The organism is Janthinobacterium sp. JF4, assembly GCF_059617925.1.
The window spans coordinates 1-57,671 of sequence record NZ_JCAQAV010000009.1; the positions used below are offsets into that span (position 1 = coordinate 1).

General features: G+C 64.4%; 48 protein-coding genes and 1 pseudogene. 16 read left to right on the forward strand and 33 right to left on the reverse strand.

The features are described 5' to 3' along the window. Positions 1-481: 481 nt before the first annotated feature. Together AC54AF_RS10190 and AC54AF_RS10195 are read left to right on the forward strand one after the other, a co-directional pair. Positions 482-2,953, forward strand: coding sequence for a hybrid sensor histidine kinase/response regulator (locus tag AC54AF_RS10190; RefSeq protein WP_496636450.1), 2,472 nt, complete (start codon positions 482-484; stop codon positions 2,951-2,953). 297 nt (positions 2,954-3,250) lie between these two features. Continuing rightward, positions 3,251-4,233: pseudogene (locus AC54AF_RS10195) on the forward strand (response regulator). Positions 4,234-4,306: 73 nt separating this feature from the next. Here the strand turns inward: AC54AF_RS10195 and AC54AF_RS10200 are convergent. Beyond that, positions 4,307-4,702, reverse strand: coding sequence for a hypothetical protein (locus AC54AF_RS10200; protein ID WP_099378684.1), 396 nt, complete (start codon positions 4,700-4,702; stop codon positions 4,307-4,309). A gap of 307 nt (positions 4,703-5,009) precedes the next feature. Between AC54AF_RS10200 and AC54AF_RS10205 the strand changes: the two genes are divergently transcribed. After that, positions 5,010-5,723, forward strand: coding sequence for a sensor histidine kinase (locus AC54AF_RS10205; protein WP_496636451.1), 714 nt, complete (start codon positions 5,010-5,012; stop codon positions 5,721-5,723). Between the two features lie 37 nt (positions 5,724-5,760). Beyond that, entirely contained in the window at positions 5,761-6,276 is a 516-nt protein-coding gene (locus AC54AF_RS10210) for a DUF6265 family protein (protein ID WP_496636452.1), read from the forward strand. A 43-nt stretch (positions 6,277-6,319) separates the two neighbouring features. Here the strand turns inward: AC54AF_RS10210 and AC54AF_RS10215 are convergent, their stop codons facing one another. The 15 genes from AC54AF_RS10215 to AC54AF_RS10285 form a co-directional block, all read right to left on the reverse strand. Then, positions 6,320-7,618: an NAD(P)/FAD-dependent oxidoreductase gene (locus AC54AF_RS10215; protein ID WP_496636453.1), complete on the reverse strand. Its 1,299-nt coding sequence runs from the start codon at positions 7,616-7,618 to the stop codon at positions 6,320-6,322. A 15-nt stretch (positions 7,619-7,633) separates the two neighbouring features. After that, the gene (locus AC54AF_RS10220) at positions 7,634-8,140 is read right to left on the reverse strand and encodes a hypothetical protein (protein WP_496636454.1); all 507 of its coding nucleotides are present in this window, start codon (positions 8,138-8,140) and stop codon (positions 7,634-7,636) included. 189 nt (positions 8,141-8,329) lie between these two features. Next, positions 8,330-9,985, reverse strand: a complete 1,656-nt coding sequence (locus tag AC54AF_RS10225) for a methyl-accepting chemotaxis protein (RefSeq protein WP_496636455.1) — start codon at positions 9,983-9,985, stop codon at positions 8,330-8,332. 178 nt (positions 9,986-10,163) lie between these two features. After that, the gene (locus tag AC54AF_RS10230) at positions 10,164-11,546 is read right to left on the reverse strand and encodes a multicopper oxidase family protein (RefSeq protein WP_496636456.1); all 1,383 of its coding nucleotides are present in this window, start codon (positions 11,544-11,546) and stop codon (positions 10,164-10,166) included. Positions 11,547-11,548: 2 nt separating this feature from the next. After that, complete coding sequence (locus tag AC54AF_RS10235) at positions 11,549-12,919, reverse strand: TolC family protein (RefSeq protein WP_496636457.1); 1,371 nt, start codon at positions 12,917-12,919, stop codon at positions 11,549-11,551. Between the two features lies 1 nt (position 12,920). After that, on the reverse strand, positions 12,921-13,262 hold the full coding sequence (locus AC54AF_RS10240) for a hypothetical protein (protein ID WP_496636458.1): 342 nt from the start codon (positions 13,260-13,262) through the stop codon (positions 12,921-12,923). Positions 13,263-13,375: 113 nt separating this feature from the next. Next, complete coding sequence (locus tag AC54AF_RS10245) at positions 13,376-13,792, reverse strand: hypothetical protein (RefSeq protein ID WP_496636459.1); 417 nt, start codon at positions 13,790-13,792, stop codon at positions 13,376-13,378. Positions 13,793-13,833: 41 nt separating this feature from the next. After that, positions 13,834-14,364, reverse strand: a complete 531-nt coding sequence (locus AC54AF_RS10250; RefSeq protein ID WP_496636460.1) for a hypothetical protein — start codon at positions 14,362-14,364, stop codon at positions 13,834-13,836. Further along, entirely contained in the window at positions 14,364-14,501 is a 138-nt protein-coding gene (locus AC54AF_RS10255) for a DUF2474 domain-containing protein (protein ID WP_099667345.1), read from the reverse strand. The genes AC54AF_RS10250 and AC54AF_RS10255 overlap by 1 nt, the downstream gene beginning before the upstream one ends. Continuing rightward, complete coding sequence (gene cydB / locus AC54AF_RS10260) at positions 14,501-15,508, reverse strand: cytochrome d ubiquinol oxidase subunit II (RefSeq protein ID WP_496636461.1); 1,008 nt, start codon at positions 15,506-15,508, stop codon at positions 14,501-14,503. Before cydB ends, AC54AF_RS10255 begins: the two co-directional genes overlap by 1 nt. Continuing rightward, on the reverse strand, positions 15,498-16,925 hold the full coding sequence (locus AC54AF_RS10265; protein WP_496636462.1) for a cytochrome ubiquinol oxidase subunit I: 1,428 nt from the start codon (positions 16,923-16,925) through the stop codon (positions 15,498-15,500). Before AC54AF_RS10265 ends, cydB begins: the two co-directional genes overlap by 11 nt. A 156-nt stretch (positions 16,926-17,081) precedes the next feature. Continuing rightward, a complete protein-coding gene (locus tag AC54AF_RS10270) occupies positions 17,082-18,674 on the reverse strand; it encodes a diguanylate cyclase (RefSeq protein ID WP_496636463.1) in 1,593 nt (530 codons plus the stop codon). 126 nt (positions 18,675-18,800) lie between these two features. After that, entirely contained in the window at positions 18,801-19,358 is a 558-nt protein-coding gene (locus AC54AF_RS10275; protein ID WP_496636464.1) for an NADPH-dependent FMN reductase, read from the reverse strand. A gap of 204 nt (positions 19,359-19,562) precedes the next feature. Beyond that, a complete protein-coding gene (gene alr / locus AC54AF_RS10280; RefSeq protein WP_496636465.1) occupies positions 19,563-20,672 on the reverse strand; it encodes an alanine racemase in 1,110 nt (369 codons plus the stop codon). 13 nt (positions 20,673-20,685) lie between these two features. After that, positions 20,686-21,975 (reverse strand): D-amino acid dehydrogenase, encoded by a 1,290-nt coding sequence (locus AC54AF_RS10285; protein ID WP_496636466.1) that lies wholly within the window; start codon positions 21,973-21,975, stop codon positions 20,686-20,688. Positions 21,976-22,080: 105 nt separating this feature from the next. On the opposite strand from AC54AF_RS10285, the gene AC54AF_RS10290 reads away from it, so the two are divergent. From AC54AF_RS10290 to AC54AF_RS10300, 3 genes are all read left to right on the forward strand, one after another. Beyond that, complete coding sequence (locus tag AC54AF_RS10290; RefSeq protein ID WP_034754979.1) at positions 22,081-22,581, forward strand: Lrp/AsnC ligand binding domain-containing protein; 501 nt, start codon at positions 22,081-22,083, stop codon at positions 22,579-22,581. A gap of 162 nt (positions 22,582-22,743) precedes the next feature. Continuing rightward, positions 22,744-23,091: a hypothetical protein gene (locus AC54AF_RS10295; protein WP_496636467.1), complete on the forward strand. Its 348-nt coding sequence runs from the start codon at positions 22,744-22,746 to the stop codon at positions 23,089-23,091. A gap of 63 nt (positions 23,092-23,154) precedes the next feature. Further along, positions 23,155-24,015 carry a tetratricopeptide repeat protein gene (locus tag AC54AF_RS10300; RefSeq protein ID WP_496636468.1) on the forward strand — a complete coding sequence of 287 codons (861 nt, stop codon included), beginning with the start codon at positions 23,155-23,157 and terminating at the stop codon, positions 24,013-24,015. On the opposite strand, the gene AC54AF_RS10305 is transcribed toward AC54AF_RS10300, so the two are convergent. Beyond that, positions 23,998-24,960 (reverse strand): GlxA family transcriptional regulator, encoded by a 963-nt coding sequence (locus AC54AF_RS10305; RefSeq protein ID WP_496636533.1) that lies wholly within the window; start codon positions 24,958-24,960, stop codon positions 23,998-24,000. The two genes, AC54AF_RS10300 and AC54AF_RS10305, sit on opposite strands and share 18 nt — an antisense overlap. A 142-nt stretch (positions 24,961-25,102) precedes the next feature. Here AC54AF_RS10305 and AC54AF_RS10310 point away from each other — a divergent pair, with 142 nt between their 5' ends. Genes AC54AF_RS10310 through AC54AF_RS10320 form a run of 3 tightly spaced genes read left to right on the forward strand, consistent with a single transcriptional unit; the run spans position 25,103 to position 26,721 of the window. Further along, positions 25,103-25,741, forward strand: a complete 639-nt coding sequence (locus AC54AF_RS10310; protein ID WP_496636469.1) for a cysteine hydrolase family protein — start codon at positions 25,103-25,105, stop codon at positions 25,739-25,741. Positions 25,742-25,795: 54 nt separating this feature from the next. After that, positions 25,796-26,356, forward strand: coding sequence for a YdcF family protein (locus AC54AF_RS10315; RefSeq protein WP_496636470.1), 561 nt, complete (start codon positions 25,796-25,798; stop codon positions 26,354-26,356). 2 nt (positions 26,357-26,358) lie between these two features. Then, positions 26,359-26,721 (forward strand): hypothetical protein, encoded by a 363-nt coding sequence (locus AC54AF_RS10320; RefSeq protein WP_496636471.1) that lies wholly within the window; start codon positions 26,359-26,361, stop codon positions 26,719-26,721. A gap of 4 nt (positions 26,722-26,725) precedes the next feature. Here AC54AF_RS10320 and glpK read toward each other — a convergent pair whose 3' ends face one another. The 8 genes from glpK to glpD form a co-directional block, all read right to left on the reverse strand. After that, positions 26,726-28,219 carry a glycerol kinase GlpK gene (gene glpK / locus AC54AF_RS10325; RefSeq protein WP_496636472.1) on the reverse strand — a complete coding sequence of 498 codons (1,494 nt, stop codon included), beginning with the start codon at positions 28,217-28,219 and terminating at the stop codon, positions 26,726-26,728. Between the two features lie 81 nt (positions 28,220-28,300). Then, on the reverse strand, positions 28,301-30,028 hold the full coding sequence (locus AC54AF_RS10330) for an ABC transporter substrate-binding protein (protein ID WP_092794480.1): 1,728 nt from the start codon (positions 30,026-30,028) through the stop codon (positions 28,301-28,303). A 207-nt stretch (positions 30,029-30,235) separates the two neighbouring features. Continuing rightward, a complete protein-coding gene (locus AC54AF_RS10335) occupies positions 30,236-30,511 on the reverse strand; it encodes a DUF2160 domain-containing protein (RefSeq protein WP_496636534.1) in 276 nt (91 codons plus the stop codon). 28 nt (positions 30,512-30,539) lie between these two features. Beyond that, the gene (locus tag AC54AF_RS10340; protein WP_496636473.1) at positions 30,540-31,346 is read right to left on the reverse strand and encodes a carbohydrate ABC transporter permease; all 807 of its coding nucleotides are present in this window, start codon (positions 31,344-31,346) and stop codon (positions 30,540-30,542) included. After that, the gene (locus AC54AF_RS10345; protein ID WP_034754965.1) at positions 31,343-32,227 is read right to left on the reverse strand and encodes a carbohydrate ABC transporter permease; all 885 of its coding nucleotides are present in this window, start codon (positions 32,225-32,227) and stop codon (positions 31,343-31,345) included. Before AC54AF_RS10345 ends, AC54AF_RS10340 begins: the two co-directional genes overlap by 4 nt. Beyond that, positions 32,227-33,327 (reverse strand): ABC transporter ATP-binding protein, encoded by a 1,101-nt coding sequence (locus tag AC54AF_RS10350; protein WP_496636474.1) that lies wholly within the window; start codon positions 33,325-33,327, stop codon positions 32,227-32,229. The genes AC54AF_RS10345 and AC54AF_RS10350 overlap by 1 nt, the downstream gene beginning before the upstream one ends. 1 nt (position 33,328) lies before the next feature. Further along, entirely contained in the window at positions 33,329-34,432 is a 1,104-nt protein-coding gene (locus AC54AF_RS10355) for an ABC transporter ATP-binding protein (protein ID WP_496636475.1), read from the reverse strand. A gap of 74 nt (positions 34,433-34,506) precedes the next feature. After that, positions 34,507-36,030, reverse strand: coding sequence for a glycerol-3-phosphate dehydrogenase (gene glpD / locus AC54AF_RS10360; RefSeq protein WP_496636476.1), 1,524 nt, complete (start codon positions 36,028-36,030; stop codon positions 34,507-34,509). Between the two features lie 227 nt (positions 36,031-36,257). Here glpD and AC54AF_RS10365 point away from each other — a divergent pair, with 227 nt between their 5' ends. The 3 genes from AC54AF_RS10365 (at position 36,258) to AC54AF_RS10375 (ending at position 38,879) form a co-directional block, all read left to right on the forward strand. Then, on the forward strand, positions 36,258-37,016 hold the full coding sequence (locus tag AC54AF_RS10365; RefSeq protein ID WP_193316641.1) for a DeoR/GlpR family DNA-binding transcription regulator: 759 nt from the start codon (positions 36,258-36,260) through the stop codon (positions 37,014-37,016). 356 nt (positions 37,017-37,372) lie between these two features. After that, positions 37,373-37,876, forward strand: a complete 504-nt coding sequence (locus AC54AF_RS10370) for a MarR family winged helix-turn-helix transcriptional regulator (protein WP_496636477.1) — start codon at positions 37,373-37,375, stop codon at positions 37,874-37,876. 85 nt (positions 37,877-37,961) lie between these two features. Then, positions 37,962-38,879 carry a pyridoxal-phosphate dependent enzyme gene (locus tag AC54AF_RS10375; RefSeq protein WP_496636478.1) on the forward strand — a complete coding sequence of 306 codons (918 nt, stop codon included), beginning with the start codon at positions 37,962-37,964 and terminating at the stop codon, positions 38,877-38,879. A gap of 3 nt (positions 38,880-38,882) precedes the next feature. Here the strand turns inward: AC54AF_RS10375 and AC54AF_RS10380 are convergent, their stop codons facing one another. From AC54AF_RS10380 to AC54AF_RS10410, 7 genes are all read right to left on the reverse strand, one after another. After that, a complete protein-coding gene (locus AC54AF_RS10380; protein ID WP_496636479.1) occupies positions 38,883-40,883 on the reverse strand; it encodes a diguanylate cyclase domain-containing protein in 2,001 nt (666 codons plus the stop codon). 19 nt (positions 40,884-40,902) lie between these two features. Next, positions 40,903-41,433: an adenylyl-sulfate kinase gene (gene cysC / locus AC54AF_RS10385; protein WP_496636480.1), complete on the reverse strand. Its 531-nt coding sequence runs from the start codon at positions 41,431-41,433 to the stop codon at positions 40,903-40,905. A 63-nt stretch (positions 41,434-41,496) separates the two neighbouring features. Next, complete coding sequence (locus AC54AF_RS10390) at positions 41,497-44,166, reverse strand: molybdopterin-dependent oxidoreductase (RefSeq protein ID WP_496636481.1); 2,670 nt, start codon at positions 44,164-44,166, stop codon at positions 41,497-41,499. 11 nt (positions 44,167-44,177) lie between these two features. After that, complete coding sequence (locus tag AC54AF_RS10395; RefSeq protein WP_496636482.1) at positions 44,178-45,404, reverse strand: NAD(P)/FAD-dependent oxidoreductase; 1,227 nt, start codon at positions 45,402-45,404, stop codon at positions 44,178-44,180. Beyond that, positions 45,401-45,754: a nitrite reductase small subunit NirD gene (nirD, locus tag AC54AF_RS10400; protein ID WP_131686406.1), complete on the reverse strand. Its 354-nt coding sequence runs from the start codon at positions 45,752-45,754 to the stop codon at positions 45,401-45,403. The genes AC54AF_RS10395 and nirD overlap by 4 nt, the downstream gene beginning before the upstream one ends. A 12-nt stretch (positions 45,755-45,766) precedes the next feature. Then, positions 45,767-48,319 (reverse strand): nitrite reductase large subunit NirB, encoded by a 2,553-nt coding sequence (nirB, locus tag AC54AF_RS10405; protein WP_496636483.1) that lies wholly within the window; start codon positions 48,317-48,319, stop codon positions 45,767-45,769. A 10-nt stretch (positions 48,320-48,329) separates the two neighbouring features. Further along, positions 48,330-49,625 (reverse strand): MFS transporter, encoded by a 1,296-nt coding sequence (locus AC54AF_RS10410; protein WP_496636484.1) that lies wholly within the window; start codon positions 49,623-49,625, stop codon positions 48,330-48,332. 403 nt (positions 49,626-50,028) lie between these two features. On the opposite strand from AC54AF_RS10410, the gene AC54AF_RS10415 reads away from it, so the two are divergent. Both AC54AF_RS10415 and AC54AF_RS10420 read left to right on the forward strand, forming a co-directional pair. Continuing rightward, complete coding sequence (locus AC54AF_RS10415) at positions 50,029-51,666, forward strand: CehA/McbA family metallohydrolase (RefSeq protein ID WP_496636485.1); 1,638 nt, start codon at positions 50,029-50,031, stop codon at positions 51,664-51,666. Positions 51,667-51,880: 214 nt separating this feature from the next. Further along, a complete protein-coding gene (locus AC54AF_RS10420) occupies positions 51,881-53,992 on the forward strand; it encodes a prolyl oligopeptidase family serine peptidase (RefSeq protein ID WP_496636486.1) in 2,112 nt (703 codons plus the stop codon). Positions 53,993-54,070: 78 nt separating this feature from the next. Here the strand turns inward: AC54AF_RS10420 and AC54AF_RS10425 are convergent, their stop codons facing one another. Continuing rightward, positions 54,071-54,694 (reverse strand): glutathione S-transferase family protein, encoded by a 624-nt coding sequence (locus AC54AF_RS10425; RefSeq protein WP_496636487.1) that lies wholly within the window; start codon positions 54,692-54,694, stop codon positions 54,071-54,073. Between the two features lie 210 nt (positions 54,695-54,904). Here AC54AF_RS10425 and AC54AF_RS10430 point away from each other — a divergent pair, with 210 nt between their 5' ends. After that, positions 54,905-57,610 (forward strand): M1 family metallopeptidase, encoded by a 2,706-nt coding sequence (locus AC54AF_RS10430; RefSeq protein ID WP_496636488.1) that lies wholly within the window; start codon positions 54,905-54,907, stop codon positions 57,608-57,610. The last annotated feature ends 61 nt before the right edge of the window (positions 57,611-57,671 follow it).

A 57,671-nucleotide genomic window follows, 5' to 3' on the forward strand; every position in this document is an offset into this window, starting at 1 on the left:
ACCCACGACCCCTTGGTTCGTAGCCAAGTACTCTATCCAGCTGAGCTACAGCCGCGCAGGCAAACATTATAGCGTATTCATTTCGCTTTGAAAAGTTCGATTTTTCAATCGCTTAGCTGATTTTGCAGAATACCGCCCCGCATGATCCGCCACCTTTTCACTGCCAAAAAGCTTGCGCCTTTTTATCGAAGGACACTTCTGCTTTCACAGGGGCATCCAGCGAATCGAGAAGTTGCTGTCTCGAAAGAAGCGGGATTATAGGGACTGCTTTCCAGCCTGTCCAGTGCTATCTGCAGGCGGCGCGCAAGCGTGCGGTGGCGGCGCGCCGCTTGGGGCTACAATACCAGCCAGACAGGGGCGCTTGTGCCTCCCCGAATGCATGACGGCGGGTAATTCCATCATGCCCCACTCACTGAGCTTAGCGGCGGCGGCCCGGAGGGGCAAGAGCCCGTGCGGCAGACTCACTGTTGCAGGATTTCCGATGGCCATGCATGACAGCAAGCAATATCTGCTTCCCCCATCAGCGCCGCTGAGCCTCTCCGACGAGCGCCTGGGCAACTTACTGGAAAGCATCACCGACGGCTTTTGCCTGCTCGACCGCGACTGGACCATCCGCTATATCAATACACGCGGCGCCGATATGCTGGCGCCGCAGCGTCCGTCTGGCGCCAGCCTGGCGGGCAGCAGCCTGTGGCAAGCCTGCCCCGACCTGTCGGGCACGGAACTGGAAACGCAGTACCGGCGCGCCATGGCGCAGCAGCATAGCTGCAGCTTCGAACTGCTGTATCTGCCGCTGGGGCGCTGGCTGGAAGTGCGCATCTTCCCTTCCAGCGACGGCTTGACCACGTATATCCAGGACATCAGCCAGCGCAAGGCGGCCGAGGAAAGCTTGCGCCACAGCGAGGAAGACTTGCGCGCACTGGCCAATTCCATCCCGCAACTGGCCTGGATCGCCAGCTTCGACGGCACCATTGCCTGGTACAACCAGCGCTGGCACGACTACACGGGCACCAGCGCCGAACAGATGGCGGGCGACGGCTGGAGCATCGCCTATCACGCGCAGCACCTGCCGCCCATGCTGCAAGCCTGGAAGACCGCCTTGCGCGACGGCACGCCCTTCGAAATGGAGTTCCCCATCCGCGGCGCCGACGGCCAGTACCGCTGGTTCCTGACGCGCGCCAATCCCGTGCGCGACCGGGGCGGCCAGCTGCTGCGCTGGTTTGGCACCAGCACCGACGTCGACCAGGTCAAGCGCGCGCAGGAAGCCTTGCGCGATGAAACGCGCGTGCTCGAGTTGCTCAACAATACGGGCGCGGCCCTGGCCAGCACCCTGGACTTGCCGGCCCTGCTGCAGGAAGCCGTCGATGCGGCCACGCGCATCAGCGGCGCGCGCTTCGGCGCCTTCTATTATGACGATGCGGGCGAGGCCCACCCCTCGGCGCGCGCCGTCAACGGCATCAGCCTGCGCCAGGCCGAGGCCATCGCCACGGAATTGCGCCAGGGACCGGTCATGCGCCAGAACGACTTGCTGGCCGCGCCCGATGCCAGCACCGACGGCGCGCCGCCGCTGCGCAGCTGCCTCAGCCTGCCCGTCAGTTCGCGCTCGGGCCTGTTGCTGGGACGCTTGCTGCTGGGCCATCCGCAGGCGGGCATGTTCAGTGCGCGCAGCGAACGCATCGTCTCGGCCATCGCGGCCCAGGCCGCCGTCGCGCTCGACAATACGCGCCTGTACGCGGCCGCCACGCGCGCCGCCGAAGAGCGCAAGGTGCTGCTCGACAGCGAACGCGAGGCGCGCGCCGAGGCCGAGCGCACGAACCAGCTGAAAGACGATTTTCTCACCACCCTGTCGCATGAACTGCGCACGCCCCTGTCGGCCATCCTGGGCTGGGCCCAGGTGCTGCGGCGCGGCACGCGCGACCAGGCCGACCTGCACCGCGGCCTGCAAAGCATCGAACGCAATGCGCGCGCGCAGGCGCAACTGATCGAAGACTTGCTCGACATGAGCCGCATCACCTCCGACAAGGTATTGCTCGACCTGCAAACCATCGTGCCCGCCAACATCATCGCTTCGGCCATCGAAACCCTGCGTCCGGCAGCCGACGCCAAGCACATCGTCATCCACAGCAACATCGCCAGCGATGCAGGCAGCATCACGGGCGACCCCAGCCGTATCCAGCAAGTGATCTGGAACCTGCTGTCGAATGCCCTGAAGTTCACGCAACAAGGGGGACGGGTCGATATCGGCGTGTGCCGCGAAGCGTCGCGCCTGGCCATCACGGTGGCCGACAACGGCGTCGGCATCAAGAAAGATTTCCTGCCCCACGTGTTCGACCGCTTCCGCCAGGCCGACGCCTCGACCACGCGCCGGCACGGCGGCCTGGGGCTGGGACTGGCGATCGTCAAGCACCTGGTGGAGCAGCATGGCGGCACGGTCACGGTCAGCAGCGCCGGTGACATGCAGGGCGCCAGCTTTACCGTGCGCCTGCCCCTGGGGACGCCGGCCGCGCCGGCGCGCCTGAAGGACGGCGACCTGTCCGCCAGCCTTGACTTGCGCGGCGTCACGGTCCTGCTGGTCGATGACGAAGCCGATGCGCGCGAACTGATGGAACGCATCCTGCGCGACAACAACGCCGAAGTGCACAGCGCCGGCAGCGTGGCGCAAGCGCTGCAACTGCTGGACCAGGTACACCCGGATGTGCTGGTCAGCGACATCGGCATGCCCGATGCCGACGGTTTCGACTTGCTGGCGCAAGTCCGTACCCACGCGTCCCCGGACGCGGCCCGCTTGCCCGCGCTGGCGCTGACGGCGTTTGCACAACCACAAGATCGCCAGCGGGCGCTGGCCAGCGGCTTCCAGGGCTGGGTCTCGAAACCGCTCGACCCGGCCGAACTGGTGGCGGCCGTGGCGCAACTGGCCGCTGCGCGCGTCATGGCCCCGCCCTTAAAAAGATGATGCAAAGAAATACATAGTGCAAAACAAAATGACTATTTTTGTGGGTTGGCCTTCCTACTTTCAGACGCGGCACTGTCCTACAAGCAACTAAGCTAAAGTTTGCTACACTGAAATGCAGAAATACCTGCACGGCAGGCAGGAAACAGGCAGCCGTGGCTGCCATCAGTGGCAGAAGCGAGTTCAAGCGCTGTTGTGCGCCCTATCTTATTGCAAGGCGCTACTATCTTCCCACCGCCGCCAGCCGATCATCAGCGGTAGAAGCCAGCGTTGCATAGACCGTATTAACCGAGACCCTACATGCCCAGCCAAGATGAAATTTTGAAAGCCAAAATTTTGGTCGTCGACGATTCACCCGACAATGTCGACCTGATGCTGGAAATCCTGCGCGATGCCGGCTACACCAACGTCATGGCCACCATGCGTCCGGCCCAGGTCTGCCCCCTGCACCGCGAGCATTGCTACGACCTGATCTTGCTGGATCTGCAAATGCCGGAACTGAATGGTTTCCAGGTCATGAAAGGCTTGAAGGAAATCGAACATGGCGGCTACCTGCCTGTGCTGGCCCTGACGGCGCAACCGAGTTTCAAGATCGCCGCCCTGGAAGCGGGCGCGCGCGACTTCATCAGCAAGCCGTTCGACCTGATGGAAGTACACAAGCGCATCCACAACATGCTGGAAGTACGCCTGCTGTACAAGGAACTGGCGCAATACAGCAAGCAACAGCAGGAACTGGCGCTGCACGACCCTCTGACGGGCTTGCCGAACCGGCGCCTGCTGGAAGACCGCATCGAGCATACCCTGCAGCAATCGGCCCGCAGCCGCAGCAAGTCGGCCATCCTGTACCTGGACCTGGACGGCTTCAAGGCCATCAACGACAGCTACGGCCACGGCTATGGCGATGACATCCTGAAAATGGTGGCGGGCCGCCTGATGGGCGCGTCGCGCAAGGAAGACACGGTGGCGCGCATCGGCGGCGATGAATTCGTCATCGTGCTGGGCAACCTGGCCGGCAAGGGCGACGCGCGCGAACCGGCCGCCAAGCTGATCGAAGTCATTTCCGAGCCGTACTTCATCAACGACCTGACCTTGCGCCTGTCGACCAGCATCGGCATCGCCATTTACCCGGACACGCCAGCACCGTCGAATCCCTGCTGGGCGCGGCCGACACGGCCCTGTATGAAGCCAAGCGCGCCGGCAAGAACCGCTTTTGCTGCTCGCCCCACGAAGTGATCGCGTCGCAGGTCAGCATGCAGAAAAGCAGCATCCCGTCGATCGCCTGAATGGTTACTGCGCGCGGCACATGAAAAAACCGGCAAGCCTCACGGCCAGCCGGTTTTTTTCTGCCTGGGAGGCTTATTTCTTGCCGGCCGTCACTTCATGCTGGCCCGCATGCTGGTGATCCGTTTGCGCATTCACGGTTTCCGGCGGCACTTCGATGCGCGTGATGCCGGCATCGACTGAGATCGGGTCGCTGGCGGGGAAGGTCATTTCCACGGCGTCGTCGAGCAGCTCTTCCTTGGCCCGCTCTTCGCCGCTCATGCCCTCTTCATCGGCCAGGATGGCCAGCGCGCTGGCCCATTTGACGAAATTGAGGTTGGACAGTTCGCGTACGGTAGTCACGCCAAACGCCTGCTGCAAGGCCTTGGCATCCTTCGCGCTGACACCGCGCAAGGCGCTGATGGGGGCATTGACGATGTCGCGGAAGCTTTTGTCGAGGTATTCCTTGTCGACGATGGTATCGATATTCATGGCATGTCCTTTCGTTTCGGTAAGCGGGCCTGTGCCGCGCCCTGCGCCGCGTGGCGGCTATGCTGCATGGGGATGCACAGCCCCACTATGGCAGCGTAGAGCACCCCGGTATGTGCGCAGCCGTACGTAACGACAGCAACCATGCCTGCTGGCGCAAATGAAAATATTGTCTGTCACATAAAAATGATGGAAGGAGATTAAAATTGCCGAAAAGACAGAAATTTTCCATCCATGCGCCCTGCGATGAAATCCTCATGTATGATCCACCACTTGAATTTGGTCCACCTTTCACCATTCACGGGGCGCTATGTCCGCACAAACAGATCCGAACAAGGAAGCGGCCCAGGCCGATGCGGAACGCGCCGCCGATCTCAGCGAGTTGCTCGGTCACGTCAACACCAGCTGGGACAATGAACGGCGCGCCCTGTCGCGCCAGCTGCATGACAGCCTCGGTTCCTCGCTGACGGCGCTGACCATGCACTTGTCGCTGCTGACGCAAAAGATGCCCCAGGAAACAGCCTTGCTCGACCGCGCGGCGACCATGAAGCAATTGCTGCTGAATGTGATTGAAACCAACCGGCAAATGCAGATGAAGCTGTGGAACGACAAGCTGGAGTTTCTCGGCGTGAATGTGGCGCTGGGCGAGCTGGCCGCGCAATTTGCCGAACAGCACAAGATCACCGTGCGCTGCAGCCTGCCCGAAGATGAATTGATTTGCCCGCGCAACGTGGGCGTGGCCCTGCTGCGCACCCTGGAAGAAGCGCTCGGCAACATCGCCACGCACGCCAACGCCACAGAGGTGGACATCATCATCGACGACAACGACGAAGCGCTGATGATGACGGTCAAGGATAACGGCGTGGGGCTGCCGGCCAGCGAACCCGTCGAAATGAGCAAGCACGGCCTGCGCTCCGTGCGCGAGCGCGTGCATTACCTGGGCGGCAACCTGAGCCTGGCGGCCAATCCGCAAGGCGGCACGGCCCTGACCGTCGTCTTGCCGCGTGTTCGTCCGAAGGAATAGCCCTGCCCCGCTGAACGATTCGACGACAGGAGACTGCATGCAACGACTGATCCCCGCCCTGCTGGCCGGGCTGCTGGCCATGGGCGCCGCCCAGGCCGCCGACAAAACCGTGCCGCCGCCGGAAACCGTGGACAAGCTGGCCTGGCTGGCCGGCTGCTGGAACGTTGACGGCGCCGAGCCCGGTTCCGGAGAGCAATGGAGCACGGCCGCCGGCGGCACCATCCTCGGCACCAGCCGCACCGTCAAGGGCGGAAAGACGGCCGCCTTTGAATTCGTGCAGATCCGCCTGACGGAACCGGGCCAGCTGGCTTACATCGTGCAGCCGTCGGGCCAGCCGCCCGTGATCTTCAATCTGCTGCGCCAGGACAGGCCGAATGAATTCATCTTCGCCAACCTGGACAATGACTTCCCCAGCCGCATCACCTACCGCCACGACAGCGAGCGCATCTTGCATGCCAGCATCACCGGCACCTTGAAGGGCAAGCTTACCACCATCGATTTCCCCATGACGCGGGGCCGCTGCGAAGCGGTGCCCCTCGCGCGCGGCAAATAGAAAAGGGGCCTTGCGGCCCCTTTCTGATCGGATACAATCTGAGTTAATGCAGCTTGACCTGCGGCGTGCTGCGCTTGATCAGGAAACGCCCCATGGCCATGACGGCCGTGCGCACGCTGCCCAGCACGGCATTGTGGTGCATCAGGTGCAGGCTGACATACATCATGCGGGCGACAAACCCTTCGACGAACCAGCTCAGGCCCTTGAGCGAACCCATCAGAGTTCCCACCGACGTGGTGCGGCCGAACGACACGAGCGAACCGTAATCCAGGTATTCGTAGGGCTTGGTTTGCGGCGGCCTGCCCTTCGCTTGCAACAGGAAGGTTTTCAGCAGGTAGTCGGCTTGCTGGTGGGCAGCCTGGGCGCGCGGCGGCACCAATTTGCCATCGGGCCCCGTGCAGGCGGCGCAATCGCCCAGCGCGAAGATGTTCGCGTGGCCCTGTACGTTGAGCATGCCCGTCACTTCCAGCTGGCCGGCGCGGTTGGTCGGCAGCCCCAAGGTCGACAGGAATTCGGGCGCGCGGATGCCGGCGGCCCACACGCAGATGTCGGCCGCATAGCTGGTGCCGCTGGCCACCGTCACCTTGTCGGCCTCGATCGTGGTGACGCGCGTATCGGTCACCACGGTAATGCCATGCTTGTGCAACAGTTTCGAGGCGGCGATGGAGACGCGCTCGGGCAGTGGCGCCAGGATGCGCGGCGCCCCTTCGAGCAGGGTGATGCGCACATCCTTGATGGCGTTCAGATTCTGGAAACCATACGCCGCATACACGCCGCTCGCTTCGCGCAATTCGGCCGCCAGTTCCACGCCCGTGGCGCCGCCGCCGATGATGACGATGTCGACGCCGGGATGGCCCGCGTCGCCCTGGCGCTGCTCGGCCATGGCCAGCAGTTTCAGCAGGGTCAGACGAAAACGTTCGGCGTCTTCCGTGGCATTCAGGGAAATCGTGTTTTCCTTGGCGCCGGGCACGCCGAAGTAATTCGAGGTGCTGCCCACGGCTAGCACCAGCTGGTCGTAGCTGACCTGGCGCTGCGGCAAGAGCTGTTCATCCTTGTCGGTGGCGATGGCGCCCACGGTCAGGCTGTTCGACGCGTCGTCGAGCCCGATCAAGGGGCCATAGACATAGGTAAAACCATTGTCATGCGCCAGCATCTGGTACGACAGGCCCTCTTGATGAATGTCCAGGGTGCCGGCCGCCACTTCATGCAGCGACGGCTTCCAGATATGGTACAGGCGGCTGTCGACCAGGGTAACCTGGCCGGGGCCGAGCTTGCGGCTGAGTTTGCAGGCCAGTTCCAGGCCGCCTGCGCCGCCACCTACGATAACGATTTTACTGTGCAAAGATCCTCCTGCTTGTTAATCCCTGTGCCCGTTGCCATGACCATTGCCATGGCCTTTGCCCGGCTTGCCATCATGCTTGTTGTCATGTTTGCCACGCTTGTCATCATGCTTGTCAAAATGCTTGTCATGCTTGTCATGCTTGTTGTCATGACGGCCGCGGTCACCGTAATCGGGACGGCCATGGTCGCCATGCTGCTGGCGGTAACGGGGCACATATTGGTTGTTATACCAACTATCCTGGACGAAATACACCTCTTGGTTACAGGCATTATACTTGCGGCAGTGCTTGGACCAGTTTTTCGCATGGCCGGGCGGCACGCGCAAATAGATGGGACGGGCCGAATAGTATTGCGGGCGCTGCACGATGACAGGCTGGGCATAGATCAATTGCGGCGCGGGATAGTCGCCCACGTCGATGCGTCCGTAAAAGCCGGGCTGGCCAATGCTGACCGATACGCCGACCTGGGCAATGGCAGCGGTGGCGGCCGACAGCAAGACGGCGGCAAGAATCAGGGTTTTCATGGGGACACTCCTTTTATCAGTTATGCCGCAATTGTAGACCTTGTGCGCCACGCTGTTTGTTCGCAAGGACACATAGGGAACACCGTGGCAATCTCGCCACAGCTTGCCCAGAGGCACAACCAAGCCGCGCGGCAGGCCGATGGCGGTGGCCAGCGGCAGCCGCGCCGATTGCGCCCGAGCCCGCCGGGCTCAGGCCAGGCGCCGCACGTCCTGCCTGGCGGGCGGCGCCGGCCGGCGCAGCGGCGTGACATTGCTGGCTGCCGGCACGGCGATACGTTCGGCCTGGGCATGCAGGCGGAATACGCCCACCAGTTCCGTCAGGGTCTGCGCCTGGTCCTGCAGCGATGCGGCGGCGGCGGCCGCCTCCTCCACCAGGGCCGCGTTTTGCTGCGTCACCTGATCCATCTGCAGCACGGCCTGGTTGACTTGCTCGATGCCGGCGCTTTGCTCGGTGCTGGCGGCCGTGATTTCCTGCATGATGTCGGCCACCTGGCGCACGCTGGCGACCACTTCATCCATCGTCTTGCCCGCGTCATGCACGAGTCTGGAACCGATTTCCACCTGCTCGACGGAATCGCCGATCAGGGTCTTGATTTCCTTGGCGGCGCTGGCCGAGCGTTGTGCCAGATTGCGCACTTCGGATGCGACGACGGCGAAGCCCCGCCCCTCCTCGCCCGCCCTGGCCGCTTCCACGGCCGCGTTCAAGGCCAGGATATTCGTCTGGAAAGCGATGCTGTCGATGACGCTGATGATGTCGACGATCTTGCGCGACGACGCGTTGATCGACTCCATGGTCTGCACCACCTGCCCCACCACGGCGCCGCCCTTGCCGGCCACGTCGGAGGCGGCACCGGCCAGCGCATTGGCCTGGCGTGCGTTATCTGCGTTCTGCCGCACGGCCGACGTCAGCTGTTCCATCGACGACGCCGTTTCTTCCAGCGAACTGGCCTGCTCTTCCGTGCGCGACGACAGGTCGAGGTTGCCCTGGGCGATTTCGCCCGAGGCCGTGTTGATGGTGTCCGTCCCCGAGCGCACCTGGCTGACGATGCCCACCAGCTTGTCGCGCATGGTTTTCATGGCAAACAGCAGGCTGGCGCTGTCATGGCTGGCCGTGCGGATATCCACGGTGAGGTCGCCGTCGGCGATGGCGCCGGCGATCTTGACGGCATATGCCGGTTCGCCGCCCAGCTGGCGCGTCAGTCCGCGCGTGATCAGCGCACCCAGCGCCAGGCCTGCCGCCATGCTGCCCAGCACCAGCGCGAGCATGAAGCTGCGGCTGGCCTGGTACACGCCGGACGCCTGCTCGGCGGCCGCCTTGGCGCGCTCTTCTTTCTGCAGCGAGAGCTGATCCAGCACGCCGTCAAGCTCGTCGGCATGCAGCCGCGTCTTGTTGAGCAGTTCGACCAGCTGCGCGCTGCGCTGGGTCAGCGGTTCGCCCGCGGCCAGCGCCAGCGCCTGCTGCATGGTGGTGGCGTACTCGGCCTCAACGGCGGCAAAGCGGGCAAACAGTTCCTTGGCGGCCGGCGTGACGAACAGCGGCTGGGCCTTGGCCAGGTAGCTTTTATTCATATCGAGGAATTTGGCGATGTCGGCCTGGCGCGTGGCGCGCTCCTCGGCTGTCGTCGCCAGCAAGAAATTGCTGCGCGCGCGGCCCACCTTGATCAAGGCGATATTGGCTTCCTTGATGTACGACAAGCCCAGCAATTCATGGTTGTACATCTGCCCCGCCATGGTATCGATCTTGCCCATGTTGAAGATGCCGATGCCGGCCACGATGGCCCCCATCAGCGCGACACAAAAAAATGCCGCGAGCAGGCGCGTCCCCACTTTCATTTGATTCAACATGTTTCCTCCCAGGCAAGACGATAGCCAATAATTCAAGCGTATGGCTTGAATATAAGGAAAAAACAGTCACTAAAATGCTCGGATTGTCACCAAATAACAATTCCTTGATTTATAACAACATGCAAAACGGCTTGCCATGCTAGGCAAGCCGTTCGGGCATGGGCCTGGCGGCCCCCCGTTAATGACCCGCGTGCGCGCCAGGTTTGCGCACCGTCATCTCGACGCTCCCCTTGGCCGGCAACTTGCCCGTCCCCTGGCCGCGCACGGGTTCCGGCAAGGCGCCCGTCCATTCATAGGCCACGCTGCCGGCCGGGTGCTTGTACCAGCCGGGGTCGCGGTAATCGCCCGGCTTCTGACCCTTGCGCACCTTCACCGTGGTAAACATGCCGCCCATGCCGATGGCGCCGAACGGGCCGTCGCCCGCCATCATCGGCAAGGTATTGTCGGGGATCGGCATCTGCATCTCGCCCATGTCGGCCATGCCCCGCTCGCCCATCACCATGTAGCCTGGCACGAGCTGGTTGATCTTCGCCGCCACGCCCTGGTGGTCGACGCCGATCATGGTCGGTACGTCGTGCCCCATGGCATTCATCGTGTGGTGCGACTTGTGGCAGTGGAAGGCCCAGTCGCCCAGGTCCGTGGCCGTGAATTCGACGGCGCGCATCTGGCCGACGGCAATATCGGTCGTCACTTCGGGCCAGCGCGACTCGGGGCGCGTCCAGCCGCCATCCGTGCCCGTCACCTCGAATTCGTGGCCATGCATGTGGATCGGGTGGTTCGTCATGGTCAAATTGCCGACGCGCACGCGCACCTTGTCGCCCTGGCGCACGACCATGGGATCGATGCCGGGGAAGACGCGGCTGTTGAAGGTGAACAGATTGAAATCCGTCATGGTCATGATCTTCGGCGTGTAGCTGCCCGGATCGATGTCGTAGTTGCTCAGCAAGAAGACGAAATCGCGGTCCACCTTCATGAAGTTCGGGTCTTTCGGGTGCGTCACCCAGAAACCCATCATGCCCATGGCCATCTGCGTCATTTCATCGGCATGCGGGTGGTACATGAAGGTGCCGGGCCGCCTGGCGACGAATTCATACACAAAGGTTTTACCCGGGGCGATGCCCGGCTGGGTCAGTCCCGTGACGCCGTCCATGCCGTTGGGCAAGCGCTGGCCATGCCAGTGCACGCTCGTGTGTTCCGGCAATTTGTTGGTGACAAAGATGCGCACGCGGTCGCCCTCCACCACTTCGATGGTGGGCCCTGGCGACTGGCCGTTGTAGCCCCACAGATTAGCCATCATGCCGGGCGCCAGTTCGCGCACGACGGGTTCGGCCACCAGATGAAATTCCTTGACGTTGTTGTTCATGCGCCAGGGCAAGGACCAGCCATTCAGGGTGACGACGGGATTGTAGGGACGACCGTTTGGCGGCGGTGGCGGCGCTTTCGTCTCCGCGCCGGCCATCGTGACGGCTTCCGGCAGCGACGCCGCGCCGACACGGCTCACCGCTGCCGCACTGAGGGCGACGGCGCCCGCGTTCATGAAAAAGTTTCTACGTGTAATCATCATTATTCCTTTGTCGCAGTTGCCACACCTGGGCCGCTGCCATTGATGGCGCCTTGCAATTCCGTTTGCGCGATCCAGAAATCGCGCTGCGTCTCGATGGCGCTGTTGACGCTGGCGACCTGTTCGCGCGCATCGGCCAGCAGTTCGAACACGCTGGCCAGCATGCCGTTGTAACGCAGCAATACTTCATGCGAGATGGTCTTGCGCAACGGCACGACTTCATCGCGGTAGTGGCGTGCCAGGTCGTAGGCCGTGCGGTAGCTGGAATAGGCCTCGCGCACTTCCGAGCGGGCCCGTACGGCCGTGCCCGCCGTGCGCTGCAGCGACTGTTCATACAGCGCTTGCGCCTTCGCGTTGCGCGCCGAACCCCAATCGAACAGGGGCAACTCCAAGGACACTTCGTAACCGTTTTCACGCGGCGCCTCGCTCGTGCTCTTGTTGGTGTAGCCCACGTCGAGCACGTTGATAAAACCCGTCACCTTCGACAGGCCCAGCGCGCTGGCCGTCGCCTGCGCGTCGAGTTTCGCTCTTTGCACGTCGAGGCGCTGCTCCATCGCTTGCGCCTCGATATTGCCCGCCTCCACCGCCTGGGCCGGCAAGTCGGGCAGGCGCGACGGTAGAGTAAAACTGGTCTGCTTGCCCCACAGACCCAGCAAGCGCGTCAGGTGTTCGCGCGTGGCCGTCGCCTGGTGGCGCGCGCGGGCCAGGTCGCCGACGGCGTCCGCGTAGAACACTTGCTGGCGCGCCTGGTCGAGGCGGCTCCAGTTGCCCGCCTGCTGCAAGCGCGTGGCCAGTTCGGCGCCCGCCTCGGCCGACAGCAGCGCCCGCTGCATGAACGCTTCCGTCTGCACGGCGGCGACGGCGTTGAAGTAGGCGCGGCGCGTGTCCGCCGCCAGTTGCACGGCGCTGCTGGCGGCCTGCAGCTTGGCCTGTTCAAAACGGCCCCGCTCGATGTTCACGCGCATCGGCATGGTCAGCAAGCCGGCCAGGTCGAAGCTGACGCTGCGGTCGATTTCATTGCCATGGCTGCCGTGCGAGCGGCCGAACGACAGGCCCGGGTTGCGCAAGCGCCCCGCCTGCACCAGGTCCGCTTCGGACGCGCCCAGTTCGGCCAGCGCCACTTTCATGCCGTGGTTGTTCATCAGGGCGATGCGCACGGCGCTGTCCGCGTCCAGGGGCTGGGCCAGCAGGGCAGCGAGTCTTTCCCCGCCCCCCTTGTCGGCCAGCGCTGCGGGCGCGCCCGTGCGGGCGTCGGCCAGCGCGGACACCGTCTGCATGCCGCCATCGGGGCTGAAACTGGCGCAGCCACTGAGCAGCAAGGCGGCCGCCAGCGCCAGCGGCGTGAGGCAAGTTGATTTTGTGAAACGGGCCATGTCAGTGTCCTTCATGCTGGTGTTGCGGGGTGGACTTATCCACCGGCTTGGGACTGGGCTTATCCATTGGCATCTTGTGCCCTTCCATCTTGTGGCCCTCCATCTTGTGGCCGTCCATCTTCATCATGCCCATGTGGCCGCCGGCCTTGCCGACTTTCTCATTGACGGCGCGCCAGGCCTGGTCGGGCGTGGCGTCTTCCTCGGCGGCGGGACGGTAGTCCACGAAGGCGGAGCGGTAGGTGGTGACCGGCACGGGCGCTTGCGCCTCTTGCGGGGCGGGCTGGGACTGAGCGACGGCGGCCAGCGGCAGCGCGGCCAGCGCAAAGCTGAACAGGTATTTCATGGCATTTCCTTGAAGGACAGGGTATGGCGCGGCGGGCGCGCGACTGGAACGCGGGGGCGGCAAGCACGGCCGAGATGGACGTGCAGCGGCCGCACCGCCGGGTTCACGGGCGGTCAGGCGGAGCGCGTGCTTCTCGGGGGGCGTTCGGGACCAGGCGGGATATGCCCGGCGAACAGGGATTCTGGCGCCAGCGCCGGGGGCGGCGCGCGCAGGGTCAGGGCGTGCAAGGCCGGCATGCCGGGTGGCGCCGTGGCGCCCACGGTGCAGGCGCCATGGTTACTGCAATCGTGGCCGTGGTGCGTGGCGCCGCCATCGTCCATGGCCATGGTCATCGGCTGGTCCGCCATCTGCATGTCGGCCATATCATGGCACTGGGGCGCCTGCATTGCCTCGACGGCGACCGTGACGGCGACCGCCAACTCGTCCACGCAGCAGCTGCGCATGGCCGACGCAACGCCCTGCAAGGGCAGCGTGACGGCCAGCAGCCAGAGCAGCGAGCGGGCGAGAAAGCGGAAAAAGGCACGGTTCATGGCATGACTATAAACCTTCCCACGCGAGGAAGGTCAAGTCCCTATTTGCGCCCATTGCCGTGCGTCAGCCAGATCACGTACACGCCGTAGTAGCCCTGCCCCTCCAATATGACCTGGCCATCGGCAAAATAGATTTTCTCCACTTTATTGACGGTGAAATACGCGCGGCCATCGGACGCCTCCACGTCGCCCCAGTAACGGTCGCGGGGCCGGCAGTAGCCGCTGGCGCGCCCGATGGCCCACATCAGGTCGCCGATCATGAAGTCGTCAATCATTTCGGCCAGCAGCGGCCGGTGGCCCGCCAGCATGCCGGTGATGTCGGGATAGCCGGCGTCCCTGAGCGCGGGCAAGTCGCTTTCCTCGTATTGCAGGTCGTCTTCGCGGCAATCCTGCACGAAACTGTTGAAGGGCGCGTCGAGCAGTCCCGCCAGCGCCGCCTCCGGCACGCTCAGGCGAAACGGGTGCAGCGGCAGCACGCTGTGCTGGCCATAGTTGAGTTCGCGGCAGCCGAGGAAGGCCAGCGGATGGCGCCGGCCATTGACCTCGCAGCGCACGCCAGACACCTGCGCCATCAACTGCCCATCCCCGCCGCCCGCATCAGCAGGCGCATCGCCCAGGCCGCCAAGCCCAGCGTCGCCACGCTGGCCAGCCAGAGGCCGGCCATCCACGCCAGTCGTTTCCACCATGTCTGTTGTCCTTGTCCTTGCATCAGTGATACCCGTCTTCCGGCAAGACTTTGCCACGAAACACATAATATGACCACACCGTATACATCAGGATGATGGGGAGGATGAACAGCGCGCCCACCAGGGTAAAGCCCTGGCTTTGCGGCGGCGACGACGCCTCCCAGATCGATACCGACGGCGGGATGATGTTGGGCCACACGCTGATGCCCAGGCCCGTGTAGCCGAGGAAGACGAGCGCCAGCGTCCACAGGAACGGCGCCGCCTGCCGCCCCTGCCGCAGGGACCGCTGCAGCAGCCAGCCCGCGCCCAGCACCAGCAGCGGCACGGGCAGGAAGCAGAACAGTTGCGGCAGCACAAACCAGCGCGCGGCGATGGCCGGATCGACCAGCGGCGTCCAGACGCTGATGACGGCGATCACGCCCAGCAGCAGCCACACGAGCACGCGCGTGAGGCGCACGGCGCGCGCCTGCAGGCCGCCCTGCGTCTTCATGATCAGCCAGGTGCTGCCCAGCAAGGCATACGCCGCCACCAGCCCCGCGCCCGTGAACAGGGAAAATGGCGTGAGCCAGTCCAGCGCGCCGCCCGCATAGCTGCGATTGACGACCGGCATGCCCTGGATGTAGGCGCCCAGGGTGACGCCCTGGAAGAAGGCGGCCGCCACCGAGCCGGCGATGAAGGCCTTGTCCCATACATGGCGCTCATGTTCGCGCGCCTTGAAGCGGAATTCGAAGGCCACGCCGCGGAAGATCAGGCCCATCAGCATGAAACTGAGCGGCAGATAGCAGGCGCTGAGCACGACGGAATAGGCGAGCGGAAAGGCCGCCAGCAGGCCTGCGCCACCGAGCACCAGCCAGGTTTCATTGCCATCCCAGACGGGCGCCACCGTATTCATCATCACGTCGCGCTCGCGCTTGTCCTGGAAAAACGGGTACAGGATGCCGATGCCCAGGTCGAAGCCGTCCATCACCACGTACATCATGATGCTGAACAGGATAATAATGGCCCACAGTAGTGGCAGATCAATGCCCATGCGAATGTCCTCCTTGCGCTTCCAGATGCGCGGCCGACATTGGCCGCGCGGGCGTGCGTTCCTGGCCGGGGCCGCCATGCTCGACGCTCTCCCCTTCATGCGGCTGCGGCCCCACCCGGATCAGGCGCAGCAAATAGCCGATGCCCGTGCCGAACACGGCAAAATAGATGACGACGAACAACAGCAAGGTGATGCCCAGCTGCGTGGCGCCGTGGGCCGAGACGGCATCCTCCGTGCGCAGCAGGCCGTACACGGTCCACGGCTGGCGACCGATCTCCGTCGTATACCAGCCGGCCAGCATGGCCACCAGTCCGCTCGGCCCCATCCACAGGGCGCAGCGCAGGAACAGGCGCGAACGCCACAGGGTGCCGCGCCAGCGCAGCCATGCGCTCCAGATGCCCAGCGCGATCATCAGCATGCCCAGCCCCGCCATGATGCGGAACGACCAGAAGACGACGGGGGAATTGGGCCGGTCGCGCGGCGCAAATTCCTTCAGGGCGGGTATCGTGCCATTCCAGTCGTGCGCGAGGATCAGGCCGCCCAGACGGGGGATTTCCACCTTGTACAGGGTTTCCTCGCGCGCCATGTCGGGCCAGCCGAACAGGATCAGCGGCGTGCCCTCGCTGCCCGTGTTTTCCCAGTGGCCTTCCATGGCGGCGATCTTCGCCGGCTGGTGCTCGAGGGTATTCAAGCCATGCACGTCGCCGATGACGGCCTGCATGGGCGCGACGACCAGCAGCATGGACAAGCCCATCGTCATCATCTTGCGGATGGCCGCATTGTCATTGCCGCGCAGCAAATGCCAGGCGGCCGACGCCACCACCAGCAAGGCCGTGGCGAGGAAGGCGGCCACGCTCATGTGCAGCAGCCGGTACGGGAACGAGGGATTGAAGATGACGGCCAGCCAGTCCACGGGCACGACCCGCCCGTCGATGATTTCATGGCCCTGCGGCGTCTGCATCCAGCTGTTCGAGGCGATGATCCAGGTGGCCGAGATCAGGGTGCCCAGCGCCACCATGGCCGTGGCGAACATGTGCAGGCCGGGCCCCACGCGGTGCCAGCCGAACAGCATCACGCCGAGAAAACCCGCTTCCAGGAAGAAGGCCGTCAGCACTTCATAGGCCAGCAGCGGCCCCGTGATGCTGCCCGCGTAATCGGAAAAGAAACTCCAGTTGGTGCCGAACTGGTACGCCATGACGAGGCCGGAAACGACGCCCATGCCGAAGTTGACGGCGAAAATCTTCGACCAGAAGTGGTACAGGTCGCGGTACACAGCGTCCTGCGTGCGCAGCCACGCCGCCTCCAGCACCGTCAGGTAACTGGCCAGGCCGATCGTGATGGCAGGAAAAATGATGTGGAACGAGATGGTGAAGCCGAACTGGACGCGCGCCAGTTCCAGTGCAGTAAGTCCTGACATGTACAGCCTTCCCGACGCCATGCGTCTGTGTTTTACCCAGGCCTCCACTCTAGGCTTTCCGGGTAAAACATAACAGACTCAGAAACGGCAGAAAACATAGGATCAGTTTGACGTTTTCCGAATGACAAGATCAATCTGATCCGGCGCAAAAACGCCTCAGGCGGGCTCGGCGAGGCCCACGCGGTTGCGTCCATTTTCCTTGGCCACATACAGGGCCGCGTCGGCCGCCAGCAGCACGGCGTCCGCACCGCCCACCTTGCCCGCCTCCTGCTCCGACGACACGACGCCCAGCGACACCGTGACGGGACCGGCGCCGGCAATCACGGCGGCGGCCACCTTGGCGCGCAAGCGCTCGGCCACCTGCATGGCCACGTCCAGGTCGGCATCGGGCAGCAGCATGATGAATTCATCGCCGCCATTGCGGCACAGCACGTCGGCATCGCGCGAGCAGGCGCGCATCAGCTGCGCCAGGCGCAGGATGACTTCATCGCCCACGGCATGGCCCCAGCGGTCGTTGACTTGCTTGAAATGGTCGATATCGATGGCGATGACGGAAAACGGCCGTGCCTGGGCCTGCCAGGCATCCAGCGCCGCCGCCATGCCGCGCCGGTTCGACAGGCCCGTCAGCGGGTCCGTCTGCACGTCGAATTTCAGCTTGCCTATCTTTTGCTGCAACAAGGCCATGCCTACCAGCAAGGCACGCTTGATCTGCGAAGCCTCCAGATACCAGGCGCGGATGCCGCCGATGCGCTCGGCCATGCCGGGTGCATCCATGCGGCTGGCGCCTTCAGCCAGTTGCACCAGCGGCCGTGAAATGAGACGCGCCAGCCACCAGATGAACGGCAGGCTGAGCAAGGCGATGGGCAGCGAATTCCACAGGGTGTTGCGCATCAGCTGGTTCAGCGGCGCCAGGGTGGCGGCCGTGGGCCGCTGGGCCACGATGCCCCAGCCCGTCGAGGGCAGCACGGCATAGCCGGCCAGCATGTCCGTGCCCTGGCTGTTGATGGTGCGCCCGCTGCCGCTTTCCTGGCGCGCGATGGCGTCGATCACGGTATTGCTGCCTGCCACTTCACCCAGGCGCGCCGGGTCAGGGTGATACAGCAGGCGCCGGCTCTGATCCACCACATACAGGTAGGAGCCGTCGCGGTAATAATGCTGGCCAAGCAAACTGAACAGGATATTTTTCTGTTTCAGGTAAATCGAGCCGCCCACATAACCCAGATAACGTCCACCGTGATCGACCACCGGATGGGAAATGAAGACCACCAGGTTACCTGCCGACGACATATACGGCTTGGTGATCAGCGGACGGCGTTCGCGCAGCGCCTGGCGCGCCCCTTCCGAGGCAAGCTGGCTGTTCTGCAGGGCCAGCGTCTCGGGCGACACGCCCAGCACCTTGCCCTGCGCGTCGACGACCAGCACGGAATTGAAGCTATTGGTCTGCCCGCGCAAGCGTTCGGCCTCGGCCTTCAGGGCGGCCGGGTCGGCAAAATGGCGCGGCAACAGGCTGGCGCTATACGCCAGTTGCTGGCGTGCCGCCTGCAGGAAGTCTTCCGTGCTGTTGGCCAGCTTTAACGCATACGCGTGATTGCTCTCCAGCGTCGTATCGATCAGCAACTGGCGCTGCACGCGATAGGTGGCAAAGAACGTGTTGGCCAGGGAGATGACGGCGCTGGCAAACGCCACCAGCACGATCAGACGGCGCAGATTGATGCGCAACAGCGGTTGCGCCACAGGTTGAAGCGGCATGGAAGAGACGGGGCAGCGTAGGATTGCGCCTGAAAAAAAGCCCATTATACATGTCCATACAGCAACAAAGTACCATGGACAACGGTTTATTGCCCCCTTTGTCCCCGCCCGACAAGCCTAGGCCATTCAGGCATGCACGGCGTGCTTGCGTACCCAGTCCGCGTAGCGCTGCATCCAGCCCTGGAAGAAACCGAGGCTGGCCGGACCGATGCCGCCATGCTCGTCAAACAGGCCGTCCTTGGCCTGGATAAACATCTCGGGCTGGTTCAGCAGCGGCACGTCCAGGTAGGCCAGCACATTGCGCAAATGCTGCTGCGCCAGCGCCGTGCCGGTGGCGCCGACGGAAACGCCGAGCACGGCGCCCGGCTTGCCGCCCCACACGCTCTGTCCATACGGGCGCGAACCGTGGTCGAGGGCGTTTTTCAGCACGCCGGGGATCGAGCGGTTGTATTCGGGAGTGAGGAAGAGCAAGGCTTGCGATGCAGAAATGTCGGATTTGAGGCGCAGCACTTGCTCGGACTGCGCGCCATCGTCGTCCTGGTTGTACAACGGCAAGTCGCCGATGTCGATGTGCTTGAAGGAAAACCCGGGCGGCGCCAGCTTGACGAGCGCATCGGCCAGCTTGCGGTTGAAGGAATCCTTGCGCAGGCTGCCGACGATGATTGCGACTTGATATTGGCTCATGAAAGTCCCCGATAACGGTTAAAAGAAAGCCCCGGAGTGAAGCTCACACCAGGGCTATCTTGCCACACAATCATCGGTTTCGCGCTGCTTAGCGTGCGAAACCAGCGCGCCTGAAAAAATGCTCAGGGCTAGGCGCCTTGCCGAAGACAGTACAAATGTACGGCAAGGCAAGGCAACAACGCCATGGGCGTTTTGGCAGGTGCGCTAACGTGCCAGGCCCCGGTATTCGCGGTAATAGCGTCCGCCCAGGTTCGTCAGCACCTCATAGCCGATGGTGTTGGCCATGGCCGCCACGGCGTCGACCGGGTGGTCGGCGCAAATCAGGTCGACGAGGCTGCCCGGCGCGACGCGCTCTTCGGCGATGGCGCTCACGTCCAGGGTGATGGAATCCATCGAGATGGCGCCGATCTGCGGCACTTTCACGCCGTCGACGATAGCCAGGCCCTGGTTGCTCATGCTGCGCAGCCAGCCATCGGCGTAGCCGACGGACACCGTCGCCACCTGGCGCGGCGCGCTGGCCGTGTAGCGGCGGCTGTAGCCCACGTGGTCGCCGGCGGCAATCGTGCGCGTCTGCAGCACCTTGCCTTGCAGGCGCACCACCGATTGCAAAGGATTGGGCTCGCCGCCCTGCGGGGCGATGCCGTACAGGGCCGCGCCGGGACGCACCAGGTCAAAGTGAAAATCGGGCGACAGGAAAATGCCCGAGGAATTGGCCAGGCTGGCGCGGTACTGCGGCAAACGGGCGCGGATGGCGATGAAACGGGCCAGCTGCTCGCCATTCATGGAGTTGCTGCGCTCGTCGGCGCAAGCCAGGTGGCTCATCAGGTAGCGCACCTTGATGCCGTCGAGAAAGTGCGGATCCAGCAGCCAGGCGTCGATTTCACTCGGCGACAAGCCCATGCGCGACATGCCCGTGTCGACCTGCACGATGGCGTCCAGGGTTTTCCCCAATGCCTTGGCATGCGCGCGCCAGCCCGCCACCTGCGGCTCGCTGTTGAGTACGGGTATCAAGCCGTGGGCCGTGAATTCGCCTTCCGTCTCGACGGGCGGGCCGTGCAGCACGAAGATGGCCGCGTCCGGCGCCACGTGCGGGCGCAGGCTAATGCCCTCTTCCAGATGCGCCACAAAGAAATGGCGGCACCCTTCTTCATACAGGGCCGCGCCCACTTGCGCGGCACCCAGGCCATACGCATCGGATTTGACGACGGCCGAACAGGCGGCCGGGTGCGCCTTGTCGCGCAGCAAGCGGTAGTTGGCGCGCACGGCGTCGAGGTCCACCGTCAGGATGGCGCCGCTACGTTCCTTTGGAGGCATGCTACCCGCCATCTCAGGCCGCCGCGTGTTGCAGTTTGCCATGGCCCTGCGTGCCGCTGTAGCGGCTCACGGACAGGTCGTCGGCCAGAATCGCCGGCTGTTTCGACGACATCAGGTCGGCCAGCAATTGCGCCGAACCGCAGGACATGGTCCAGCCCAAGGTGCCGTGGCCCGTGTTGAGGAACAGGTTGCGCAGCGGCGTGCGGCCGACGATCGGCGTGCCGTCCGGCGTCATCGGGCGCAAGCCCGTCCAGAACGTGGCCTCGGCCGTGTTGCCGCCGCCAGGGAACAGGTCGTTGACGACCATTTCCAGGGTTTCGCGGCGGCGCGGGTTCAGGTTCAGGTTGTAGCCGGCGATTTCCGCCATGCCGCCCACGCGGATGCGGTCGTCGAAACGCGTCACGGCGATCTTGTACGTTTCATCGAGGATGGTCGACACGGGCGCCTTGGCCGCGTTGACGATAGGCACGGTGATCGAATAGCCCTTCAGCGGATACACGGGGATGTCGAGCAACGGCTTCATGAAACCCGTCGAGTAGGAACCGAGGGCCACCACGTAGGAATCGGCCTTGACGATTTCCGCGCCACATTGCACGCCAGCGATTTCATCGCCCTGCGTCAGCAATGCATCGATGGACACGCCATAGCGGAACTTCACGCCCAGCGCCACGGCCATCTCGGACAGGCGGGTGGTAAATAGCTGGCAATCGCCCGTTTCATCGTTGGGCAGGCGCAAGCCGCCGAACAGCTTGTCCTTGACCGCTTCGAGGGCCGGTTCGGCGCGCGACAGCTCGTTGCGCTGCAGCACTTCATACGGCACGCCCGCATCCTTCAATACTTCGATATCCTTGGCGGCGTCGTTGTATTGCTTTTCGGTACGGAACAATTGCATCGTGCCTTGCTGGCGGCCTTCATACGTGATGCCCGCCTCGGCGCGCAGCACCTTGAAGCAGTCGCGGCTGTACTCGGCCAGGCGCACCATGCGTTCCTTGTTCACGGCATACGCTTCCGGTGTGCAATTACGCAACATCTGCCACATCCATTTGAGCTGGGCGGCGCTGCCGTCGAGCGAGATGGCCAGCGGCGCGTGGCGCTGCATCATCCACTTCACGGCTTTCAGGGGAATGCCGGGCGCGGCCCATGGCGAAGCGTAGCCGGGCGAGATTTGCCCCGCATTCGCGAAGCTGGTTTCCAGTGCCGGGCCCGGCTGGCGGTCGATGACGGTCACCTCATGTCCTGCCTTGGCCAGATAGTAAGCACTGGTGACGCCGATGACGCCGCTACCCAGAATCACGATACGCATAGTTTCCTCATTATATTTTTTAGGCTGACGCCAGATTAACCGCTATCATATTGGGAAAGAGCCAGTATTTGTTCACGTATAAATCGAGATATTCAGCAATAAATCATGAGAATCCTTAAAGAATCGGCACGTGGCCTCGACAAGCTGGATCGCCACATCCTGCGCATCCTGCAACAGGATGGCCGCATCTCGATGAAAGACCTCGGTGAACAGGTGGGCCTGTCCATCACGCCCTGCATCGAGCGGGTCAAGCGCATGGAACGCGACGGCGTCATCACGGGCTACCATGCCAAGGTGAACCCGGCCGCGCTGGGGGCCAAGCTGCTCGTTTTTGTAGAGATTACGCTCAATCAAAAATCCGCGTCCGCCTTCGAGCAATTCCGCCGCGAAGTGCTGCAAATTCCCGAGGTGCAGGAATGCCACCTGGTGTCGGGCGACTTCGATTACCTGATCAAGGCGCGCATCCATGAAATGGCCGAGTACCGCAAGCTGCTGGGCGACATGCTGCTGCAGCTGCCCGGCGCCGCGCAATCGAAAAGCTATGTGGTGATGGAAGAAATCAAGGAAACTCTGGCGCTCTCGACCGACGTATTACAGAGCCGGTAAAACAGAGCCGCTAAAAGTACCGCCAGTCGGTACCGGCGGCATCGTTTTATGCGCCTTTGTATAATCTTGTAGCACATTCCTGGCCATACAAGCACACTCCCGTCCTGACATCACGCCCGTCCCCTCTGAGATTGGAAGCAGTGATGCACACTGGGAGTCCATATGAACACATTGATAAAACTGGCAGCTTCCTGCCTCGCGGGCCTGGCCGTGGCCATGTGCACCGCCAGTGAATACAAGGTCAACCGGGCGCCGGACAATGGCGCCATCTATCAGAACATCCAGGTCGGCAAGACCACCCGCCTCGACCTCGACGCGGCCCTGGGCAACGCCACCGTCGTCAGCTTCGATCCCGGCTATGAAGTCTGGGTCTACAAGAACCAGCTGCAAGCGCCCAAGGTGACGCGGCTGATTCCCCTGCTGGGCGAAAAAGGCACGCGCGAAGTGGCCGTCATGTTCGACCAGGCGGGTATCGTCAAGAAATTCCGGATACACGAGCCGCGCAAGTAGGCAGGGGGACGCGCCCGTCGCGCCCTCTTGTTCTACACTGGCGCTTTTTCCTCCGGTGCCTCCATGCAACTACCCGCACACCTCGCCCACATCTCGGCGGAGCAAGACTGGCAACACACGACGGCGTATCCACCGCTAGCCTTCACCCCGTTTTCCGAAGGCGCGCTGGGCAATGGCGACACCTTCGGCCTGTACTGGCCCATCGGACGCGAAGCGGACGAACCGATCGTCGTCGAGACCTGGCACGACGAATGGCGCATCCAGCCGCACTTTTCCTGCCTGACGGCGTTTTTGCAAGCCCATGCGGCTGCGGAGGACGAGTACGTCGCCACGCCATCGCTGGCCGACGACCCCGCCTCGCCGCGCGCAGCCTTCCTGGAGGCCAAGGAACAGATCGCGCAACGCAACCCGGACGCGGCCATCGCGCTGCTGGAAGCGGCGCTGGCCGTCGTTCCCGAATATACGGATGCCCTGGTGCTGCTGCATGGCCAGTATGTGCGCGCGGGAAGAACCGATGCAGCCGTCAAGGTGGCCATCCAGGCGCTCATTTCGCCACCATCATTTGGCGGCCCGCCATTCAAGGCCTTGCAATGGCTGCGCACGCAGGCGGTGCCGGAGGGGGAGCTTGACCCCATCTGGCGCGCCTGCGGCCAGTTGTCGTTCAACTTTGGCGGCAGCAAGGAAAACGGGGATTACCCCGTGCTGCTGGCGGCTATTGAAACCTACTTGGCCCAGGGTAACCATGTTTCCGCCTCGACCCTGATGCAAACGTATGCGGAACTGATGAGCGCGGAAACGGTGTCCTTCCAGGAACGCTACGCCTTCGATGCCACCGCTTTCATTGGGCGGCAAATCGCCGTCAGCGCAATGCTGCCCCAGGGCAGCCGGGACCCGGCAAGGCTATGGTCAAGCGAGCTGGCCTGATTGCTGCCGGAACAGCTTGCGATACGCCGAGGGCGACGTCTGCAGGCTGGCACGAAAATGCTGGCGCAAGGACAGGGCCGTGCCGAAGCCGGCCTCCTGCGCCACGACGTCGATCGACGCCGCGCTTTTCTCCAGCAAGCCTTGCGCATGCGCCAGGCGCTGGTTCAGCAGCCACTGCTTGAACGACGTGCCCATGGCCTGGCGGAAATGGCGCGTGAAATTGCGCCGGCTCATGGCGGCCCGTTCCGCCAGCGCGTCGATGCTGTGCGCCTGGCCCAGGCTGGCCGTCACGCTAGCGAGCACGTCGGCAAAGCGCCCTTCGCTGCCGGACACGGGCAGCGGACGCTCGATGAATTGCGCCTGCCCGCCCTGGCGGTGCGGTGCCACCAGCAAGCGGCGCGCCACCCGGTTGGCCACCTCGGCGCCCGCCAGCTGGCGCAGCAGGTACAGGCAGCAATCGAGGCCGGCCGCCACGCCGGCCGACGTGAGCACTTCGCCATCATCCACGTACAGCACTTCCCGGTCCACCCTGACCTTGGGATAACGGGCCGCCAGCCGGTCGGCCATGCCCCAGTGCGTGGCCGCACTTTTGCCGTCCAACAAGCCCGCCTGCGCCAGGGGAAACGCGCCCAGGCACAGGCCCACCATGCGCGCGCCGCGCCGGCTGGCCGCCTGCAGCGCCGCGACCAGGGGCGCCTCCGCGTCGCGGCAATCGTCGTGCCAGGCCGGCATGATGACGATATCGGCGCCCTCCAGTCCTTCCAGGCCGAACTCGGGCGTGATGCCGAAGCCGGCCGCCGTGTGCAAGGGCACGGGGTCGGCCGCGCACACGCGCACGTGAAAAGGCGGCAGATCGGCCTCGTCCGTCTGGGCGCCAAACACGAGGCAAGGCACGGACAAGTGGAATGGCGTCATGCCGTCAAAGGCGATCACGGCCACGCTCAAGGGGGAGGAAGAAGCTGGAAAGATAGACATGGCCCGATTTTATCGCATACAGGCCTTCGGGCCACTTTTTATTGACAGCATGCGGGCAGACAATGACCGCATCGGGGAAGTCCTTCCTCTTTCAACCATTCAGGAGTCACGCATGTCCAACACTACCGCCCCGCGCCGCGCCCTGCTCGTCATCGACGTGCAAAATGAATACTTCACGGGCGACCTGCCCATCGAATATCCATCCGTCGACATCTCGCTGCCGAACATCGTCGCCGCCATGGCTGGCGCCCGCGCCGCCGGCGTGCCCGTCATCGTCGTCCAGCACGATGCGCCGGAAGCCTCGCCCATCTTCGCCAGGGGCAGCGACGGCTGGCAGCTGCATCCGCAAGTGGCCGCCTTCCCCGCCGACCATCGCATCAACAAGAGCATGAGCAGCGCCTTTGCGGGCACGGACTTGCGCGCCTGGCTGGAGGGCCATGGCATCGATACCCTGACGGTGACCGGCTACATGACGCACAACTGCGACGCCGCCACCATCTACCACGCCGCGCACGACGGCTTGCAAGTCGAATTCCTGCAGGACGCCAGCGGCACCCTGCCCTACGCGAATGCGGGCGGCACGGCCAGCGCCGAGGAAATCCACCGCGTCTTTTGCACCGTGTTCCACTCGAATTTCGCCGCCGTGGCCAGCACGCAGGACTGGCTCGATGCCGTACGTGAAGGCAAGCCGCTGGAGAAGGACAATATTTATCTGTCGAATCAGCGTGCGCGCAAGGCGCAGGCGCACTGACGCCGGCGGGAATGGACGCGTATCATGCGTCCATTCCTAACTTGATGATGCGCTATGCGAAAAATAACTGTGCTCGGTTCAAGCGCTGTTGGCATGTTCCTGCTGGCCACCGCCGCCCTCGTGCTGGCCGGACTCAACGACAAGCTGGCGCCCGCCGACGTGATCGTCGTGCCGGGCAACACGATCCTGCCCGACGGCACGCCCAGCCCGCGCCTGCGGGCGCGGCTCGACGTGGCGCTCAAGCAGTTCCAGGAACACAGGGCGCCGCGCATCCTCGTCAGCGGGGCCACGGGCAAGGAAGGTTTTGACGAGGCCGCGGCTATGGCCCGCTACCTGCAATCGCGCGGGGTGCCGGCCGGCGCCATCCTTGAGGATAATCAAGGCTGGACCACGGACGCCACGGCGCGCAACGCGGCGCTTCTCATGCGCCGGCACGGCTGGCGCACGGCCATGGTCGCCACACAATATTTCCACGTGCCCCGCTTCCGGCTGGCGCTGGAGCGCAGCGGCATCGCCGTCAGCGGCAACGTGCATGCTCGCTATTTCGAGCTGCGCGACCTGTATTCCGTGCCCAGGGAAACCGTGGGCTACCTTGTGTATTACGTGAAATCCTGAACATGAAGATACTTGCCTTTGCCGCCAGTTTTGGCCTGGTGGCCGTATGCGCAGTGCCGTCGATGGCCGCCGCCGATGCGGAGCCGATTGGCGCCGCTGCAAGCCTGTATCTGTTTGGCGTGCTGATGCTGGGGCTGTGCATCGCCGCCTTTGGCGCACTGGCGCGGCGTGTGGACGTGACGCATGGCCACTGGCTGTCGGCCTGCGCGGGCGCGCTGTGCGGCGCAGTGCTGTATGTCAGTTTCGCGCTGGCATTTGCAACGCAATCGATCACGACGAGCCTTTCCTATGCCGCCAGCGCCCTGTGCGCCGCAAGCACGGCCCTGTTACTGCCGGGCCTGCTAAAAGCCGTGGCACGCCATTAAGAACTCACTCGCTCCAGTCGCGCGACCGTTCCACGGCCCGCTGCCATTTGTGCAGCCGGCTCAAGCGCTCGTCGGCCGCCATGGCAGGTTCGAAACGGCGTCCCACCTGCCATTGGGCGGCGATTTCTTCCTGCGATTCCCAGAAACCCACGGCCAGGCCGGCAAGATAGGCGGCGCCCAGGGCCGTCGTTTCCGTCACCACGGGACGCACCACGGGCACGTTCAAGATGTCGGCCTGGAACTGCATCAGCATGTCGTTGCGGGCCGCGCCGCCGTCGACGCGCAATTCGGAGAGCGCGATGCCCGCGTCGTCCTGCATGGCGGACAAGACGTCGACGTTCTGGTACGCAACGCCTTCGAGCGCCGCGCGCGCGATGTGCGCCTTGCCCGTGCCGCGCGTGATGCCGATCAGGGTGCCGCGTGCATACGGATCCCAGTACGGCGCGCCGAGGCCGGCGAACGCGGGCACGAAGACCAGGCCGCCCGAATCGGGCACGCTGGTGGCCAGCGCTTCCACTTCAGACGAGTCGCGGATGATGCCGATGCCGTCGCGCATCCATTGCACGGCCGCGCCGGCGATAAAGGCGCTGCCTTCGAGCAGATAATCGGTCTTGTCCGTTCCCTTGCCCAGGCTCCAGCCCACCGTCGTCAACAGCCGGTTTTTCGAGGGCAAGGGGCGCTTGCCCACGTTCATCAGCATGAAGCAACCCGTGCCGTAGGTATTCTTCGCCATGCCCGGCTTCAAACAGGCCTGGCCGAACGTGGCGGCCTGCTGGTCGCCCGCGATGCCGGCGATGGGCACGGACACGCCCAGCAAGTCTGGATAAGTGTGCGCCGCCACGCCGCTCGAGGGCACGACGTCGGGCAGCAGGGAGGCGGGAATGTCCAGCAGCGCCAGCAGGTCCGTGTCCCATTGCAGGGTGTGGATATTGAACAGCATGGTGCGCGCCGCGTTGCTCGTGTCCGTCAAGTGGGCGCCACTCATCTTGTAGATCAGCCAGCTGTCGACGGTGCCGAAGGCCAGTTCACCCCGTTCGGCGCGCGCGCGGGCGCCGGGTACGTTGTCGAGCAGCCATTTCAATTTAGTCGCGGAAAAATAGGCGTCCAGCACGAGACCCGTCTTGCGCTGGATCACGTCCGCCTTGCCCTGCTCGACCAGTTGCTCGCAGTAAGCCGCATTGCGGCGGTCTTGCCAGACGATGGCGTTGGCGACGGGTTCGCCCGTGGCGCGGTCCCACAGCACCGTCGTTTCGCGCTGGTTGGTCACGCCGATGGCGGCCACGTCGGATGCGGCCACGCCGCTGTCGCGCAGCACCTGCTGCAGCACGCCCTCTTGCGACGCCCAGATGTCGTTCGCGTCATGCTCGACCCAGCCCGGCTGGGGGAAAATCTGGCGAAATTCGCGCTGCGCGCTGGCGTGCGGCCGGCCCGCATGGTCGAACAGGATGGCGCGCGAACTGGTGGTGCCCTGGTCTAAAGCAAGTATGTATTTGGTCATGGTCGCTACTACGTCTTTACAGTGAAAGGGGCACAGGCAAACGCCCGTGCCCCGGAACAACGGCGGCAGAAGTTTACACGACTACCTGACCTTGCCTTCTTTCCAAGCCTGCAATAATTTATCGTAGGCAATCGTTTCACCCTTCGGCTTTTCATTCGCCAGCTTTTTCCATGGGGCGTGCTGATCCGACAGATACTGGTTCGGGTCGCCCTTCGGATTGAGCTTCGGCGCGCACGCCTTCATGCCGGCCCGCTGCAGCCGCGCCATGACCTGGTCCATTTCCTCGGCCAGGTTATCCATGGCCGCTTGCGGCGTTTTTTCCGCCGTGATGGCCGTGGCCACGTTTTTCCACCACAGCTGCGCCAGCTTCGGATAGTCGGGCACGTTGTTGCCCGTCGGCGTCCACGCCACGCGGGCGGGGCTGCGGTAGAACTCGATCAAGCCGCCGTACTCGTTCGCGTGTTTCGTGAAGTAATCGTGGCGGATGTCGGAATCGCGGATGAAGGTCAGGCCAACGATCGACTTCTTCAGCGACACGGTTTTCGACGTGACGAATTGCGCGTACAGCCAGGCGGCGGCCTTGCGGTCGTCCGGCGTGGACTTGAACAGGAACCAGGAACCGACGTCCTGGTAGCCATTCTGCATGCCCTCTTTCCAGTACGGGCCGTGCGGCGACGGTGCCATGCGCCATTTCGGCGTGCCGTCCTTGTTGACCACTGGCAAGCCCGGTTTCGTCATGCCGGCCGTAAATGCCGTGTACCAGAAGATTTGCTGGGCGATTTCACCCTGCGCCGGCACGGGCCCCGATTCCGAGAAATTCATGCCGTTCGCCTGCGGCGGCGCATATTTCTTCATCCAGTCGATGTATTTCGTCAACGCGAAGACTGCCGCCGGTGAATTGGTGGCGCCGCCGCGCGACATCGATGCGCCCACGGGCGTGCACTTGTCGGCCGCCACCTTGATGCCCCACTCGTCGACCGGCATGCCGTTTGGAATGCCCTTATCGGCTGCGCCAGCCATCGACAGCCACGCATCCGTGAAGCGCCAGCCCAGGGACGGATCTTTCTTGCCGTAATCCATGTGACCGTAGACTTTCTTGCCGTCCAGTTCCTTCACGTCATTGGTGAAAAAGTCGGCGATATCTTCGTACGCGGACCAATTCTGCGGCACGCCCAGCTCATAGCCATACTTGGCCTTGAACTTGGCTTGCAAATCCTTGCGCGCGAACCAGTCGGCACGGAACCAGTACAGGTTGGCAAACTGCTGGTCGGGCAACTGGTACACCTTGCCGTCCGGCGCCGTGGTAAAACTGATGCCGATGAAATCCTTCAAGTCCAGGCCCGGGTTCGTGAATTCCTTGCCCTTGGCCGCCATGTAGTCGGACAGCGGTTCCACGGCGCCATAGCGGTAGTGCGTGCCGATCAGGTCGGAATCGGAAATCCAGCCGTCATAGATGCTCTTGCCGGACTGCATCGACGTTTGCAGCTTTTCCACCACGTCGCCTTCCTGGATGATGTCGTGGCGCACCTTGATGCCCGTGATTTCCTCGAAAGCCTTGGCCAGGGTCTTCGATTCGTAGACGTGGGTATCGATGGTTTCCGAGACCACGGAAATTTCCTTGATGCCCTTGGCTTTCAGCTTGGCCGCCGCATCGATGAACCATTTCATTTCAGCAAGCTGTTGCTGTTTGCTCAGGCTGGATGGCTGGAATTCCTTGTCGATCCAGGTTTGCGCCTGCTTGGCGTCCGCCAGGGCCGCATTCGACACGAGCATGGCCGCAGCCGCGAAGACCGTGAACTTCAATTTCATCGTGAATCTCCTTTATAGTTGTCATCCGGCCTGCCGGAGGCGGGCCGCTGTTTTCATCTACGACTTAACACACCCAACTAACTTGAAGCGCCTGACAGAAGCGTAGCGAGCGGCAGTGATTTGTGGCCGGGAAGCGCAACCGTACTCTAGTACGGTGAGCATCGCCGGCCGCAAAGCGCGCCGCGCAGTTGCTTATGTCTGGTGCCCTCACCCCCAACGCATTACCACTACTAACAAGACAAAACTGATGGCCGCACCTATCGCCTGCTGCATTTCCGTAAACCCCGCCCACGCCAGATTCACGTAGGCTGCCGTGAGCAGTCCGATGAACAAACGGTCGCCGCGCGTCGTCGGCATGGGCAGGAAACCCTTGCGCTCGATGCTGGGCGAACGGATTTGCCACACCGTCATGCCAGCGAGCATCAAGCCGATGCAAATGAAGAAGATCGCCACTTCCGGCGTCCAGGCCATCCAGCCAAACAGGCTGGTTGTGCTATCGGTATTGTCCATGTCACACCCTCCCCATCGCGAAACCCTTGGCAATGTAATGCCGCACGAACCAGATCACCAGCGCGCCGGGCACGATGGTCAGCACGCCCGCCGCCGCCAGCACGCCCCAGTCCATGCCCGCCGCCGACACGGTGCGCGTCATGGTGGCGGCGATCGGCTTGGCATTGACGGACGTCAAGGTGCGCGCCAATAACAGTTCCACCCAGCTGAACATGAAGCAGAAGAAGGCCGTCACGCCCACGCCGGACTTAATCATCGGCAAGAAGATGCGGATGAAGAAGCGGGGGAAGCTGTAGCCGTCGATATACGCCGTCTCGTCGATTTCCTTCGGCACGCCGGACATGAAACCTTCCAGTATCCACACGGCCAGCGGCACGTTGAAGACCATGTGCGCCAGCGCCACGGCCAGGTGGGTATCCATCAGGCCCACCGTCGAATACAGCTGGAAGAACGGCACCAGGAAGACGGCCGGCGGCGTCATGCGGTTGGTCAGCAGCCAGAAGAACAGATGCTTGTCGCCCACGAAGTTATAGCGGGAAAACGCATACGCGGCCGGCAAGGCGACGGTGACCGACATGACCATGTTCAAGGCCACGTAGATCATGGAATTGAGGTAACCGCTATACCAGGACGGGTCCGTGAAGATCGTGTGGTAGTTGGCGAACGTCAGTTGCTCGGGCCACAGGCTCAGCACGCCGACGATTTCCTCGTTGGTCTTGAGCGACATGTTGAGCATCCAGTAGATGGGCAGCAAGGAGCCCAGCAGGAATACGATCAGGATGGCGCTGCTCATTTTCTTGTGCATCATTTCTGGTCTCCCGTGCCGACGCGCTGCATCCACGTGTACAGCACGAAGCAGAACAGCAGGATGATGAGGAAATAGATCAGGGAGAAGGCGGATGCCGGCCCCAGGTCGAACTGGCCCACGGCCTTCTGCGTCAGGTATTGCGACAGGAACGTGGTCGCATTGCCTGGTCCGCCACCCGTCAGCACGAACGGTTCCGTGTAGATCATGAAACTGTCCATGAAGCGCAGCAACACGGCGATCATCAGCACATTGCGCAGTTTCGGCAGCTGGATGTAGCGGAACACGGCCAGGCGCGAAGCGCCGTCGATGCGCGCCGCCTGGTAATACGCGTCGGGAATGGCGCGCAAGCCCGCATAGCACAGCAGCACGACCAGGGGCGTCCAGTGCCAGATATCCATCACCATCACCGTCAGCCACGCGTCGAGCGAATTGCCGTTGTAATTGTAATCAAAGCCCAGCTGGTTCAGGGTGTAGCCCATCAGGCCGATGTCGCCGCGGCCAAAGATTTGCCAGATGGTGCCCACCACGTTCCAGGGAATCAAGAGGGGCAGCGCGATCAGCACCAGCGCCAGCGAAGCCTTCCAGCCATCGGCCGGCATGCACAGGGCGATCAGGATGCCCAGCGGAATCTGGATCGCCAGCACGGAGCCGGAAAACAGCAGCTGGCGCAGCAAGGCGCTGTGCAAGTCGCCGTCGAGCATGACCATGCGGAACCATTCCGTGCCCACGAAGACCTTTTGCGTGGGGCTCAGAATATCCTGCACGGAATAGTTCACCACCGTCATCAGAGGCAGGATGGCGGAAAAGGCCACACACAGCAGCACGGGCAAGATCAGTAGCCAGGCGCGGCGGTTGTTATCGGTTTTACCGTTATGTATCATCAGGCCACCCGCTTATCGTTGACATAGAAAAGGGTGCGTTGCGGCGGAAAGCGCATCCGCACAGCGTCTCCGGGCACGGCTTCGATGGCGCGCAGCTTGGCCGCCACCGTCGCGCCGCCCAGCTGGAATTCCACCAGGTAATGCGTGCCCATGTTGCGCACGGCCGTGACCGTCGCGTCCAGGCAATGGTCGCTACCGTCGCCACCCTCGCCCCCCTGCACGCATTCGACGAATTCCGGCCGCACGCCCAGCGTGATCTTCCCTTGCGCGCCAGAGAGCGCCGCGCGGGCGGCGGCGGACACGGCCAGCACCTGCCCCGCCACGCGCACGCCGCCGTCATCCAAGGTGCAATCGAGCAAGTTCATGCCCGGGTTGCCGATGAAATAGCCGACAAAGGTGTGCTCGGGTTCCTCGAACAGCGCTTGCGCGCTGCCCGTCTGCACCACTTCGCCCTGCGTCATGACGACCACCTGGTCGGCAAAGGTCAGCGCTTCCACCTGGTCGTGCGTAACGTAGATCAACGACAACTTCAGTTCGTGGTGGATTTCCTTGAGTTTCCTGCGCAACAGCCATTTCAAATGCGGATCGATCACCGTCAGCGGTTCGTCGAACAGCACGGCCGCCACGTCCGGACGCACGAGGCCGCGTCCCAGTGAAATCTTTTGCTTGGCGTCCACGGACAAGCCGCTGGCGCGCAATTTCAGGTCGCCCGTCAATTCCAGCATCTGCGCCACCTGCTGCACGCGCTTTTTCACCTCGCTCTCTTTCCAGCCGCGATTGCGCAGCGGAAACGCCAGGTTGTCGTGCACGGTCATGGTGTCGTAGATGACGGGAAACTGGAACACTTGCGCGATATTCCTCGCCTCGGTCGGCAGCTGCGTCACGTCCTTGCCGTCGAACAGCACCTTGCCATGCGACGGTTTCACCAGGCCGGAGATGATGTTGAGCAAGGTCGTCTTGCCGCAGCCGGACGGCCCCAGCAAGGCATACGCGCCGCCGTCATGCCATTCCATGCTCATGGGCCGCAGCGCATAATCGGCCGGTGCCGTCGGGTTCGGCTTGTAGGCGTGGGCCAGGTCGAGCAGTTCGATGCGCGCCATGTCAAGCTCCCCCTGTCATAGTTTGCCCAGGAGCAAACAACAGCCCGCCGTCTTGCGCGAAGATGAGCAAGGCATGCGGCTGGCAATACACGGTGCAGGCGCTGCCGATCTCCAGGTTGTGCACGCCGCCCAGCTGCGCCACCAGGGCCAGGTCGCCACGGCGCGCATGCACATAGGTTTCCGAGCCGCTGATTTCCGCCAGGTCCACCTGCACCGCGATGGCCACGTCGCCCTCGGACTGGGGCGACAGATGCAGGCTGTGCGCGCGCACGCCGAGGATCACCTCCGTGCTGTCGCCCAGGCGGGCGCGCTGCGCGCCGCTCAAGTGGATCGACAGGCCGTCCGCCGCCTGCGCCACGCCATTCGCATCCACGCGCGCGGGGATCAGGTTGATGGGCGGATCGCTGAAGGTGCGCGCCACATCGATGGAATTGGGGGCGTTGAAGACGTCCAGGGTCGGTCCCTGCTGCAGCAGGCGTCCCTCGTGCAGCACGGCCACGTGGCCGCCGAGCTGCAGCGCTTCCAGCGGTTCCGTCGTCGCATACACGACCGTCGTGCTGCCGCTGGAAAACAGTTCCGTCAGTTCGCGGCGCAATTCCTCGCGCAGCTTATAGTCGAGGTTCACCAAGGGCTCGTCGAGCAGCAGCAACGATGCATCCTTGATCAGCGCGCGCCCCAGCGCCGTGCGCTGCTGCTGGCCGCCCGACAGTTCCCCGGGCGTGCGCTGCAAATAGGGCGTGATGTGCAGGCGCTCGGCCAGCGCCAGCACTTTCGCGCGGATCTGCTCCTCGGGCACCTTGCGCAAGCGCAAGGGCGAGGCGATATTGTCGTAGACGGTGAAGGCCGGATAGTTGATGAATTGCTGATACACCATGGCCAGGTTGCGCCGGCTGACGGGCACGCCCGTCACGTCGACGCCATCGGCCGTCACGGTGCCCCCGCTGGGCTTGTCCAGGCCCGCCATCACGCGCATCAGGGTCGTCTTGCCGGCACGCGTGGTGCCCAGCAAGACGTTGATGGCGCCCGGCACCAACGCCAGCGACATCGTATATAAAAAATCGTCAGCCCCCTGCTTCCTGCTGATCTTGTCCAGTACCAGTTGCACGCGCTTCTCCTCCAGTGATGTTTTCTTATTCTTCGCCGCACCCTCTGCGGGGCGCGGTCGCTTACGTGTGCTGCTTACGGCAAAGGGTGCTGCACCAGCCAGGCGTCGAGCCTGCCCGCCGTCTCGCGCGGCAGGTGCAGACCCAGCTTGGAGCGCCGCCACAGGATGTCGGCAGCGCTGACGGCCCATTCATGGCGCCGCACATAATCGACTTCCGCCGCGTACAGGCCGGCGGCGATTTCCTCGCCCATGGCCGCCACGTCCGCCCGCCCATCGAGCAGCACGTGGATGCGCGTGCCGTAGGCGCGCGCATAGCGCGCCACCAGCGCCGCCGGCAGCCACGCATACTCGCGCTGCAAGCCTTGCACGAACTGGCCGAACTCGCGCACGGAGCGGTTCTGCGGCGTGCTGCCGAACACGTCGCCGCCGGGCAGGCAGGCGTTGGCCGTCCAGGCCGGCCGCGTATTGCCCAGCAAGGGCGCCAACATATCCACGGCTTCCTCGGCCAGCTTGCGGAAGGTGGTGATCTTGCCGCCGAAAACACTGAGCAGCGGCGCCCCTTCCTCGTCCAGCTCGAAGCGGTAATCGCGCGTGACGGCCTTGGCGTCGGCCGCCGCATCCTCCACCAGCGGGCGCACGCCCGCATACGTCCACACCACGTCGGCCGGCACAATGGGCTTGCTGAAATAGTAACTGGAAAGTTCGCACAAGTAACGAATTTCCTCGTCATCGATTTCCACCTTGCCAGTGTCGCCGTGATAGTCGAGGTCGGTGGTGCCGATCAGGGTGAAATCGTGCTCATACGGAATGGCAAACACGATGCGCCCGTCCGGATGCTGGAAGATGTACGCATGATCATGCTCGAACAATCGCTTGACGACGATATGGCTGCCCTTGATCAGGCGCAAATGCCGTCCCTGTCCGCCGGGCGCCGCCTGCTGCAGGAACTCTGCCGTCCACGGCCCGGCCGCATTGACGACGCTGCGCGCGCGCACCATCGTCTGCCTGCCGCTGGCATGCTGCAAGGTCGCCAGCCAGCAAGCGTCCGCCCCCTCGCCCTCGCGCGCCAGCAGCGTGCAGCGCGTCTGCGTCAGCACCCGCGCACCCTTGTCCGCCGCGTCGATGGCGTTCAGCACCACCAGGCGCGCATCGTCGACCCAGCCATCGGAATACACGAAGCCCCGCTTGAACTCGGGTTTTAACGGTGCGCCGGCCGCGTGGCGCGTCAAGTCGATGCCGCTGGAGGCGGGCAGGATTTCCCGCTTCGCCAGCATGTCGTAGAGGAACAGGCCGGCGCGTATCAGCCAGGCCGGGCGCTGGCCCTTGGCGTGCGGCATGACGAAGCGCAGCGGCCACATGATGTGCGGCGCCGAGCGCAGCAGCACTTCGCGCTCGATCAGCGCCTTGCGCACGAGGCCGAATTCATAGTATTCGAGGTAGCGCAGGCCGCCATGTATCAGCTTGGTCGAGGCCGACGACGTGTGCGCGGCCAGGTCGTCCTTTTCGCACAGCGCCACGGACAAGCCCCGCCCGGCCGCGTCGCGCGCGATGCCGGCGCCATTGACGCCGCCGCCCACCACCAGCACGTCGCATGCCATCGTTGTCTCCACCCCTTGCTGTGCTGCGGCCATCGGGACTCCGTGTCTGTCAGGGAAAGGCCGGCGAGGAAAGACTAGGCATCGCCGGCGACTGTCGTTAAGATCAATACAGATGTAATACGAATTCAATATGGATAAGATTACGCCAGAATACGAACTCATAGCAACATATTTTCATCACTATTTGTTCGTTTTTGTTCGTTTGTGATTTTTAAAGAGACAAACCCATGATTTTGAATCCCCGCCAGCGCCGCCTGCTCGAAGTGGTGCGCCAAAAGGTCACCATGTCCGTCGAAGAGCTGGCCCAGCAGCTGGACGTGACGCCGCAAACCGTGCGCCGCGACGTCAAGCAGATGGAAGAAGCGCGCCTGCTGGCCCGCTATCACGGCGGGGTCGGCTTGCCCTCGTCCGTGGAAAACATCGATTACAGCCAGCGGCAAGTGTTCAACAGCGACGCCAAGCGGCGCATCGCCGCCGCCGTCGCCGCGCAAGTGCCGCACGGCTGTTCGCTGCTGATCAATATCGGCACGACGACCGAGGAAGTGGCGCGTGCGCTGGGCCGCCACACGGGCTTGCACGTGGTGACGAACAACCTGAACGTGGCCGCCATCCTGGCCGACAACGCCGCCTGCGAAGTCATCGTGGCCGGTGGCGTGGTGCGCGGGCGCGACCGCGGCATCGTCGGCGAAGCGACCATCGACTTCATCCGCCAGTTCAAGGTCGACATCGGCATCATCGGCATCTCCAGCATCGACGAGGACGGCAGCCTGCGCGACTTCGACGCGCGTGAAGTGAAGGTGGCGCAAGCGATCATCGAACAGTCGCGCGAAGTGTGGCTGGTGGCCGACCAGCACAAATTCGGCCGCAAGGCGCTGGTGCGCCTGGCCGACCTGGCGCAAGTCGACATCCTGTTTACGGATGCGCCGCCGCCGCCCCGCTTTGCCGAAGTATTGCGCGAAGCGGGCGTGAAGGTGGTGCTGGCCTGAACGGGCCGCATTTCTGCAGGAAAACCTCGCACTGTCGCGTGGGCAATACGTCGTCTGTGGGCAAGCGTGCGGAATGATATGAAATATTTATCAATTCGGCAAAAATGCTGTTACCATTGATGCAACATGAGTTATTTTTTTAATCTTCCTCTCCGGCAATACGATTATTTGCTTGATATTGCTTTTTATCCATTCAGAGCAAGAAAAAAAGGAAAAACTCTTTGCCGGTAAGTGATTTCCTGTGAAAACAGTGTTAGAACTACCTCAAGCACGATGATTGTTCCCAAACAAACCACTCGACAGCAAGCGTGAAGGCCTTAACCATGCCGGCAACGCCGCCCAGTGAAGGAAAAGAAATGAGCCATAATTTTGAAGCGGCCGCCATGCCGCAAGCCGCCCATCCCAACAGCGTCCCTGTCAGCGAGCTGGAAGCCCATCTCGGCTACTGGCTGCGTTTCGTTTCCAACCACGTTTCCCACAGCTTCCAGAAAAAAGCCGAAGCCAATGGCGTGACGGTCTCTGAATGGGTGGTGCTGCGCGAAATGTTCCGCCTGGGCTGCACCTCGCCCACGGTGCTGGCGCAAGTGTCCGGCATGAGCAAGGGCGCCGTCTCGAAACTGATCGACCGCCTGGAAAGCAAGGGCATGGTCAGCAAGTCGATCCTGCTGGCCGACCGCCGCCAGCATTCGATCGAGCTGACCACGGAGGGCGAGGCGCTGGTGCCCGTGCTGGCCGAGATGGCCGACCAGAACGACGAGGAATTCTTCGGCCAGCTGCCGCGCCAGCTGCGCGACGACCTGCTCGAGGCGATGAAGGAAGTGGCGCGCACGCATCAGCTCAAGAGCGCCCCGCTGAACTAGCAGTAGTAACCCATCCGGCAAGGGTGACACGGTGACACGGACGCTTCGGCTATGATGCTGGCCTGACTGTCTACCAGGAACACGCATGGCCCTGCACATCGAAACTCCCTTGCTCAATTCGCGCGCCCTGAGCCTGCATAGCGAACGCGCCATCTGGCTCAAGCTCGAAGCCTTGCAGCCGCCCGGCTCCTTCAAGATCCGCGGCATCGGCCTCGCCTGCGAAGAATACGCGCGGCGCGGCGCCAGCCGTTTCATCTCCTCTTCCGGCGGCAATGCCGGCATCGCCGTCGCCTATGCGGGACGCCAGCTGGGCATTCCCGTCATCGTCGTCGTGCCGGAAACGACCAGCGCGCGGGCCAGGGCCCTGATCGCGCAGGAAGGCGCCGAAGTCATCGTGCACGGCGCCGCCTGGCAGGAAGCCAATGCGCTGGCGCAATCGATGCTCACGCCGCAAGACGCCTTCCTGCATCCGTTTGACGACCCGCTGCTGTGGCAGGGTCACGCGGGCATGATCGATGAAGTGGCCCGCGCGGGCCTGAAACCGGACGCGGTGGTGCTGTCGGTGGGCGGCGGCGGCCTGCTGGCCGGCGTGGCCGAAGGCTTGCAGCGCAATGGCTGGGATGACGTGGCCCTGGTGGCCGTGGAAACGCAGGGCGCCGCTTCGCTGGCGGCCGCCGTGGCCGCGCGCGAACACGTGGCCCTGCCCGCCGTGACCAGCATCGCCACCTCGCTGGCCGCGCGCCAGGTCTGCGCGCAGGCATACACCATCAGCCAGACGCGCCTGCTGCACAGCGTGGTGGTGTCGGACCGGGCCGCCGTCGATGCCTGCCAGCGTTTTATCACCGACCAGCGCCTGGTGGTGGAGCCGGCCTGCGGCGCGGCGCTGGCCGCCGTCTACGGCAAGGCGCCGGAACTGGCGCCCTACCGCAAGGTGCTCGTCATCGTCTGCGGCGGCGTGACGGCCACCACGCAGCAGCTCGACCACTGGACTGCCAGCCTGTAGTAGCTACGGCGCCGCCTCGAGCAGCGCCACGCCGTCGCGGCCCTGCCCCTTGGCGGCATACAGGGCCTGGTCGGCCAGGTCCAGCAATTGCGCCGGCGTCAGCGCGCCTTCGCGGAAGATGGCGATGCCGATGCTGGTCGTCACCGGCAGCGCGCCGCTGGCCAGGTCGAAGGGCTGGCGGATGGCGTCGATGATCTTGGCGCCGACCTGGCGCACTTCGGCCGCGCCGTTCACGCCTTCGAGAATGATCACGAATTCATCGCCGGCCAGGCGCGCCACCAGGTCGCTGGCGCGCACGCTGCGCACCAGTCGCGAAGCGAATTCCTTCAGCACCTCGTCGCCCGCCTTGTGTCCCAGGCTGTCGTTGATGGCCTTGAAACGGTCGATATCGAGATAGGCCAGCGCCATCGGCGCGCGCGCGGCCCGCGTGCGCTGCATGCTTTGCGCCAGCTGCTCGTCGAAGCGGCGCCGGTTGGCGATGCCCGTCAGGGTGTCGGTGGCGGCGGCAAACTGCAGCGCCGTGTGCATCGCCTTGGTCTTGGTGATTTCGTGGATCAGGCCATACACGCCTTCCACCGCACCGCTCTCGCCCACGTCGGGCACGTAGCTGGTCTGGAAGGCGCGCCGACCAGCGTCCCCCTCGCCATCGATGGTGAATTCATATTCGACCTCTTCGCCCGCAAAAGCGCGCAGCAGGTAGGCTTCACGCAACTGATACGCTTCCTCCCCCAGCACCTCGCGGATCGACTGCATCAGGCTTTCCTCGCGCGACCTGCCGAACCATTTTTCAAACGTGGCGTTGATGAACTGGTAGCGGTGCTCGCGGTCGATGTAGACGATCACCACGGGCACGTGGTCCGTCAGCAGTTTCAGGCGCCGCTCGCTGTCGCGCGTCTGCGCTTCGGCGATTTCGCGCTCGGCCACCAGCGAGTAGAAATCGCGGCTCAAGTCGCCGATCTCGTCGCGCCGCTCGATCTGCAGCGCCTCGATGCCCAGGCGCTGGCGGCGGATCTGGTGCACCTGGCGGCGCAGGCGCTCGAGTGGCTGCAGCAGGCGCAGCACCACGCGCCAGCCGGCCAGGCCCGCCAGCGCCGCCAGCAGCACGGCGGCCAGCAGGATCTTGCTGCGGATGGCGTGCAGCGGCGCGAACGCGTCGCTCATGGGATAGACGGATACCAGTATCCAGCCCGTCGAAGCGATGCGGTGGTAGGCAAACAGCGCATCGACGCCTTGCGTGGTGGCGCCCGTCAGCCAGCCCTCGTAGCCCTGCATGGCGCGCCGCGTCGGTTCGCTGACGGGGCCATGGGCTTCGATATGCTGCATGATGCGCGACTTGTCGGGATGCTCGACGATGATGCCTGCGCTGGTCATGATGTACAGGTAGCCGCCCGGCCCCGGCTTGAGGGCGCCGAGACGGCCGAGGAAATCGGGCTGGCGCAGGTTGACGCTGGCCGCCAGCACGTAACGCACGCCGCCCTGCGCATCGAACACGGGCTGCGTCACCACCACGATGGGCATGCCGGAAATGCTGCCATTGAGCGGCGCGGAAATCACCGAACGCCGGGTCTTCAGCGTCTGTTCAAAGTAGGGCCGGCCCTTCACGCTCAGCCCCGCCTGCGGCTTGAAGGGACTCACGCTGGCCAGGAGCAGGCCGTCGGCGCCCACCACGCCGGCCGAATAAAACTCCGTACCCAGCACCGTTTGCGCGGCCAGGAAGCGCTGCAGGCTTGCGCCATCGTGCGCGCCGCCGGCCGCCAGGCTGTCTGCCATCGCGCGCAGGACATTGCGCTTGGCGTCGAGTTCCTCGTCGATGAAGACGGCGGCGCTGGCCAGCGATACGTACTGCTGGCGCCCCGTCACGTCGCGCATGCCGCGCTCGGCCACGGCCAGGGTGGCCAGCGCCAGCGAGGCAACCGCGCCCAGCACGAGCAGGAAGACGACCACGCTCATGCGCGCCTTCAGGCTGGCGGGCAGGCGCCGGCGCAGCAGTTTGCGCAAGGTCATACGCATCGCCGCCACGCCGTCACAGCCGCTGCTGCAAATACCGGCACAGACGCCCGACCGACTCGTCCAGCGCCAGGGTCCCCGTGTCCAGGGTCAGCGCGGCCGCCAGCGGCGCTTCATATGGCGCGGAAATGCCCGTGAAGTGCGGCAGTTGCCCCGCGCGCGCCTTTCCATACAAACCCTTGGGGTCGCGCGCCTCGCACACGGCCAGCGGCGTGCTGACGTGGACTTCGATGAAATGCGCCGTGCCGATGATGGCGGCGGCCATGGCCCGGTCGGCGCGATACGGCGAAATGAGGGCGGCGATGACGGTCAGGCCCGCCGCGTTCATCAGGCGCGCCACTTCGGCCGTGCGGCGGATGTTTTCATGCCGGTCTTCCGGCGTAAAACCCAGGCCGCGGTTCAAGCCATGACGCAGCTGGTCGCCGTCGAGCACCGTCACGGCGCGGCCCTGCGCCTTGAGCGCTTGTGCCAGCGCCAGCGCAACGGTGGTCTTGCCGGCGCCGCTCAAGCCCGTCAGCCAGACCGTGTCGTGTTGTCCTGCTGTCATCACACTGCCTCTCCCCTTGTAGAGCTGGCAATATAGCAAAGCCGCGCAGGAAAGGACAGATTATCAGGCAGCGCTGCGCGCCTCAAACAGCAATTGTCGTATCTCCGGCACGCAGGAACCGCAATTGCCGCCCGCCTTGACGCAGGCCGTTACCTGCGCCGTCGTCGTCAGTTTTTGCTCGGCGATGGCCGCGCAGATGGTGTTGCGCCCCACCCCAAAACACGAGCAGACGGTAGGGCCGCCATCCATGCCCTTGCCAATGGGCTGGCCCAGCAGCACGCCGGCGCGGTCGGCGGCATCGAGCTGCGCGTGCGCAAACAGGCCCGCCAGCCAGCTGCGCGACGGCAGGTCGGGACGGGGCGAGACGTACACGCATTGCGCGATGCGCCCCTCGTCCAGGTGCACGGCGCGGTACACGCCGGCGCTGGCGTCCGCATAGTCGAGCCAGTCGGCGTTGTCGTCCGTGACGCCGAGCAGCGCGCGCGCCCAGGCCCCCAGGTCTTCGATGCGCTGGCGGCCCGCCAGTTCGTAGCGCAGGAACTGCTCGCCCTGGATGCGCGTCCAGTGCGCCACGCCGTCCAGGTTCAAGGGCGTGCGGCTCAGGACAAACGCATGCCAGTGCACGCGGAACTGCTCGATGCGCACTGGCGTGTGCTTGAATTCGGGCTCGCCCGAGACAGGGTCGACGACCGGGTTGACGACGGCGCCCACGCGCGCGTCGGACGCGTTCGCGTCGCTCCAGTGGATCGGCACGAAGACCTGGCCGCGCGCGATGCCGCCGCCATGCACGACGCGCGCCACCATCGCGCCCCAGGCGCTGGAGACGCGCGCCAGCTCGCCTTCGCGCACGCTGTACAGCAATGCATCCTGCGGGTGGAGGTCGATGAACGCTTCGGCGACGTGGCCCGAGAGTTTGGCCGCCTTGCCCGTGCGCGTCATCGTGTGCCACTGGTCGCGCACCCGGCCCGTGTTCAGGATCAGCGGATAGTCTTCGTCGGGCCGGTTGCGCGGCGCGCGCGGCGCCGTGGGAATGAAACGCGCGCGCCCGTCCGCATGCGCGAAGCGGCCGTCGCCGAACAGCCTCGCCTGGCCCTGCGGCCATTGCTGCGGCGCCAGCGCGTCGTACTGCGCCGCATCCATGTCCACCAGGTGGCCCAGGTTGAACAGGCGCTGTGTGGTCCCTTCGTTACGGAAGGCGGACAGGCGCGCGTGTTCGTCGAAGATGGCTTGCGGCGACGTGAAATCGAAACCGGCATAACCCATGCGCCGCGCCACGTCGCACAGCACGTCCCAGTCGGCGCGCGCTTTGCCGGGCGCCGGCAAGAACGCCCGCTGGCGCGAGATGCGCCGCTCCGAGTTCGTCACCGTGCCATCCTTTTCGCCCCAGCCCAGGGCCGGCAGCAGCACGTCGGCATGCGCGTTCGTGTCCGACTGCGCGCTGATGTCCGACACCACCACCAGCTCGCATTTTTCGAGCGCGCGGCGCACCTGGTCGGCGTCCGGCATGCTGACCAGCGGATTGGTGGCGATGATCCACACGGCCTTGACCTTGCCCGCTTCGATGGCGTGGAACAGTTCCACGGCCTTCAAGCCATTCTTGCTTGCCATGCGCGGAGAGTCCCAGAAGGTTTGCACGGTCTCGCGGTGCAGCGGATTCTCCAGCTCCAGGTGCGCCGCCAGCATGTTGGCCAGGCCGCCCACTTCGCGCCCGCCCATGGCGTTCGGCTGGCCCGTGAGGGAAAACGGCCCCATGCCGGGCTGGCCGATACGGCCCGTCGCCAGATGGCAGTTGATGATGCTGTTGACCTTGTCCGTGCCGGAAGACGACTGGTTCACTCCCTGCGAAAACGCCGTGACGACCTTGCGCGTGGCGGCAAACGCCTGGTAAAACACCAGCAAGGCTTGCGGGTCGACCTTGCAGATGGCCGCCACCTGCAAGGGGTCGCCGCAATCGATGTGCGCCGCCGCCAGCGCTGCATCGAGTCCGGCACTGTGCTGCGTGACGAAAGCGTCATTGACCACGCCTTCGCGCGCCAGATGGCACAGCAAGCCGTTAAACAGCCACACGTCGGTGCCCGGTTTGACGGGCAGGTGCAGGTCGGCCAGCTCGCAGGTGGCCGTGCGGCGCGGGTCGATCACGACCACTTTGACTTCGGGCCGGCTTTCCTTCAGGCGCGCGATGCGCTGGAACAGGATCGGATGGCACCAGGCAGTGTTCGAACCGACCAATACGATCAGGTCGGCCAGTTCCAGGTCTTCATAGCAGCCAGGCACGATATCCTCGCCAAACGCGCGCTTGTGGCCCGCCACGGCCGACGACATGCACAGGCGCGAATTGGTGTCGATGTTCGCGCTGCCCACATAGCCCTTCATGAACTTGTTGGCGACGTAGTAGTCTTCCGTCAGCAGCTGGCCCGAGACGTACAGGGCCACGGCGTCGGGGCCATGTGCATCGATGATGGCGCGCAGGCCGCCTGCCACCTGGTCCAGCGCAGCATCCCAGGAAGCGCGCTGCAGCACGCCGTCGACGCGCACCTGCGGCTGCAGCAAACGGTTCTCCAGGTCCAGGGTGTCGCCCAGGGCCGAGCCTTTGACGCACAGGCGGCCCAGGTTGGCCGGGTGGCTGCTATCGCCGGCGATGCGGATGGCGCCATCGGGCAGGCGTGTCGCTTCCACGCCGCAGCCGACGCCGCAATACGGGCAAGTGGTTTTCACGGGCGTGCAGCTTGTCATGAGATGTCCTGTCAGGCGGCCTGGGCGCACAGCGCCTGGCCAAACAATAAATGGGCGCGCAGCTTGCTGATGTCGCGTCGCTGCTGGATCAGGTCGAAGTACCAGGGACCGTCCTGCACGTCGCCATACAGCACGACGCCGGCCAGGCGGCTGCCCTGCACCACCAAGCGCTTGTAGATTGCGCGGCGCGGATCGCGCAGCACCAGGTCTTCGCTGCCCTCGCCGCCGATGATGTCGCCGGCCGAGTACAGGTCGATCCCCGTCACTTTCAATTTCGTGGCGCTGGCCTGCTGCACGTAGCGGCGGTGTCCCGCGCCGGCCAGGTGCGCGCCGCACACGCGCGCCTGTTCCCAGATGGGCGCGACCAGGCCGAAGGTGGCGCGCCGGTGCTGCACGCATTCGCCCACGGCGTACACGCGCGGGTCGTAGCTTTGCAGGCAGTCGTCAACGACGATGGCCCGTTCGCAGTGCAGGCCGGCCGCTTGCGCCAGGGCGATGTTCGGGCGCACGCCGGCCGTCATCACCACCAGGTCGGCGGGGATGCTGCTGCCGTCCGCAAACTGCACGCCTTCCACGCGGGCCCGGCCCAGGATGGCGGACGTCTGCGCGTGCATCAGGAAACGCAGGCCGCGCGCTTCCAGCGCCGATTTCAGCAGCATTGATGCGGGTGCGTCGAGCTGCTGGTTCATCAGCGCGCCGCTCATGTGCACCACGGTGACGTCCATGCCCTGGCGTTGCAAGCCGTTGGCCGCTTCCAGCCCCAGCAAGCCGCCGCCGATGACCACCGCGTGGCGGTGCGTGCGCGCCGCCTGCAGCATGGTGTCGACGTCGGCGATATCGCGAAAACCGATCACACCCGGCAGTTCGTGGCCCGGCACGGGCACGATGAAGGGCGTGGAACCGGTGGCCAGCAGCAGGCGGTCGTACGCTACCGTGATGCCGGACAGCGCTTGTACCGTGCGCGCCTGGCGGTCGATGCGCACGACCGGGTCGCCCGCGTGCAGGGTGATGCCGTTGTGCGCATACCAGTCGCGCGTATGCAGCATGATGTCGTCCACCGACTTTTCGCCGGCCAGCACGGGAGACAGCAGGATGCGGTTGTAATTGCCATGCGGCTCGGCGCCGAAGACGGTGATGTCGTACAGGTCGGGCGCCAGTTTCAACAGTTCCTCGACCGTGCGCATGCCGGCCATGCCGTTGCCGACCACGACCAAAGAAGGACGCCGGGGCGGGTTCACAGGGCCACCCACACCATGTCCGCAAACACGCGCGCCGGCCAGGCGGCCACCGAGTGTTCTGGCGCTTCGATGCACTCACCGCTGGCCAAATCGAAGTGCTGCTTGTAGATGGGCGACGCCACCACGACGCGCTCGCCGATGCTGCCCACGAGGCCCCGCGAGAGCACGGAAGCGCCCGCGTTCGGGTCGACATTGTCGATGGCGTACACGCGCGGCGCCGCATCGCCGACGCGGAACACGGCCACGTGGCGCCCATTCAGCAGCGCGCACACGCCCGTGTCGGGCACGATGTCGGTCAAGGGACAGATGGCCACCCAGTTGTCGGCGCTGGCGCCGGAAAGTTCATTCATCGCATTCATGGCTCAAGCCTCCACTGCCAGGATGGGGATCACGGCGCCGCGGCGTTCATCTGGCGTGGCGGGCCGTATCTGGCCCCGCTCTTCCACGAACACCACGTTTTCATCGTGCTTCTCGCTGTTGACGAAATGGCGGAAACGCTGGCGCACGGCGGGGTTGGAGACGGCTTCCTGCCACTCGCAGGCATAGGTGTCGACCACGTGCTGCATGTCCGCTTCCAGTTCGTGGGCGATGCCCAGGCGGTCGGCCACGACGACGGCTTTCAGGTAATCGAGGCCCCCTTCCAGGTTGTCGCGCCACACGCTGGTGCGCTGCAGGCGATCGGCCGTGCGCACGTAGAACATCAGGAAGCGGTCGACATAGCGCACCAGGGTCGCTTCGTCGAGATCGGACGCCAGCAGTTCCGCATGGCGCGGCTTCATGCCGCCGTTGCCGCACACGTACAAATTCCAGCCCTTCTCCGTGGCGATCAGGCCGATGTCCTTGCCCTGCGCCTCGGCGCATTCGCGCGTGCAGCCGGAGACGCCGAACTTGATCTTGTGCGGCGTGCGCAAGCCCTTGTAGCGGTTTTCCAGCTGGATCGCAAAGCCCACGCTGTCGGCCACGCCATAGCGGCACCAAGTGGAGCCCACGCACGATTTCACCGTGCGCAGCGACTTGCCGTAGGCGTGCCCAGATTCGAAGCCGGCCGCGATCAATTCTTCCCAGATGGCCGGCAACTGGTCGACGCGCGCGCCGAACAGGTCGACCCGCTGGCCGCCCGTGATTTTCGTGTAGAGACCGTATTTTTTCGCCACCGTGCCGACGGCGATCAAGCCGTCGGCCGTCACTTCGCCGCCCGGCATGCGCGGCACGACGGAGTAGGTGCCATCCTTCTGGATATTGCCAAGAAAATAATCGTTACTGTCCTGCAGGCTGGCGTGCACGGGAGAGAGCACGAAATCGTTCCAGCAAGACGCGAGGATATTCGCCGCCACGGGCTTGCACACGTCGCAACCGAGGCCCTGGCCATGCGCGCCCAAGAGTTCGCCGAAACTGCGGATCTTGCCCACGCGTACCAGGTGGTGCAATTCCTGGCGCGAGTACGCAAAGTGCTCGCATACGTGGTTGTTGACGGCCAGGCCCTGCTTCTGCATTTCCGCCTTCATGATCTGCGTCACCAGCGGCACGCAGCCGCCGCACGCGGTGCCCGCGCACGTAGCACTTTTCAGGGCGCCGATGCTGGTGGCGCCATCGGCGACGGCCGCGCACAGCGCACCCTTCGACACGTCGTTGCACGAGCAGATTTGCGCCGAGTCGGGCAAGGCGTCCACGCCCAGGCCCACCTTTTGCTGGCCGTCCGCCTGCGGCAGGATCAGGAATTCGGGGGATGCCGGCAGCTCGATTTTATTGAGCATCATCTGCAGCAAGGTGCCGTATTCGCTGGCGTCGCCCACCATCACGCCGCCCAGCAGGTATTTGCCGCAATCGGAGACGACGATCTTCTTGTAGATCTGCTTGCGCTCGTCCATGAACTGGTAGGAGCGGCTGCCCGGCGCATTGCCGTGCGGGTCGCCCAGGCTGGCCACGTCCACGCCCATCAGTTTGAGCTTGGTGCTCATGTCGGCGCCCTTGAACGACGCTTCGCCCTCCTCTTCCAGCACATGGCGCGCCGCGATGCGCGCCATTTCATAGCCGGGCGCCACCAGGCCGAAGACCAGGCCGCCCCACAGCGCGCATTCGCCGATCGCATAAATATCGGGGTCGGAGGTGACGCAGCTGTCGTTGATGGCGATGCCGCCGCGTGGTCCCACGTCCAGGCCGCAGGCGCGCGCCAGCTCGTCGCGCGGGCGGATGCCGGCCGAGAAGACGATCATGTCCGCTTCCAGGTGGCTGCCGTCGGCGAACTGCATGCGGTGCGTGGCCGCCTCACCGTCGACGATGGCCAGCGTGTTCTTTTGCGTGTGCACGGTCACGCCCAGCTCTTCGATCTTGCGGCGCAAGACGCGCGCGCCGCCCTCGTCGACCTGCACGGCCATCAGGCGCGGGGCGAATTCCACCACGTGGGTGTCGAGCTTCAAGTCGCGCAAGGCCTTCGCGCATTCGAGACCCAATAGTCCACCGCCGATCACCACGCCCGTTTTTGACTTACCGCCCCAGGCCAGCATGGCTTCCAGGTCTTCGATGGTGCGGTAGACGAAGCAGCCATCGCGCTCCTTGCCCGGCAGCGGCGGCACGAACGGCGTCGAGCCGGTGGCGAACACCAGCTTGTCGTAGGCCAGCACTTCACCCGTGCTGGCCGTGACGGTTTTCGCCGCGCGGTCGATGGACACGGCGCGCGCATTGAGCTTCAGCACGACGTTGCCCTTGTCGAAGAAGCCGGGCGCCACCAGCGACAGGTCCTCGGCCGATTTGCCGCTGAAAAATTCGGACAGGTGCACCCGGTCATAGGCCGGGCGCGGCTCTTCGCACAGCACGGTGACATGCAGGTGCGGCGCGTTTTCCAAGACCAGGCGTTCGAGGAATTTGTGCCCGACCATGCCATGGCCAAGGACGACGATGTTCAAGGGGTGGTTCATTGCTGTCTCCTCAGGCCGCGGCCATGTTCGGTTCGGCCGCTACACGGGTAAAGCGCACGGCGATGGCGCACAGGGCCGAGATCACCACCAGCGCGCTCAGGATGAGCAGGGTCTGGCGGATGTCGCCCGTGCCCTTCATCAGGAAGCCGGCCGCCACGGCGCCCACGTTGCCGCCGGCGCCGATGATGCCGGCCACGCCGCCCAGAGCCTTGCTGTCGATGAAGGGGACGAGCGCGTAGGTGGCGCCGCACGCCATGTGGGTGAACAGGCCGAAGACCAGCATGGCGATGACGGCGTAGGTGACGCTGTCGACCTTGGCAAACCACAGCAGGCCCACGCCTTCGCCGATCATCAGCATGAACAGCAGGGTCACGCGGCTGTTCAGGTTGCCGCGCAGGGCCAGCTTGTCGGACATCCAGCCGCCCAAAGCGCGGGCAAACAGGGCCAGCAAGCCGAAGCTGCCCGCGGCCAAGCCAGCCGATTTCAAGGACAGGCCAAAATGGTCGACGTAGTACACGGCGGCGATGTTGTGGATGAAGATTTCAATGCCGAAGCAGGCGCCGTAGGTGACGAACAGCAGCCACACGCGATAGTTGGAGCTGGCGGCCTTGAAGCTGTCCCAGCCACCTTTCTTTCCACCCTCGATAGCCACGCCGGCGGCACGCAAGTCCGAATAATTACCTTCCGGGCAATCCTGCGTATAGCGCCAGTAGAGGGCCGCCATCACCAGCATCAGCACGCCCGGCACCAGCAGGGCCACGCGCCAGCCCAGCGATTCGGACACGCCCAGCATCAGCACGGCGCCCAGCAGCAAGGGCATCAGCGCCTGCGCCGCGCCGCCGCCCGCATTGCCCCAGCCGGCGGCCGCCGCATTTGCCGTGCCGACGACACGCGGGGCGAACATCACGGAGGTGTGATATTGCGTGATGACAAAACTGGCGCCCACGGCGCCGATGCCCAGGCGGAAGAACAGAAAGCTTTCATAGCTTTGCGAAGCGGCCACGCCCAGCACGGGTATGGCGCCCAGCAGCAGCAAGCCCGTGTAGGTCTTGCGCGGGCCGTAGCGGTCGCACAGGGGTCCGACGATCAGGCGCACGAGGATGGTGATGGCGACGGCCGCGATATTGATGTTGGCCACTTGCGCCAAGGAAAGGCCGAACTCGCCCTTGATGACCGGCATCAGCGGCGCGCAGGCGAACCAGGCGAAGAAACACACGAAAAATGCCATCCACGTCAGGTGGAATGCGCGCATGGGCGGCGTGGCGAGGGAGAAGAGCGCGATGCGCGTTGCTTTTTGGCTGGCCATGATAGGTTCCCGAAGTATCCCGAAAATAACAAAAATGCAAACAAAAACGGCGCCCGCCCCCGCCGATGAAAAAAATCAGCCTGGGCGGACGCCGTTGTCCATGTGGTCCGTCGTTGGACCGTTGTGCGTTTATTCAGGGGATCGCCGTTGATCCGTACCTTCTGTTTAGCAAGTGCCGTGCCAGCTTCCCTGACGGGCACGCAGCACCATTCGCACCGGCTTTGCGTCATGTCATGGCACCTGACGGTGCAAGGGCGCCACTTGCTGGTGCATGCGGGAACCAGTACGTGGCATCTCTTGTCTAAACCACCATCTGAAGCAGTCGCGGGAGGCCACGATGGTCAAGACATTGCGTTGGCTACGGCCGCCATGGTTGGCTTGCACGTGCGCCGGGTTGTTACTGATGACATGGAGCAACAGTGCCGGCGCGCAAGAGCCGAAGGAACACAGCGAGCTCGACGCCACCGTCGTCGCGCCCTTTCACGCCGCGCGCGGCGAGCGGACAACGCAGGCGCGTACCTCGCAGTCACGTACATTTATTGTGCGCCTCGCCTATCCCGACGAAGGCCGCACCCATGCGGTGCGCTGGACCTTGACCTTGTCCGGCCCGGGGTCGCAAGGCGCCGTGCTGCGGCGCTGGTCGGGCGCAGAACAGGTGGGCGCCGGCGGCAAGAGCATCACCGTGCCCTGGGATGGCCGCGCCGACGCCGAGGCGCGCGAACGGCGCGTGCCGGTCCCGGACGGTTTATATGAGCTGCGCCTGCTGGCCGTGGCCGATGCCGGCACGCCACAGCAAGCGCAGGTGGAACAGCAGTGGCCCATCCTGGTGCGGCGGGGCGTCGGCACGGCGCCGAGGGTGCCCGCCTTCCAGGCCGGCCTGCAGCAACTGCCCAGCCTCGATGGCCAGCCCGGCTACCGCATCGTCTACGCCAACCTGCACAGCCAGACGCGCCACAGCGACGGCGGCGCGGCGCTCGATGCCTGCCATGGCGCGCAAGACCCGCAAACGGCGCCCTACGGCCCCATCGATGCCTACAAATATGCGCAGCAGCATGGGCTCGACGCCCTGCTGACGTCCGAACACAACCATATGTATGACGGTTCCGACGGCACGAATGGCGCTGCCACCCCAGCCGAAGCAATAGCCCTGTACCAGACGGGCCTGGCCGAAGCGGCCGCGTATACAGCCGCCCACCCCGGGTTTCTGGCCCTGTATGGCATGGAGTGGGGCGTCATCAACAAGGGCGGCCATGTGAACATTGTCAATGGCGACCAATTGCTGGGTTGGGAACGAAATGCCAGCGGGGAACTGCTGGCCGAGGTGGAAACGCCGAAGGGCGACTATGCGGGCCTGTACGCGCTGATGCGCGAACGGGGCTGGCTGGGTCAGTTCAACCACCCTGCGCAAACGGGCCAGTTTCTCGTCAACGGCCAGCCGCTCGGCTACACGCCGGACGGCGACGCGGCCATGGTACTGTGCGAAGTGATGAATACGTCCGCGTTTTCCACCAACGACGAGGAAACGGAGACGCGGCGCAGCAACTATGAGGCAGCCTGCAACCGGGCCCTGGCGGCCGGCTACCACGTGGCCTTCAGCAGCAACCAGGACAACCATTGCGCCAACTGGGGCGCGTCGTATGGCAACCGCACGGCCGTGCTGGTGGCCAGCCCGGCCGCCGGCATGCCCGTTTCCCGCGACAGCTTCGTCGAAGCGCTGCGCGCGCGCCGCGTGTTTGCCACCATGGACAAGCACGCGCAACTGCTGTTTACGGCCAATGGCAAGCTGATGGGCGAGCGCTTCGACAACCACGGCCCCTTGCACCTGGCCACCCATTTCAGCAACAGCGCGGGGCGGCAAGCGGCCGTCGTCGCCATCTTCCACGGCGTGCCGGGCGGTAACGGCTCCGTCACGCAGCTATCGGATCAGGCCGAGCTCACCCTCACGCCCGCGCCCGGCCCCCATTTCTACTATGTGCGCCTGACGCAGGACGATGGCAACCTCGTCTGGTCGGCGCCCGTGTGGGTCAATCAATTGCCGTGAACGCCGCAGATCAGAGTGCGGCAACGGCACGGACTGGTACACCATGCGCCGCAGATTCTGCGGCCTGCTTCCATTCCAGCAAACAATATTGGAAAAGTAACTTTTTTTTAAACTAGTCGCCCATAGACACTGGTTCCCCACAGCAATCCATGGCACCATGGCTGCGCCGTTTTGCCTGCAACGCGGCCTCCATCGGACCAACCAGGAACCCTATATGTCGTCATATCGCACCTTTGCCAGCAGCATGCTGCTCGGCCTGGCCGCAGCGGGCATCGCCCATGCACAAGCACCCACGCCCGCAGCGTCCACTTCTCCGGCCGATCCCCATTTGTGGCTGGAAGAAGTCCTCGGCGACAAGCCGCTGGCCTGGGTCAAACAGCACAATGCCGTCACCACCAGGGAACTGGAAGCCCGGCCCGGCTTCGCCACCCTGCAGGCGCGCCTGAAAACCATCCTCAATTCGAAGGAACGCATTCCCTACGTCAGCAAGGAAGGCGAGTATTACTACAACTTCTGGCGCGACGCCCAGCACGTGCGCGGCATCTGGCGCCGCACCACCCTGGCGCAGTACCAGCTGGCCGAGCCAAATTGGGAAACCGTGATCGACCTCGACCAGCTGGCCGCCGGCGAAAATGAAAACTGGGTCTGGGGCGGCGCCTCCTGCCTGTATCCGAAGGGCGAACGCTGCCTCATTTCCCTGTCGCGCGGCGGCGGCGACGCCAAGGTCGTGCGCGAATACGACGTGGCCAAACGCACCTTTGTCGACGGCGGCTTCACCCTGTCCGAAGCGAAGGGCAGCGCCAGCTGGATCGACGAGGACACCTTGTTTGTCTCCACCGATTTCGGTCCCGGCTCGATGACCAGTTCGGGCTACCCGCGCATCATCAAAGAGTGGCAGCGCGGCACGCCGCTGGCGCAGGCGCGAACGCTGTACGAAACCAAGCCCGACGACCTGAGCGCGGGCGCCTACAAGGACTTCACGCCCGGCCACGAACACCAGTTCATCGAGCGGCAGATCGATTTCTACAGCGGCGAAATGTTCCTGCGCGACGGCGCAGAGTTGAAGAAAGTGCCGAAACCGGACGACTCTACGGCCTTCACCGTGCGCGACCAGCTGGTCATCACCCTGCGTTCGGACTGGAAAGTGAACGGCAAGACCTATCTGCAAGGTTCGCTGCTGGCCACGGATTTCAAGGCCTTCATGCAGGGCAAGCAGGTGCTCGAAGTGCTGTACGCGCCCACGGCCACGTCTTCGCTGGACAATGTCACGGCGACGAAATCAACCATCCTCGTGACGACCCTGGACAAGGTCAAGAACCGCCTGACGGAACTGCGCCACGTGAACGGCAAGTGGCAGCGCCGCGCCGTCGATGCGCCGAAACTGGGCACCCTGGCCGTCAGCGCGCTCGATCCCGTCGACTCGGACCAGTACTTCCTGACGGTGACGGACTTCCTCAACCCGACCACCCTGTACCTGGCCACGGCGCAGAGCGACAAGCGGACAAAAATCAAGTCGCTGCCCGCCTACTACGACGCGGCGCCGTACAAGGTGGAGCAGTTCGAATCGACGTCGAAGGATGGCACGAAGGTGCCGTATTTCGCCATCATGGGCAAGAAGACGAAGTTCGACGGCAGCAACCCCACCGTGCTGTATGGCTACGGCGGCTTCGAAGTGTCGCTCAAACCAAGCTACAGCGGCACCACCGGCGTGGCGTGGCTGGAAAAGGGCGGCGTGTACGTGCTGGCGAATATCCGCGGCGGCGGCGAATTCGGTCCCCGCTGGCACCAGGCGGCGCTGAAGGAGAACCGCCAGCGCGCGTATGACGATTTCATCTCGGTGGCGCAGGATCTGATCAGGCGCAAGGTCACCAGCCCGCGCCACCTGGGCATCATGGGCGGCAGCAATGGCGGCCTGCTGACGGGCGCCGTGCTGGTGCAGCGTCCCGACCGGTTCAACGCCGTCGTCAGCCAGGTGCCGCTGCTCGACATGCGCCGCTACAACAAGATGCTGGCGGGCGCCTCGTGGATGGGCGAGTACGGCGACCCGGATGTGCCGGAACAATGGGCTTACATCAGCAAGTACTCGCCGTACCAGAACGTTTTCAAGGATAAAAAATATCCGCGCGTGCTGTTGACCACTTCGACGCGCGACGACCGGGTCCACCCCGGCCATGCGCGCAAGATGGTAGCCAGGATGGAAGAGCAAGGCCACGACGCGCTGTACTGGGAAAACACGGAAGGCGGCCACGCGGGCGCCGCCAACAACGACCAGCAGGCGCTGATGTGGGCGCTGACCTACACCTTCCTGCTGGAGCAGCTGAAGTAATGGGGTGGTGTCGGATTACGCGCTCACGCGTTAATCCGGCCTACCCGGCCTACCCGGCCTACCCGGCTGCAGGATTGCTTACTTCGCCTGCGCGCTGGGGCGTTCGGCGATGCGGTCGCGGTAAGCCTGCAGATTGGCCAAGCCTTCTGCGCCGGGCCGGTATTTCATCAGGCCGCGCGCAAATTCCAGCGCGCAGAAGGCCGTGATGTCGGCAATCGTAAAGCGTTCGCCGGCGATGTAGGGCTGACTGCCCAGCACCTGGTCCAGCCATTGCGCCGTCTCGCGCAGCTTGCCCGCCTGCGCCATGGCGAAATCGGGAAACTGCGGGTTTTCCAGCGCCACCAGAGCCGGATGGCCATGGCGCACCCAGTTGGCGGTGGCGCTGAACAGATGCAGTTCCACGCGGCGGTCGGCCATTTCGATGAAGGCGCGCTCCTCGAAGCCTTCGCCCATCAGATTAGGCTGCGGGTGCAAGCCTTCCAGGTAGGTGCAGATGGCGCGCGTTTCGGTCAGCACGCGCCCGTCCGCCAATTCCAGCACGGGCACGCGGCCCAGCGGGTTTTTCGCCAGGAAAGCAGGATCGCGGTGCTGGCCCGCCATCAGGTCGAGCGCCACTTCCTCGATGCCGGTGATGCCCTTCTCGGCGATGAACATCGTGACGCGGCGCGGATTGGGCGTGCGGGGGCTGATAGTCAGTTTCATGTGCAGGTCTCGTCTCGTTATGGTGGTTCACAATCATACCAGCGCGCCATCATGGTGCGGCGCCCGTGGCGCGTTGACTTTGACCCCGTTTCCACTTAGATTGCTGTACGGGAACGCTGGCCTTCAGTTCCAGCGATGTCCCCCAACCGCCATCAACGTCCGCAGCCTACCCGGCTGGCGGGCGTTTTACCCATGAACGAAGGGCATACCATGCATCGCACACCGACTCCGCGTTTCCGCCGCAGCCATTTGGCCGCCGCCGTCCTGGCGCTGACCGCCATCGCCGCCGTCACCCCGGGCCGCGCCGCGCCCGCCGCCAGATACGCGTCGGCCAGCCACGCCGTTGGCACCACCACGCAGCTGCCGCGCGGCGTCACGCCTTTGCACTACATTGTGTCGATCACGCCGGATGCCGCCGCCTCGACCTTCAAGGGCGAAGCGGCCATCAAGGTGGCCGTCGACACGCCGACAAGCAGCATCACGTTCAATGCGCTGAACCTGGCGTTTACCGCCGCCGCCATCGAAGGCGCGGGCGGCAGCAAGCAGGTGACGCGCAAGATCGACTTCAACGCGGACAAGCAGACGGCCAGCGTGCATTTCGCCGAGCCCCTGGCCAGGGGTGAGTACCTGCTGCGCATCGACTACAGCGGCAAGATCGGCACGCAGGCCACGGGCCTGTTCTCGCTCGACTACGACACACCCGAAGGCCGCCAGCGCGCGCTGTACACGCAGTTCGAAAATTCCGACGCGCGCAGCATGCTGCCGTCGTGGGATGAACCGGACTACAAGGCTACCTTCGCGCTGGACGTGGTCGTCCCCAGTAACCAGATGGCCGTCGGCAACATGCCGATCGTCAGGAGTGAAGAGCTGGGCAATGGCATGAAGCACGTGTACTTCGCCACCACGCCGCGCATGTCGACGTACCTGCTGTTCTTCGGCCTGGGCGACTTCGAGCGCGCCACCGTCATGAGCGAGGGCACGGAAGTGGGCGTCATCACGAAGAAGGGCGCGCTGGCGCAAAGCCGCTTCGCGCTGGACGAATCAGCCGCCCTGCTGCGCGAGTACAACGATTATTTCGGCGTGCGCTACCCGCTGCCCAAGCTCGACAACATTGCCGCGCCGGGCCGCAGCCAATTCTTCGGCGCCATGGAAAACTGGGGCGCCGTCTTCACCTTCGAATACGGCCTGCTGCTCGACCCGACCATCTCGACGCAGACCGACAAGGAAAACATCTACACCACCCTGTCGCATGAAATGGCGCACCAGTGGTTCGGCGACCTGGTCACCATGCGCTGGTGGGACGATTTGTGGCTCAACGAAGGCTTTGCGTCATGGATGGAAAGCCGCACCACGGAGCGTTTGCACCCCGAGTGGAACACGGCCCTGTCCAGCGTGGGCGGGCGCGAATCGGCCATGAGCCAGGACGCGCTGCGCACCACGCATCCGGTGGTGCAGCGCATCGCCACCGTGGAACAGGCCAGCCAGGCCTTCGACGGCATCACCTATCAAAAAGGCGAAGCGGTGATCCGCATGCTCGAAGCCTACGTGGGCGCCGACACATGGCGCACGGCCGTGCGCAGCTACATGCGCAAGCATGCGTATGGCAATACGGTGTCCGACGACCTGTGGCGCGAAGTCGACGCGGCCGCCGGCAAGCCTGTCAGCGCCATCGCCCATGATTTCACCCTGCAGCCGGGCGTGCCGATGATCACCGTGGGCGCAGCCGTATGCAGGAAGGGCCGCACGCGCGTGACCCTGACGCAGACGGAGTTTTCCAAGGACCAGCCGGACAAGAAGCCGCTGTCGTGGAAAGTGCCCGTCATCGCTTCGACGGTCGGCAACGGCAAGCTGGCCAAGGTGGTGCTCAAGAATGGCAAGGCGACCCTGAACGTGCCCGGTTGCGGCGCCCTGCTGGTGAACGCGGGCCAGAGCGGCTACTACCGCACCGTGTACGCGCCCGCCGGCACGCGCGCGCTGGCGGGCAGCTTCGCGCGCCTGGCGCCGATCGATCAACTGGGCTTGCTGGCGGACAGCCAGTCGCTGGGCATGGCGGGATTGCAAGACCCAGCCAGTTTCCTGGAACTGGTAAAGGCCACGCCCCTGTCGGCCGACCCGCAAGTGCTGGGCCGGGTGGCCGCATCACTCAACGGTTTGTATGAACAGTATGCGGGCGACAGCGTAGAAAGCAAAGCGCGCCAGCAGGCTTTCGGCCGCTTTGCCGTGGCGCGCCTGGCGCCGATGATGGCGCAGACGGGCTGGGAAGCGCGCAAGGGCGAAGCATCGAGCGTGGCGACCCTGCGCGGCCGCCTGATTGCCATCCTCGGCGACATGGGCGAGCCCGGCGTGCTGCTAGAGGCGCGCCGCCGCTACGCGGCCAGCGAACAGGATCCCTCCGCCCTGCCCACGCCGCTGCGCCGCACCATCCTGGGCGTGGTGGCCCAGCATGCGGACGCCGCCACCTGGGAGCAGCTGCACGCCAGGGCGCAGCAGGAAAAGACGCCGCTGGTCAAGAACCAGCTGTACGATTTGCTGGCCTCAACCGACGATGCGGCCCTGGCGCAGCGTGCGCTGGCGCTGGCGCTGACGGATGAACCGGGCGTGACCAACAGCCCGGCCATGATCTCGCGCGTGTCGCGCAGGCATCCGGAACTGGCCTTCGACTTCGCGCTGGCGCACCTGGAGCAAGTCTATGCGCGCATCGACGCCAGTTCGCGCAGCCGCTACTTCCCGCGCCTGGCGGCCGGTTCGGCGCAGCCGGACATGATCGCCAAGCTGGAAGCGTACGCGCAAGCGCACCTGCCGGCCGGCGCGCGCGGCGACGCCGACAGTTCCGTGGCCGGCATCAAGTACCGCATCAAGGTGCGCGCCGAACGCCTGCCCGCCGTCGATGCGTGGCTGGCGAAGCAGGCGGGTTAATCTGTTTTCCCGGCGCTGCGGCGCCGGGATACGATGAAAATGCAGGCAAAAAAAAACCGGC

Excerpts from the sequence above, each read along its gene's own strand:
- AC54AF_RS10210 (WP_496636452.1), top strand. The coding sequence starts at position 5,761 with ATGCAACGACTGATCCCCGCCCTGCTGGCCGGGCTGCTGGCCATGGGC.
- AC54AF_RS10345 (WP_034754965.1), bottom strand. The coding sequence starts at position 32,227 with ATGATACATAACGGTAAAACCGATAACAACCGCCGCGCCTGGCTACTG.
- glpK (WP_496636472.1), bottom strand. The coding sequence starts at position 28,219 with ATGACCAAATACATACTTGCTTTAGACCAGGGCACCACCAGTTCGCGC.
- alr (WP_496636465.1), bottom strand. The coding sequence starts at position 20,672 with ATGCCTCCAAAGGAACGTAGCGGCGCCATCCTGACGGTGGACCTCGAC.
- AC54AF_RS10290 (WP_034754979.1), top strand. The coding sequence starts at position 22,081 with ATGAGAATCCTTAAAGAATCGGCACGTGGCCTCGACAAGCTGGATCGC.
- AC54AF_RS10390 (WP_496636481.1), bottom strand. The coding sequence starts at position 44,166 with ATGACAAGCTGCACGCCCGTGAAAACCACTTGCCCGTATTGCGGCGTC.
- AC54AF_RS10255 (WP_099667345.1), bottom strand. The coding sequence starts at position 14,501 with ATGCAAGGACAAGGACAACAGACATGGTGGAAACGACTGGCGTGGATG.
- nirD (WP_131686406.1), bottom strand. The coding sequence starts at position 45,754 with ATGAATGAACTTTCCGGCGCCAGCGCCGACAACTGGGTGGCCATCTGT.
- AC54AF_RS10190 (WP_496636450.1), top strand. The coding sequence starts at position 482 with ATGGCCATGCATGACAGCAAGCAATATCTGCTTCCCCCATCAGCGCCG.
- AC54AF_RS10330 (WP_092794480.1), bottom strand. The coding sequence starts at position 30,028 with ATGAAATTGAAGTTCACGGTCTTCGCGGCTGCGGCCATGCTCGTGTCG.
- AC54AF_RS10315 (WP_496636470.1), top strand. The coding sequence starts at position 25,796 with ATGCGAAAAATAACTGTGCTCGGTTCAAGCGCTGTTGGCATGTTCCTG.
- AC54AF_RS10375 (WP_496636478.1), top strand. The coding sequence starts at position 37,962 with ATGGCCCTGCACATCGAAACTCCCTTGCTCAATTCGCGCGCCCTGAGC.
- AC54AF_RS10415 (WP_496636485.1), top strand. The coding sequence starts at position 50,029 with ATGACATGGAGCAACAGTGCCGGCGCGCAAGAGCCGAAGGAACACAGC.
- AC54AF_RS10230 (WP_496636456.1), bottom strand. The coding sequence starts at position 11,546 with ATGATTACACGTAGAAACTTTTTCATGAACGCGGGCGCCGTCGCCCTC.
- AC54AF_RS10430 (WP_496636488.1), top strand. The coding sequence starts at position 54,905 with ATGCATCGCACACCGACTCCGCGTTTCCGCCGCAGCCATTTGGCCGCC.
- cydB (WP_496636461.1), bottom strand. The coding sequence starts at position 15,508 with ATGGGCATTGATCTGCCACTACTGTGGGCCATTATTATCCTGTTCAGC.
- AC54AF_RS10370 (WP_496636477.1), top strand. The coding sequence starts at position 37,373 with ATGAGCCATAATTTTGAAGCGGCCGCCATGCCGCAAGCCGCCCATCCC.
- AC54AF_RS10220 (WP_496636454.1), bottom strand. The coding sequence starts at position 8,140 with ATGAAAACCCTGATTCTTGCCGCCGTCTTGCTGTCGGCCGCCACCGCT.
- AC54AF_RS10265 (WP_496636462.1), bottom strand. The coding sequence starts at position 16,925 with ATGTCAGGACTTACTGCACTGGAACTGGCGCGCGTCCAGTTCGGCTTC.
- AC54AF_RS10340 (WP_496636473.1), bottom strand. The coding sequence starts at position 31,346 with ATGATGCACAAGAAAATGAGCAGCGCCATCCTGATCGTATTCCTGCTG.
- AC54AF_RS10275 (WP_496636464.1), bottom strand. The coding sequence starts at position 19,358 with ATGAGCCAATATCAAGTCGCAATCATCGTCGGCAGCCTGCGCAAGGAT.
- AC54AF_RS10200 (WP_099378684.1), bottom strand. The coding sequence starts at position 4,702 with ATGAATATCGATACCATCGTCGACAAGGAATACCTCGACAAAAGCTTC.
- AC54AF_RS10285 (WP_496636466.1), bottom strand. The coding sequence starts at position 21,975 with ATGCGTATCGTGATTCTGGGTAGCGGCGTCATCGGCGTCACCAGTGCT.
- AC54AF_RS10350 (WP_496636474.1), bottom strand. The coding sequence starts at position 33,327 with ATGGCGCGCATCGAACTGCTCGACCTGGCCCACGCCTACAAGCCGAAC.
- nirB (WP_496636483.1), bottom strand. The coding sequence starts at position 48,319 with ATGAACCACCCCTTGAACATCGTCGTCCTTGGCCATGGCATGGTCGGG.
- AC54AF_RS10320 (WP_496636471.1), top strand. The coding sequence starts at position 26,359 with ATGAAGATACTTGCCTTTGCCGCCAGTTTTGGCCTGGTGGCCGTATGC.
- AC54AF_RS10225 (WP_496636455.1), bottom strand. The coding sequence starts at position 9,985 with ATGTTGAATCAAATGAAAGTGGGGACGCGCCTGCTCGCGGCATTTTTT.
- glpD (WP_496636476.1), bottom strand. The coding sequence starts at position 36,030 with ATGGCATGCGACGTGCTGGTGGTGGGCGGCGGCGTCAATGGCGCCGGC.
- AC54AF_RS10205 (WP_496636451.1), top strand. The coding sequence starts at position 5,010 with ATGTCCGCACAAACAGATCCGAACAAGGAAGCGGCCCAGGCCGATGCG.
- cysC (WP_496636480.1), bottom strand. The coding sequence starts at position 41,433 with ATGACAGCAGGACAACACGACACGGTCTGGCTGACGGGCTTGAGCGGC.
- AC54AF_RS10410 (WP_496636484.1), bottom strand. The coding sequence starts at position 49,625 with ATGGCCAGCCAAAAAGCAACGCGCATCGCGCTCTTCTCCCTCGCCACG.
- AC54AF_RS10420 (WP_496636486.1), top strand. The coding sequence starts at position 51,881 with ATGTCGTCATATCGCACCTTTGCCAGCAGCATGCTGCTCGGCCTGGCC.
- AC54AF_RS10235 (WP_496636457.1), bottom strand. The coding sequence starts at position 12,919 with ATGGCCCGTTTCACAAAATCAACTTGCCTCACGCCGCTGGCGCTGGCG.
- AC54AF_RS10425 (WP_496636487.1), bottom strand. The coding sequence starts at position 54,694 with ATGAAACTGACTATCAGCCCCCGCACGCCCAATCCGCGCCGCGTCACG.
- AC54AF_RS10300 (WP_496636468.1), top strand. The coding sequence starts at position 23,155 with ATGCAACTACCCGCACACCTCGCCCACATCTCGGCGGAGCAAGACTGG.
- AC54AF_RS10295 (WP_496636467.1), top strand. The coding sequence starts at position 22,744 with ATGAACACATTGATAAAACTGGCAGCTTCCTGCCTCGCGGGCCTGGCC.
- AC54AF_RS10250 (WP_496636460.1), bottom strand. The coding sequence starts at position 14,364 with ATGGCGCAGGTGTCTGGCGTGCGCTGCGAGGTCAATGGCCGGCGCCAT.
- AC54AF_RS10245 (WP_496636459.1), bottom strand. The coding sequence starts at position 13,792 with ATGAACCGTGCCTTTTTCCGCTTTCTCGCCCGCTCGCTGCTCTGGCTG.
- AC54AF_RS10310 (WP_496636469.1), top strand. The coding sequence starts at position 25,103 with ATGTCCAACACTACCGCCCCGCGCCGCGCCCTGCTCGTCATCGACGTG.
- AC54AF_RS10240 (WP_496636458.1), bottom strand. The coding sequence starts at position 13,262 with ATGAAATACCTGTTCAGCTTTGCGCTGGCCGCGCTGCCGCTGGCCGCC.
- AC54AF_RS10380 (WP_496636479.1), bottom strand. The coding sequence starts at position 40,883 with ATGACCTTGCGCAAACTGCTGCGCCGGCGCCTGCCCGCCAGCCTGAAG.
- AC54AF_RS10365 (WP_193316641.1), top strand. The coding sequence starts at position 36,258 with ATGATTTTGAATCCCCGCCAGCGCCGCCTGCTCGAAGTGGTGCGCCAA.
- AC54AF_RS10270 (WP_496636463.1), bottom strand. The coding sequence starts at position 18,674 with ATGCCGCTTCAACCTGTGGCGCAACCGCTGTTGCGCATCAATCTGCGC.